We start from the raw sequence: 57,671 nt of genomic DNA, 5'->3' as shown, positions 1-57,671 counted from the left end.
TTCCCGTCGGCCGGCTCACCTTGTTAAACTGGAATCTGATTGTACCATGTTTTCGATCGATTAAAATATTTATTCAACAATTTAAGAGTTTTGTTGACAGTTATTAACAATTTCTGTCAATTGGGCAAGGTGCGGCCATCAGCACCCGACGTTGAGATGTTTGGGCTTTGTCTTATTAGGTAACGTTGAGATGTTTGGCCTTTGTCTTATGAGGTAACGTTGAAATGTATTGCTTTTGTGTAATAATTATGTAAGGTGCGCACGGCGCACCCTACCTTGAGATATTAGGCTTTTTTTTAGAATCAAATTTTTAAAGTTTTGAGTTATTCATGAACGAAAAAATTGTTAAATCTTTAATTCACATCTCAAAACTCAAAACTCTTTTCGCTGCTAAATTGCCGCAGTTGGGCGATTTATTTAAAGAACCTTGTGAGTGTGTTCGTGCTGTTTCACATTGTCTTCAGTGCGAATGACGCGCTCGGTGTTGAGCACTCTTTTGCGTTCTAAGGAATAAGTAAAGTCGTTGCGAACTGTTCCTAAGGGAATGTGAACTTGAGCTTCGGGGCGGATTTTGTAAGTGCGGGCGGAGGCGATCGCCCGAAAGCCGAATTCTTCGCTAAACTGAGCTTCGGGGGGGAATTCCGGCAGCCTTTTGGGTGATTCGCCGTCGAGCACTGCTCCTAAAGTCGTCCCCCAAGCCATTTCATAAGATGTGGGAATTCCCTTGACAATGGCTTCCAAAGCTGCTGAGGGGATAGGTTCGATTACTTTTACTTGATGAACTTCGCCTTCTTCTTTGATGAAGCAGGTGGCCAAACCCACTACTATGTAGTCGTCGGTGCCGAGTTCGGGTGCGCTGGGATAAACTGTTGCAGTCGTCATAAAAAAAGCTTGGTAGTGTGGAAACCGGGAGCGAGAAATTAAGCGATTTGAGATTTGAGATTTGAGATTTCTGCGACGGATTTTTTCGGGGGATTTTACCTGAAAAATCTCAAACTGGCGGTTCTAGTCTCTAAAATTTTTGTGTAAAGCTCCAAAGAGCCGATCGCGCCAGCGAGTCGATCGTACCACATTAAGGCAGATGGCGGATAATTCGGCAAGGATTCCCCGCCGCCACGACGTTTGCGGGAATATCTTTGACAACAACGCTACCTGCGCCGATCGTGCTATTGTCGCCAATAGTGACTCCGGGGCAAATAATACTGCCGCCGCCAATCCAAACATTATTACCAATATTAATTTCAGTGGCGAGTTCGCGGCCAGAAAGTCTGATTTCCGGATCTGTGGGGTGAAAAGCGGTGTAAATTTGCACGTTGGGGGCGCACAGCAAATTTTCGCCGATGTTAACTCGATTGCAGTCGAGAATCACGCAGCCAAAATTCATGTACAATCCGTTTCCCGCATAAATATTGCTGCCGTAGTCGCAGTAAAAAGGCGGCTCGATTTCAATTTTCTGCCCGATTGCACCGAACAATTCCGCAAGAATTTCTAACCGTTTGTCGGGTTCGTCTTCGCGGGTAGAATTGTAGATTCGGGCGAGGCGGCGGGCTCGCTGGCGTTCGGAAATTAATTGCTCATCGCTAGCTAAATATAATTCGCCGGCGAGCATTTTTTGTTTTTCGGTTTTTTCCATAAGAATCGGCGATTGAAACTGCCACTATACAAATTTGCGTCCCTCTCTAAGAGACTGAAGAATAACGTAGGGTGCTGATGGCGCACCTTACGGCTATAATTCGCCTGTCAAACCTTTGTTTGATGGTGCACCATACTTTTAGGGTTCGGGTTTCGACTGCAAACAAACGGCTAAATCCAGATTGGTTAATTGCTCAAAAGCTCGATCGATCGATCCTTTTCCGCGCAAAAAACCAGTATTCGCAGCGGGGCAGATATATTGCAGAGTAGAAGGCGAAAATCGATCGATAATTGACTGCACGCTGTTAATTTGCCTCGGCCAGTGAAAAGTTTTTGGCGTTCTCTGCGGTACCGGGGCGGCTTCGCGGTTGGGGAGCAAGTGTCGGCCGGTAAACAGCACTCCGCCGTTACCAGTATCATAAAGGCAAGAGGAACCCGGAGAGTGGCCGGGAGTCCAGAATGCTTTTATGCGATCGCTCACAGCAAATTCTCGCTCAAAAACCGTCACCTGCAATCCCGGGAGCAAATAAGCTTCCTGCTCTTGAATCAGGATCTCGCACCCCGTGGCTTCCTGAATCTCCCGCGCCTTGGCGATAGCACCGCGGTGGGTGAGAAACAGCAGCCGCACGCCGCCGTTTTCCCGCAAAAAGGCTAGGTTAATCTCATCCCAAGCGGGACAATCTACCAGGATGTTGGATTCGTTTTCTACAATGAAATAGGCTGTCGCACCCAGGGTATCCCGGTTAGGTGGGAAAGCAAAGATATTTTCCAGCACGAGCCTGGGCTGTTTGGAAACTGAACTCTGTTGTTTCAAGGAAGTATTGAGAGGCATGGAATAAATATTATGTTCTTTTTACTATGGTTGCTCGTATTGGGGCTGATATCTTACTACTTGTTGCAGAGCAATACCAGCCGCATCACCCGAACTCCGCTATGGCTGCTGTGGCTGGTAATGATGGCGCCCGCACTGATTTGGAGCGGTTGGGTTTTAGTTAACGGCGCGAGCAAAACAGTACCGCCGGAGTTGGTAATTATACCTTTTCTGGTTTGCCCTTTTTTGTACTGGTTTTTGGTACAGTTGGGGCGCAAGCCAATTACCGCCGAAACACAAAGGCTCTCCGACGGCGCTGCGACTGAACCTGCAGAGCCAAAACCGCCCCTGCGCGCGATCGATTCAGCGGAAGAAGCGAGTTTGCGCGATTGTTTTCCGTGGTCAATTTTCTGTTTGCGAGATTTGGAATTTCGGCCGCAGGCTGTCATTTGTCGGGGACAGTTGCGCACGAACCCGGAGGCGGCTTATCAGGCGATTCGGGAGAATGTGGAGCAGCATTTTGGCGATCGCTTTTTAGTGATATTTCAAAACAGCTTGAGCGGTCAACCTTTTTTTGCCATAGTTCCCAATCCCAGCAGCCAAGTCGGGGAAACTCCCCTTACAGCCCTTAAAACTCCATCTCTAACCCGACCGTTTTTAGCCTTAGCTTTGGTGCTGATTACGGTGTTTACGACTACGATTGTCGGCTCGCAAATTGCCGGAGTTACTGAAAAAGCTTTGCAGTCCGACCCGTCAATGTTGCTCCGGGGTTTGCCTTACTCGCTGGCTCTAATTACAATTTTGGGAATTCACGAATCGGGTCACTATTTAGCGGCCCGATTCTACAAAATTTGCACGACTTTGCCTTATTTTATTCCGGTTCCTTTTTTCTTGGGAACTTTTGGCGCTTTCATTCAAATGCGGAGTCCAATTCCCAACCGCCGAGCTTTATTTGACATCAGTATTGCCGGCCCGCTTGCGGGTTTAGTTGCGACAGTGCCGTTGTTGATTTGGGGTTTGGAGCATTCGACAATTGTACCGCTGTCTGACAAATCGGGAATGTTAAATTTTGAGTCTTTCAGTCCGAAATTTTCGCTGCTGATGACTTTGTTGAGCAAGTTAACCTTGGGCGGCGCTTTCAATGCGGAAACTGCGATTAATTTGCATCCGGTAGCGGTGGCGGGTTATTTGGGTTTGATCGTGACGGCGTTTAATTTAATGCCTGTGGGACAACTCGACGGCGGGCACATCGTGCACGCGATGTTCGGCCAGCGGGCGAGTATGGCGATCGGGCAATTTGCTAGATTTTGTATGCTGCTGCTTGCTTTTTTGGAAGAGGGTTTGCTGCTGTGGGCAATTATTTTGTTTCTGACGCCGCTCAACGACGAACCGGCGTTGAATGATGTCACCGAATTGGACGATCGGCGCGATTTTTTGGGGTTGCTGGCGATCGGGCTTTTGTTACTTATTTTGTTGCCGGCGCCGAGGGTACTCGTTCAGTGGTTAAATGTTTAGAAGTCATTAGTCCTGCCGTCAGCAGTCCTGCCGTCAGCAGTCCTGCCGTCAGCAGTCCTGCCGTCAGCAGTCAGCAGTCAGTAGTTATCAGTCATCAGGAAGAATGAAGAAGGAAGAAGTCATTGGTTATCAGTCATCAGTCATCAGGAAGTCGGATTTAGTTATCGTCCCGAGAGCGGGAAGAAAAGAGAGGTTCACAAATTATGTAAGGGTTGCTGTATTAGGAATTACGCACGGGGTGAGAAACCCCGTTTCTTCTTAGATACTTCGCTATCAAACCAAGATTTATCGCAGAAACCGGGTTTCTTTGGCGTAAGTCCTGTCTACAAGCGAGTTTGGCTTTTCTCAACTCGCTTTCTATCTCGACGTGATGTTTATTTCCACCGACTTATCCGAGAAATATGTCTTACAAATCCTTTACTTTCCAACAATTAAAAGATAGGTTTGGATTGGAGCTATCACTCAGTCCTATTTTATCGAGTGCCAAGGTTATTCCTTTAGAACCCTCGCCATGGCTGTGGAGATCCCTCGAAATTAGTTCTAACACTGCTGTGACAACTGCAAAAGAACGTTCGGAACGGATTATTTCTCCTATTTTGTTAGAATGTAGAGAAAAAAATAAAAGACGATTTTCTATCTTTTCCGGTTGGTCGTTTGATGTAGATGTTTCTCAGGGATTGCATGGAGAATGCGACTTTCTACTATCTGGCGTGCCCTTTGATTTTGAAATTAAAGTTCCGGTTTTTGCATTGAGAGAAACGAAAGGCGGAGAAATAGAATCTTGTCTGCCGCAGTGTGCCGCACAAATGGTAGCGGCTCAGCTATTTAACGAACGCGAACAAAATTCAATACCTGCCGTATTTGGCTGCGTAACTACGGGGGTTGTCTGGCGGTTTCTTAAATTAGAAGGAAATAATTTAATTATTGATGATGATGTTTATTATCTCGATAAGGTTCCTCGAATTTTAGGGGTTTTGCAAAAAATTGTTAACTTATACCACTAATCTAATTAGTTATAATAAAATAGGTTGGTAGTGAGGACTGAAGTCCTCAGAAATTAATGAAAAGGACGCTCAGTCCGAACGATCGAACCTAATTAATGTTTTAGACCGTAAGTTAAATAATCAATATGGCTGTACGAACGATCGCACTTACTCCCGAGGAAACAGCGCTAATTCCCATTTATCGCGAAAAGTGGCGGCAAATTGGACTTTCGATCGCACTCCTCGATCGCCTCAAAGCGACAGCCGCCATCCACACCGCCTACAGCATCATCGGCTTGGGCGAACCGGAAATTATTTTCTGTGACAGCCCTTACACAGCTTTGCAAGCAATTGAACCGCTAAGGATACGCGATTCGGGTCTGGAAACTGGCAGCGAAATCCGAGACAAAATTCATAATGAATTGTACGATATATTAAGAAGTCAACTCGACAGGAAACTAGAAAATCAGATTTACAGCCAACTCTATAACCCGCTGTACGCTCAACTGATGAGTCAACAGCAAATTCATGTTAAAGACGAAGTTTACACCAAATTAGCAAGGCAGTTGGGCGGGAGATTTCAGCAATTTTTTGTCAAGATAACCTATAAGAATAACTGGATATTTTCCGAACTGTCAACCTGTCACGGAAGTTGGGTTGATTTTTGTATAGAGGTGTTGGAATTGGATTGCGATCGCCCTTTATACTCAGCCTTTAAATCCTTAGTAGAAAACTGCGGCTGGATTTACCCGTTTGAGAAAAAGTGCTTTGTGTGCGATCGCCCGCGACAAGTTCATTTTGACAGCGAATATTTGCTCCACGCTTTAGGTCAGCCAGCAATCGAATTTGCAGACAGCTTCAGCGTATACTGTTATCGCGGCGTGCTGCTGCCGGAAAGAATCGGTCAAGTTCCGCCGCAGTCTTGGGAAGCCTCATGGCTGCTAACAGAAAAGAATGCGGAAGTGCGGCGAGTGTTGATTGGGGCGATCGGCTATCCGAGAATTTGTCAAGAATTGCAAGCAATAGAATTGGATAAGTGGGTAGCCACGGGGGGCTACCCCTACCAAGAATATACTTTGTTGAAAATTGATAATAATGTTGACATAGAGCCGATTTATTTGTTAAAAATGACTTGTCCGAGTACGGGACACCTTCACGCTTTGCGAGTGCCGCCACAAGTGCGATCGGCGATCGAAGCGATTAGTTGGGTAAATTGGGGAATAGAACCCGAAGAATTTCAAGTGCAGACGTGACGGGAAATTTGAGAGTTTTGAGTGTGTGAGTTTGCAGTTAAAGAATTACAGCCCCGCCTTCATCAGGGTTTTACACAAGTCCAGAACAATTAAAAAATAATGTAGATTTACAGCCCGCACTTGGTACTATGTACTCTGGCAGCTAAAACCAAATAATTCAAATCGACATGAGCCAGAATTTAGACCGCATTGCCCCTCACGGCGGCATCCTGGTCAACCGCATTGCTACGCTAGACCAAAGACAAGAATTTTTCGACAAAGCAGAAGTCTTGCCGCGAGTCCAGCTTTCGGAACGATCGATCTCCGACCTGCAAATGATCGCCATCGGCGCTTTGAGTCCCCTCAAAGGGTTCATGGGTGAAGCTGATTATCGATCGGTCGTCAAAGAAATGCGCCTCTCCAACGGCCTCCCTTGGTCGATTCCCATCACCCTCAGCGTCAGCGAAGCAATCGCCGACACCCTCACAGAAGGCACGTTAGTCCGCCTCGACTCCCCGGCTGGCGAATTTGCCGGCATCTTGGAACTCGCAGAAAAATACCGCTACAGCAAAGAAGAAGAAGCCCTCAACGTCTACCGCACCGACGACCTCAAACACCCGGGCGTTCAAGTAGTAGACCAATCCGGGCCCGTTAACCTCGCAGGCGAAGTTTGGCTGCTGGAACGCGAACTAGACGCCCGGTTTCCCCAATACCAAATTGACCCGGCGAAATCGAGACTGCTGTTCAAAGAAAAAGGATGGAAAACCATCGTCGGTTTTCAAACCCGAAACCCCATCCACCGTGCCCACGAATACATTCAAAAATGTGCATTAGAAACAGTAGACGGCTTGTTCCTGCACCCGCTAGTGGGGACGACTAAAGATGACGACATCCCCGCTGACGTGCGGATGCGCTGCTACGAACTTCTGCTAGAAAAATACTATCCAAAAGAGCGCGTAATTTTGGCAATTAATCCGGCCGCGATGCGCTACGCCGGGCCCAGAGAAGCAATTTTTCATGCTTTAATCCGCAAAAACTACGGCTGCACTCACTTTATTGTAGGGCGCGATCACGCTGGAGTTGGCGATTATTACGGGACTTTCGATGCCCAACACATTTTTGACGAATTTGAACCCTCAGAATTGGGAATTGTGCCGATGAAATTCGAGCACGCTTTCTATTGCACGGTGACGGAACAAATGGCTACAACTAAAACAAGTCCCAGCACTCCCGAACAGCGGGTGCACTTGTCGGGAACCAAAGTGCGGGAAATGCTGCGCGCTGGAAAATTGCCGCCGCCGCAGTTTTCTCGGCCGGAAGTTGCCGCCGAATTGGCGAAGGCAATGAATATTTTTAGTTACGAGATTTAAGTCTTGAACTTTGGTATTGGTGGCATTCGGAAAAGTTTTGAATTTTGGGTTTTGAGTTTTAAATTTTAAAGTTTAAGCTTGAAACTCAAAAGTTAAAACTTAAAATTTATCTTAAGAATTAACAGTCAGCATCTACTGGATTTAGGCAAAAAGTGGTTTTATACGCGAATTATAGGGGTAAAGTGCGGTGTCCATCGCCCTACAAACTTAGGCGAAAAGTGGTTTTAGACGCGAATTAGAGGGCGAGGGGTGCGGTGTGCATCGCCCATATAGAGGTTCTACCTCGTAAGTCACAATCTAATTAAATCCCCCTCAAATTTTTGAGGGGAATTTAACTTAAAATTCAAAACATAAAATCCAAAACTATTGAAAAATGGGACTGAAGCGGCGGGAATTTTTACAGCAAGCTGGCCGGGTGCTGGCCGCCACGGGAATCAGCGAGGCCCTGTGGTTGCGGTTGGGATCGCGCTACCTCCAAGCTTTAGCCCAGCCAACAGCCCGTAAATTGGCTTTGTTGGTGGGCGTTGACAAATATCCAGATTCGCCCCTCCACGGCTGCGTCACCGATGTCGAATTGCAGCGGGAATTGCTGATATATCGGTTTGGGTTTGCGCCGTCGGACATTCTGACTTTGACTGATGCTCGAGCTACTAGGGAAAATATCGAGACGGCTTTTGTGACTCATTTGAGCGAACAAGCAAAACCCGGTGATGTTGTAGTTTTTCACTTTAGCGGCTGCGGTAGCCGAGTCGGTTCGATCGACTCTCCCGGCAAAATGCAAAATAGTTTAGTGCCGGCGGATGACGTTTGGCCGCTGTTAGAAAACGGATCGGTCAACGATATTTTAGAGGAAACGCTGCTGCAGTTGGTGCGATCGCTCGCGACAGAAAATGCGATCGCCATCCTCGACACCAGCCACACCTATCCGGGTTTCCCCAAAAACGGCAACTTTCGCATTCGTTCCCGTCCCCGCCCCACCATCGGGCAGCCAAGCCTCGCAGAATTAACGTTTGCCGAAGGTCTCATATCCCCCCAAAAATACCGTTCTGCGGTCGCCGTACTTGCTGCGGCCGCCAATTCCCAAATCGCCGCCGAACAAGAGTGGAACGGATTTACTGCGGGTTTGTTTACCTACGCGCTCACCCAAACTCTGTGGTTGGCAACTCCCGCGAGCAGTTTCAGCGTCAGTTTGGGCCGCGCGGCGGGCACAGTCGAGCAAATGGCGGGATTATCGCAGCAACCGCAAATTCGACATGACGATTTAAAAGCGCCTGCGCTGCTGACGGCAAGTTTAATGTTGAATTCGGCTGCTGCTGATGGGGCTGTGACGGCGGTGGAAGACGGCGGCAAAACTGTGCAGTTGTGGCTGGGCGGGTTGTCGGCGGGGGTTTTGGAGTGCTGCGGGGGCTCGGTGTTTGCTGTGGATTCGTCTGTTAAATCGATGGAGGGCGATTCCCTACTCGATAGCTACGCTTCACGACTTTTGCTGCGGGCGCGCACGGGTTTGTCTGCTAAAGCTCAAATTTTAGATAAGCTCGATCGTACAAACGGGCAATTAACCGCCGGGGAATTGGTGAGGGAAGAAATTCGGGTATTGCCGCGAAACATCGGTTTGACAGTAGCTTTGGACTCTGGCTTGGAACGCATCGAGCGGGTAGACGCCACCAGTGCGTTTGCGACTGTGCCGCAAGTTTCGGCGGTAGGGAGCGAGCAACCGGCTGACTTTCGGTTCGGTAGAGTCCCGGAAACGATTGTCGCTCAGACTCCTTCGGCTTACGATCCTGCTTTGTATCAAGGCCGCTACGGTTTGTTTTCTGTGGGTCAACTGCCGATTCCCGACACTCAGGGCGACGGGGGAGAAGCGGTTAAGGTGGCGGTGCAGCGGTTGACTCCGCAGTTGAAAGCGCTGCTGGCTCTTAAGTTGCTGCGGCTGACTGCTAATGAGGGGTCTTCGCGGCTGAAGGTGCGGGCGGTGTTGGCAACTCTGGCGCCGCAAGCGCGGGTAATGGTGCAGCGGGAGCCGGTGCGAGCCAGCGGTGATTATCGCCTGGAACCCCTGAGCGCGGACAGCGAGAAATCTGCCAACCTTAATATACTAAGTCTGCCCAACGGCTGCCGAGTCCAGTACAGATTGTATAATGAGAGCGATCGCCCGGTTTACTTTGCGGTGTTTGACTCCGACAGCGCGGGAAGGCTGTCAGCGTTCGGCGCTGAGGGCGAAAATAATGCTGCTGGGGGGATGTCGCGGGCGATCGCTCCGGGGGAGAATTTGAGTGTACCGGCGGCTGGGGCTTTGGGCTTGGCGGTGTCTGGGGCTTTGGGCTTGGCGGAAACTTTAATTATAGTTAGTGAGAGTCCCTTCGATCGCACTCTGGCTGCAATGGAAGCCCAAATGCAGCAAACGAGGGATGCTCTGCCGGTGGTGTTGTTGAATCCTTTAAATGTGGCGCGGGCGGTGCTGGAAGATTTGCACGCGGCTAGCATTCCGGGGGTGCAGAAGGTGGGGATATCGACGGATGATTTGGCTTTGGATGTGAATGTTTGGGCGACTCTGAGTTTTGTTTATCGGGTGGTTTAGTTTTGGGAATTGGGGATGTTTTCTGCAACTATCCGAGTATGAAATCGATATTGACTTCCCAATCAGGAAATGCTAGAGGCGAAACTTGTTGACCGCGCCAAAACTTTTGGATTAAACTGTAACCGTTGGGTCTTGGCTGGCGGTATACTTCTAAGCATTGTGCTTCTAAATCTACTAGCCAAACTTCTGCAATTTGCGATCGCGCGTAAATGGGAACTTTCACATCTCGATCGTAATCCACCGTACTATCAGATACTTCTATCAACAGCAAAACTTCTGATGGTGTAGGATGTGCCGTTGAATAGTAATCAGCACGGGGTTGTAGGAATACTACATCAGGTTGAGGTTCAGTGCGATCGGTCAACTGAACAGGATTTTGGATAGCAATAATCGCTCTTGTTTCGGGAAATTCAGCCGAGAGTCGGTTGAGGCGGTTGACACATCCGGCGTGGCGAGTTCCAATGGCTGCCATTTGTAGAAGTTCTCCTTCTATCAATTCTACGCGATCGCCCTGGGGAAAAATACCAGCTTTACCCATTAAATGATATTCTTCCACGCTGAGTAATCTTTTGATTAATTGCACTGCCATAACTACCGTGCCTCTAATTATATTTATTAAATTGTAGTCGATCGAAGGAATTCGTCAAGCGTGAAGAAGGAAGAGGGAAGAATGAATCAGCACTTCGATTCAGCATTCTGATGGAGTTCGCTCCGGGGGACAGCACTGCGCGATGCCCAACCCGCCCAATCATCTTGCCGCCGCCAGCATTCTGATTGAGGTTCGCGAACCCCGCTGGCGATTTATATCAGCAGCGATAAACTTTTTCCACCAGTTGAGCCAAGCGTTTCATCGCAGTTTCAATCTCATCATTTGTCGCAGTCAAACTAATGCGCAAACACTCGTGCTTGTGCTGCCAATCTTCCCGCAAACCGGGGAAGAAAGAACTTCCCGGCACGACTATTACGCCGACTTGCTTCAATTTTTGATACAGTTCCCAATCAGTCATCGGCAAATCTTTCAGCCACAACCAGGCGAAGATTGCTCCTTCGCCTCGGTGCAGAAACCACGGCAAATCTTTCGGCATTGCTTGTTCTAGGGTGGTTTCAACTATTGCAAATTTGCTTTTATAGTACGGGCGAATTACGTTGAGGGAAATGTCGGCAAGAGCGCCGGAATTAATGGCCCGAGTTGCGATCGCCTGTCCGTATCTCGGCGAGTGAATGCACATATTGGTCTGAAAAGACTCTAATGTTTTAATGATTCCTTCATCGCCGATCGCAATTCCGATTCTTTCACCCGGCAATCCGGCTTTCGACAAACTCATGCAGTGCACGATATTGCCGCCAAAAATCGGGGTCATTTCGGTAAAATTTAAGGAGGGGAAGGGAGGGCCGTAGGCGGAATCGACGAATACGGGCACGTCGAAAGCGGCAGCTAAATCTGCTATTTTCTGAACTTCGCCGTCGGTGAGGACGTTTCCCGTGGGGTTGCAGGGACGGGAAAAGATGACGCAACCGGTGGTTTGGTCGATCGACAGTTGGCTGAAATCCGGGCGGTATTTGAATCTGTGGGCCGCTGTATCAATATCTAGGGTTGGCTTGCAGGCGACTACTGCTTCGGGAATTAAGCTGACGCCGCCGTAACCGGTGTAGTCTGGGCTTAGCGGTAGGACGATCGATTTTAGATTCTGGATTTTAGATTTTGGATTGGAAATGTCTGTTTGTGGTGCGGTGTAGCCGCCGAAAGCGTTGGCTGCGTAGAAGTAAATTGATTGACTTCCGGGGGTAATTAGGATATTGCGATCGGTCAAATTGAGTTGGTAACGCTGGTTAAAGTCGGCCAATACCGCATCGATAAAGGGCTGATAACCTTGGCTGGAACCGTAGCGACAAACGACTTCGCCGTATTCCGGGCCCGCCAAAAGTTCGGCAGTGCAATCGCGCCACAACTGCTCGACTTCCGGCAAAATCACCGGATTTCCGGCGCTCAAATTGATAAATTCCTGCCCGTTGCCGGCTCTGAGAGTTTCAATAATGTCTTTCATAATTGCCCGAACTCCCGTGAGGTGGGACATTTGAGCACCAAATTGAGTGAGGGCAGGGTTCATGGTAAATGCAGGGACAATGATAGAGGTTGACGGTTTATCTATGTTGACAACTCCCCAGCCTGAAGGCGTGGGGATTCTTCCTTCACCCAACATCGCCTCTAAAAGCAGTGCCTTTAGATGGTCTTACACGTTGTCCAGAAGCAGTAGCGAGATGCCCTCCCGCCAAGATTCGTAAACCTTCATCTCTGATGTTGATAGCCGCGTTGATATCCCTGTCATGCCTCGTTTGGCATTTAGGACATTGCCAACTACGGATATCTAAACTCAGAATATCTATGTGATGCAAGCAGTTATTACAAGTTTTTGAGCTCGGGAAAAATCGATCTACTTCAATATAGATTTTCCCTGACCATTGGGTCTTGTATTTTAACATGGTGCAAAATTTACCCCAGCCAGCGTCAGTAATTGACAGGGCTAGCTTGTGGTTTTTAACCATGTTTTTTACGGCGAGATTCTCTACTACGATGACTTGGTTTTCGTCAACTAATTTACGACTTAGTTTGTGTAAAAAATCTTCTCGGCATCTAGTAATTTTGACTTGGACTCTAGCCACTTTAATGCGGGCTTTGTTCCTATTAGCAGAACCCTTGTGCTTGCGGCTGAGTTGCTTTTGCTTTTTAGCAAGTCTTACCTCATATTTGCGGTAATATTTGGGATTGCCGTGCTTGGTTCCATCTGAAGTAATAGCATAGTGAGTTAATCCCATATCTATGCCTACAGCTTTACCTTCTGATGTTGAATCTGGCTGGTTTTTACCGTCATCATAGAGACAAGCTGCATAGTATTCCCCAGATGGTGTCAGAGATACAGTCACCGACTTTAATTCCCCGACTGGCAATCGAGATACTTTGCAGTAAACTTTACCTAATTTTGGCAAAGTTAAGTAGCTACCATCTAGTTTTATTTTTTGAGGTAAACGAATAGATTGCTTTTGTTCCTTCTTCTTAAAATTTGGGTATTTAGCCCTCTTTTCAAAGAAATTTAAGAAGGCAGTAGACAGGTCTAAGGCTGCTTGCTGCAAACATTGTGATGGAGGTTCTGTTAACCATTCATGTTCTTTTTTTAAAGATGGTAGTAGGTTAATTATCTCATTACGACTTAAACCTTTACCTGTTGCTTTGTAGGTTTCGTTAGTAAGATTGAGAGCAAAATTGTAAAACCATCGCGCACAGCCAAACGACTTAGCCAGCAATACCGCTTGCTCGTCGGTTGGATAGATTCTGTACTTATAGGCTTTTAACACATTGCTTACCAAACCACTGATACTATGGTAAACTAAAACGCAGCTCAATGTAAAGTCCCCCTACAAGGGGGAGGTTTTAAACCCAATTTTTCTGATAACTGTTGTGCGATCGGTGTCAGGGTACGATCGAGCGGCGTAAGTTTGGTTGCATTGGGCGATCGGGCTAGATTTTTTGCTTCAAAATGCGTCTGTTAGTATGCGTAAAAATCAAGGGGTTAAATTTTGGGGCTGTAATCCAACTCTTGTCAGGGAGAAATGCCTCCGGCGGTTATGCCGCCAGACTCAAATGCTGAACCCTTTATCTGATAATAGTTTCAAGGCACAAGTCAAAAGTTGGGTATTGACAGGCGGAGGCTGAAATCATACTTTTCTTTGATGGAGACGGAAACGAACCTTGAAAACCAAATACAGCAACGGTTTAAAACACCCGCAGCCGGAAAACCCCTCGCATCCCTATCAGGGATTAAAGCCTCGATCGAGCTCTTCCTCTCTTTCTCTGTTTCCTCTGCGTACTCTGCGGTTAATTAACAAAAATTAAGCCTTTTGAAAGCCAAAAAACACCAAAACCCGATCGCCCGTTGCCACATTCCCACTCCCTCACCCCCAACCCTGACATCCGGCGGTTCCGTGAAGTATTCTAGAGTCGGCACAAAACAACTGTGAGGAAAAATTCATGAAAACAACCACCCTATCTCGCCTAACCGGCATTTCCCTCGCCGCCCTAATGCTAGCAGGCATTTCAGTCAATGCCACCGCCACACCAGCCACCACCCAACCCGCAACCCAACTCGCCCAAGCTACCGCCAAAAAACGCCTCGTCGTCATGGACTTCGACTACAGCACCACCAACAGCTACTACACTTCCTACAGAGGAGTCGGCGCAGCCAAAGGCATCAGCGAACTGCTAATCAACGAACTCGTCAACAACGGCACTTATACAGTAGTCGATCGCAGCAAACTCGAACAAGTGCTCAAACAGGAAAATCGTAGCGGTACAATGGATGCCGGCACCGCAGCCGAAATTGGCAAAAAACTAGGAGTTGACGCCGTACTCATCGGCACCATTACCAAGTTTAATATCGACAAACAATCCGGCGGCGGCAGTTTCATGGGCATCGGCGGCGGTTCCCAAAAAACCAAAGCAACCGTGCAAATAGACGTGCGGTTAATCGGTACCGCTTCCGGAGACATTCTTGCCACCGCCAAAGCAGTAGGAGAAGCGGATCAAAGCGATTCCAATTTTTCTGTCAGAGGTATTGGCGGCAATTCCGGCAGTAGCAATGAAGATGGACTTTTGAGCGCAGCAGTTGACAAAGCCGTATCCCAAATGGTGACTAAACTTGCAGAAGTCTCTAAGAAATTGCCGTAACATAATGATATCAAGTCCGGGTAAAAATTTCTAGTTAAGTTTGTAGTGAGGACGAAGAGTCCTCTCTCATCTTAAAGGGCGGATCTCGTTTTCGTTTGTGTCGGTATTGTGCGATCGCTAACAGGAGTGCGTGATTGTAAATAGTCTGATAGTTTGATTTAAAGATTTCTCACTCTCACGCACCCTACAACTACTGATTTTTTTTATACCAATTATTAAAAGTCGCTCCTTCGGGCGCCGGACACGGCGCCGTGCCGTTTCCCTACTCGCGTACAATCTATATGTATCACTACTTTTCATAATTGTTATTAGTTTGTAGTGAGGACTTTAGTCCTCATAAAACTCGCTCGGACTTCAATCCTCAGTACAAACACCCTTGATTGCGAGTAATTAACCGGACTTGGTATAACTAAGGATTAATGACCGATGACTGATGACAATTAATTAGCATTAGGATTTGAGTCTGAACCAACAGCACATTTCCCCTGTAGATTCGGGTTGGGAGTCGGGTTGGAAGCTACCTTAGAAACGGCATCTTGTTCTTGAATCCATCCGATTTCCCCCGCTTGCAGCTTGGCGCTTTCTACTGCCACTGTTGGCCCCACAGCGCCAGAAGGCGAGGGACTTGCTACAGCGGGGGAAGGCGAGGGACTTGCTACAGCGCCAGATGGACTGACTGCGGGTGTTGAAACAGTAGAAAAATCTTTATTTGACTTGGGTTTGGGAGAGTTCGACCGCACTATTTCAGGAATCGAGCAAACTTTCAATTCCAGCCAATTGCCTTGAGGCGTAAGCTGTTTGTTTGTCACCTGCAAAACGCTGCCGGCAGGGACTGTTCCTTTAACGGGCGACTCACCGATTGCGACTCGCAAATCCAAGCGATCGCCCAATGCGCCCCATTCGCCAACCGCAGAACTTTTAATCTCTATAAACGAGCCTTTTTCTAAAGACTTGACCGGAGAAGGTACAGATTCCACAGTTTTCTCCGGTCTGCTTCTAGCATTAATTAAACCGCGTTTCCCGAAAAGCGACTCCCCGGCAGTATCGATCGCCCGACCCACCGGAGGGATGAAAAAATAAGCAAATACACCTCCCAAACCCAACAAAAATACAATTTTCACCAGCAGCGAAAATAGACTTTTGCTTTTGTCCGGCGACTTTACCAACTGCGTTCTCAGTTGAGAAGTAGCATCGCCAAGGGCTGTGCTCTCGGTCAAATCTGTTGGCATATCCTCGCTGTCGGCAATTAGTTCGATCGGCACATCTAAAGGTGCCACCGACAATTCTGTAAAAGTATTGCTTTCTTCCCTCAAATGTGCTTGACAGTGAATCAAAGCAACAGTGACGTTATCGTGGCCGTTTCTAGTATTAGCAATCTCGATCAGCCGATCGCGCGCCTTCGCCACACTAATGCTACCGTCGAGAATCGGCAAAATCTCCTCTTCCCAACATTGCTCAACCCGGTCTTTATCGCTCAAACCGTCGGAACACAGCAGCAAAACGCAATCCTCATCCACCGGAAAACGCTGCACAGTCGGGTGCAGAGTGTTGGAAGAAGTAATGCCCAAAGCTTGAATCAGAGCTCCAGCGGCGACTTGTTCCAAAGCATCCCGGTAGAGGGAGTAGCCCAAACGCACCTCGCGGCAAGCTACATCGTCATCGAGAGTAACTTGATAGCAGCCGGTGCGGGTAATCAAGTAAGCCCGACTGTCTCCCACGTGGGCGACGTAGAGTTCGTGAATGTGAGCTAAACCCATAACTAGGGTAGTTCCCATCCGCTGGCGGCCTTGGCGGTGTTCGGTGTCGTTGCGGCCGGCGATCTTGTCGTTAGCAGCACAAGCGGCCCGTTCCAGCTTGGAAGTCAGGCTTTTGGGGTCCCAATTAGCTTGATGGAGGGGAAGAAGCTGCAACTTTTCCTGAAGCACAGCAATCGCCAATTCCGAAGCGACTTCGCCGCCGTCTTGTCCGCCGATACCGTCGCAGACGATCGCGCAAGCCGACGATCCCGGGAGTCCGGCGAACACCGTACCGCTGGGCGGATAGCAAGCATCTTCGTTGTGAGCCCGCGCTCTACCGACATCCGTGCCCGTGGCAATTTCAACGTGACGATCGTAAAATCGGCCGCATTTTGCCAGAGCTTTATCCAACTGGCCCATCAGTTGTTCGCCGTGGCGCACTTGACCGGCCACCATTTGCTGGCAAAGCTGCCGCAAAAAATTGGATATCGCCGGGTGAGCATCATCGATCCACTGCTGCCACAATTTGCCCAACAGGGACAAACTAGGCGGTTTGCGATCGGGCTGCAATTCCAGAAAGCGCACCAATTGCCCCTCCACCCGCAGCAGTTCCGGAGTCAGCAGCGTCGAAGCCACGCCCTGAGCGATACACGGCTGCCAAATTTGGGCAATTTGCCACAGCCAATTGAGCTGTCGCATCGCCGCAGATCCTTTCCAGGAGTCCGCCAATTCCGGCATTAAAGATTCCGTCACCTTGAAAATAGGAGCGTTTTCCAGCAGCCAGATATCTCCCGAGAGCTTGCTCGTCGCAGGCGATACCAGTCCGTATACTTGAGGTACGTGCAACTGATAGGCAAACAGTCTCAGATAAGGAGCGATCGCGCTCGGAATCTCTTCGGGCAGTTCCGGCAACTGTTCGGGTTGAGTATCGACAAGAAGTCGATCGCGCTTGACCAAATAGCGACCCGCAATCAGATCGCCCGGTTTACACGCTTTGATCCCTTCACCTACAGCCCACAAGTAGTGTTTTGGCACAGAGTTTTGCATGTTTGGTTCCTGACGCCTTTGGGCCGTGCTGATCTGAACTATTTTAGCGCTTGAACCTCGACGGGTTGATACGTGGCGATTATTGTACACCCCCGCTTTCTCAGCACGCGGGGATTCATAAGACTTTACAGTCCTAATATCCTGATTTTTCAGGTTCCCAGGCTCACCACGTTTGCACTTTTATGTGCGCAGTCATATCTCCTGACAATGTTTTAGGCGTCACTTTCCCCCAGCCCAGGGGTAGGTTTTAATGTTTTGTACTGACAAAAACAGTCTACCATTTTGTAGGCGCCGAGAAAATCTTGGCATCAGCTTTCAGGACTCGACGCTTTCTCTTGCCGGGCCAATCGTCAGGAGGCTTGAAAGCAGGCTGTTTCGATCGCATTCCTGAGAGTGCCAATTTCCCAAGCAATCTGGGCCCTGAGCGCGAATTGAGATTTTAGACTGACTGTGATGCTAGGATGCAGGTACGTAGAAATCACCTGAGCCTGCTGGTATAAATAAATATCAATTCTCGGTTGTGCCGATCGCCCGATCCGTGCCTCGCGCCCTCAGCAAGGCAAGTAAAGTTAAATTTAACCTTACCCGCATACGGATACAAGCTCCCGACGGGAGTCGTGAGCAGCCCCAAAAATTAGATATTAGTTCCAGCCCCCAGATTCATCTGTGGAATCAATTTTTTAATCTAAAGTCTCAAATCTCAAATCTCAAATCTGAAATTGACCGATCGGCCTCTGCAAGCTGTTGAGTTTTTAACCATGCCCCTACATGAGTCAAGCGCCTTTCCCGAGAATTTGCCCGAGCCCAAGCTGCTGCCTGCCGTTGAGGTAGACGAAATGCTGACTAAGATTCAGCGTTCTCACGCTTACTACTACAAAGTGATGAATCTTGAGGTTTGGGCGCTGGTGGAAACCTTGGATGGGCTGTTTCCGGGCGCTTGGGGTCAGTTTATGACCAACCGCCAAGTTGCGGTAAAACAGTTTTTGCAGCGCGATCGCGAGCCCAATTATGGGGTTGATCCCCACCATAGCGCCACAGACGCACAAATTATCGGCAGTGAAGAAGAAGGAAGAAGGAAGAAGGAAGATGGAAGTCAGATGAAGGAAGACTTGTCTTCCAGCGTAGCCGAAGGAAGTCCGAGGGATGAAGGATGAAGGAAGACTTGTCTTCCAGCGTAGCCGAAGGAAGTCCGAGGGATGAAGGATGAAGGATGAAGGATGAAGGAAGATTTTTCTCCCTCTCTCCCATTCTCCCCCTCTCCCATTCTCCCCCTCTCCCCCTCTCCCCTTACAGGTGAATTTTGGCATCAACTTGGGGAAGTCCCATGCTGTAGTTGACAGCGCGGCTGTTGAGGTTGTAGCTGATTTGACCTTTCTGTAAGAGCGATCGCACCAAGTGTTCCAATTCCGAACCAATGCGGCGGAGGTTGTATTCGGTCAAGTCTTCGCCCTCGTAGGAGTCTACGAGTTGGTCAAATTTGGCATATACCTGTTTGACGGACTCGTCGTTCCAGTTGAGTTCGTTGTCTGGGTCAATGTCGATCGTCAAAAGGTCGTTGCTGGGTACGAGTTCGTTGTCTTCGAGGATGGCGGTGTAGATGCGAATATGGCGGGTTGTTGACTTGAGCTGCATGAGTTCTTATTTGTAAAGATTTTTTCCTGAACCTATTGTAATGGCTGGGAGATGCGCGGGGAACAGGGGATGGGGAGGATTGAACCGCGAAGACGCTTTCATTCGCGAAGGAAGAGAGGGGGAAGGGGGAAGGGGGGAAGGGCGATCGTCAATTTCTCGGAATCCCGAAATATTGTAGTTGTTCGGCAGTCCAATTTTTGTAATATTCAGTTTTCTCTAAAGAATCGGAAGCTGGCTTCAGCTTGGAATTTACTTGAACGGTGAAGCCCGGATACGGCATCCTCCTAGTATGAAGCCCGTCAATATTAAAATCTTCTTCGGGATGAGTGTGAAAAGCCAGCAAGCCCAACTCAGAAATCTGATTGTTCAGTTTTTCTATCAATTCTTTAGTTTGTGGCGCACTAATTGCATTTTTTTCGGGATTAATTACTAACATTATTTCAAATTCTGATTTGCAAAATTCATGAATATATTTCATGATGGCAGAATCTCCATCGAACTGAGTCAGCGCTGAAAACGGCTCGATTTTGAATAAAATTTGATTGGCCAAGCGTGCTTTTTTAGTGAAGGGACAAATCGGTAAATCGCTGAAAACTGGATGCGGTAGCTCGACAAACTCCGTCATCCATCTGAGGGTCGATTCTATAATTTCTGTGTCAGATTCATTCATCGACAATCTATGTATTTGATATTTCACACTCATCATACTTTATTTTTATGGAGGGCGATGCACACCATTGGTGTCAATTTAACGCTATTTCCCTCAGTCCGGCAGGGGTTTAAACCCCTGCCTCATAGCTTAAGTCCTCGCTATGAGGACTGAAGAACTCATTAGTCCTCATAGCGAGGACTTTTGCCCGACGCCAGGGAATTCATTCCCTGGCGGACTTTCGGTTAAATTGACACCAACACATTGCCCACCTTGCTGTTTAATATTGGCGATCGAATTTATTCGTGAATTGTGCCATCTGGCATAATTGCACCTGCGAGTTTTGCGCGATCCATATTTGCTCCAACCAAATTGGCATCTTTCAGGTTAGCTTTTTCTAGGTTTGCATAACTCAAATTTGCACCGCACAGGTTGGCTGAAGCGAGATTTGCTGCACTCAAGTTGGCGAAGCTCAGGTTAACTCCAGAGAGGTTGAACCCGCTAAAGTTTTGACCACTCAGATTAACACTCTCAAAGTTTACTCCAACCAAATTTACCCCTGTTAGGTTGGCCCCATCCAAGTTTGCTCCCCGAAAATAAGCCCCAGTCAAAATGGCCCCACTCAAGTTAATTCCTCTGAGGTTAGCTTGACTTAAGTTTGTCCCTGTTAAGCTTACCCCACTTAGATTCATGTTGCTCAGGTTGACTCCTGCAAGATTGACCCCTATCAAACTTACCCCATTTAAGTTAACGCCGCTGAGGTTTGCATAACTTAGGTTGACTTTAGTTACCTTCGCTTGACTTAGGTCTCCTCCTGTCAGGTTAACATTATGCAGACTTGCCTGAGTTAAGTTAGCTCTACTGAGGTTTGCTGTAGTCAGGTTGGCGCTATCTAACTTTGCTTCGCTTAAGTTGGCTTGACTCAAATTTGCCTGAATTAGTCTGGCACAATACAAGGTTGCCTGGGTTAAGTTGGCCCCACTTAAATTAACTTCAATCAAATCAGCAGTGTGCAAGTTTGTTGAGTTCAAATTTGCCTCTTGCAAGTTAGCTCCAATCAAATTTACCCCTGTTAAGTTGGCAGTTGCTAGATTGGCATTGCTCAGGTTGGCTTGACTTAAACTGACATTAGAGTCGAGAGTTTTGCCACTTAGATCCACTCCTGCTAGGTTAATCCCTGTAAAGTCGCGTTCTCCCTCTTCATACCGTTTCCAAAATTCCTCAGCAGTAACAGCGGCTTCTTGACTTTTTTGAGTAGAATCATCACTTATTTGGTCAGCATCAGATTCCACAGTATCCGCATTTACAGGAGTAGCAACTGGCTGTTTTACCGCTTCCCTAGATACTGGAATCGGTGTCGGATCGATCGCCTCTTCGCGCAATAACCGATCCACCCGATCGCTAAATCGCCTCAAAACCTCAGCATCATCAAGCTTCACAGCCACATTCTCAGTGCTTTTCACCGCATTCTCAACATGATACTTGTCAACAAAACTTTGCAACCCAGCATTATATCCTTGTCCTACAGCCTGAAATCTCCATTCACCACTCTTTCTGTACAAACGTCCAAACTCTAAAGCCGTTTCTTGCGAAAAAACCTCTTTTAAATTATACCGAACAAGTTCGCTCCCACTCTCCAAATTGTAAAGCCGGATAAAAGCATTTTTTACGCTGCTAAAATTTTGATTCTTGGCCTGTCCGTCGTGAACAGTAACAACAAACACTATTTCCTGAACAACAGGATTGATTAGACTCAAATCCACATAAACCGTCTCGTCATCGCCTTCGATTTGTCCCGTTGTGTTATCTCCCGAATGCCGCACCGCGCCGTCTGGCGATGTCAAATTGTTGTAAAATACAAAATATTTTTCGTCGGGAATTCGACCGTCAGTGCCTAACATGAAAACAGATGCGTCAATGTCGTAGTTTTGTGCTGTTTGGCTGACTTGCCACCCCAGGGCGATCGCAACTTTATTGAAATCAGGAGCTTCTTTAGAAAGATTAAACCGATCGCCCTTCGTTAATTCGATGCTCATGTTGGATAATTACCTGATATTTTAAATTAGCGCTTTCGATATTTTAAGCGATTAGCGGCAGGTTGGGGCGGGGCGGGTTTACCAGATTACTCATTTGTATTACAGACAAGGCGTGAACCCGCCCCTACGGGAATTATACTAAATCTGTCTTTAATACATTCTTTATTCTTGAGTCGGGCGTTGCGCCGACTTCGTTTGACAAGACGCGGTTTCAACCGCCGAGTCCTGCATAATACTACAATACACAATACAGATTATTTATGTTAAACCGCAAACAAATTGCCTTTTATCTAGAAGACATTGAAACGCCCACAGGGAGAACGGTCAGTTTAATTATTACCGCACTCATTCTCCTATCTACTGCCAGCTTTATCGCCGAAACTTACCCGATTTCCGAACCTGTTAGAATTAGATTGCAAACTCTCGACACAGCCCTTTTAGTCGTTTTTGCTGTTGAGTATTTAGTGCGGCTGTGGTGCGCTGACTATAAATTTAAGTTTATTTTTAGTTTTTTCTCAATCGTCGATTTGCTGGCGATACTACCATTTTTACTGGGATTTGTCAATGTCAGTTTTATCCGTATTTTTCGCTGGTTTAGAATTCTCCGACTCATCCGCTTTCTGGAATTGAAAAATTCGGTTTTTCGCATCAGCAGCGAAGATGGGGTGATTTTTTCGCGGATTTTGTTTACTTTGCTCGCAATAATTTTTGTTTATTCGGGTTTGATTTATCAAGTCGAACATCCGGCAAATCCCGAAGGTTTTGGGACTTTTTTGGATGCTGTTTATTTCTCGGTTGTCACGATGACGACGGTGGGATTCGGGGATGTTACTCCGATTTCAGAATCCGGCCGTTTTCTGACTATTTTGATGATTGTGACGGGGATTGCTCTGATTCCTTGGCAATTGGGGGATTTGATTAAACAGTTAGTTAAAACTGCTAATCAGGTAGAAACTGTTTGTAAAGGCTGCGGTTGGTCTGTACATGATGCTAATGCTAGATTTTGTAAAATGTGCGGCACTCAGTTAGATAATGGTTGACTGTTGACTGTTGACTGTTGACTGTTGACTGTTACAGCAGTTTTCAGGTAGGGACACAGCATTGCCGTTTCCCTACAGAAGATTGCCTCTAATTTATATGTAGCAGTATTTTTCCTAATAACTAATAACTAATAACCCATAACTAATAACTACTGACTGCTGACTAATGACTAATGACTAATGACTTCTTCCTTCTTTAAGCTAAAGGTAACAAAATTTCAAATTCGGTACCGATGCCTAATTCCGATCGCATTCTGAATGCGCCGCCGTGTTTGCCTGTCACGATTTGATAGCTAACTGCTAAACTGGTTTCTTTGAGGGCGCGTTTTTCGGTAGAGAATGATTCTAAGATTTTTTTGTACTTGCTAGGTGACATTCCTTGGCCGTTATCTGCTATGCGAATCGAAACCCAGCGGACGTGCAGTTTGTCCAAATCGCTCGCAGGTTCGGGACAGCACACTTGAGTCGTAATGTCAATCTGAGGCTGGCGATCGAAGTCTTTGAGTCCTCCACTATTGAACTCTCTCGCTAATTCTTGACCGACTGCTTCGTTAATTAATGTATGAATAGCATTGGTCAAGATATTCATAAATACTTGGTTGAGCTGTCCTGCATAGCACGGCACTGGTGGCAGGTGGCCGTAGTTTTTCACTACTTTGATTTCCCTGGTCAAACGACTTTTGAGCAGCAATAGTATGCTGTCTATGTTGGCGTGCAAGTCGGCTGGTTTGGGATAAACATCGTCGATGTGGCAGAAATTTTGCAAACTGCTTGCCAATTTGCTCAAACGTTCGGCTCCGGCTTTGATGCTGGCAACTGTTCGGAGGAAATCGTTTTGCAAAAAGTCATAGTCTATCTCTTCTTTGAGCCGCGCTATTTCCGGCGGAGGCTCGGTACAGTGCGCGTCGTAAACTGAAAGCAACTCCATCAAGTTTTTGCTGTAGTCGCTGACGTAGGTTAAATTTCCCCAAATAAAGCCTACCGGATCTAAAATTTCGTGGGCTACTCCGTTGACTAAACGGCCTAAACTTGCCATTTTTTCGCTTTGAATCATTTGTGTTTGGGCTCTTTCGTAGCGGACTTGAGTTTCTATGCCGCGAATTTGCCAGTAGGCGATGTTTAGTGCGTGAGGGTCTAAGAGTCGGTAAGATTGGGTGTCGATTTGGACTACGATTGGTTCTGACTGCAATTCGGGCGATCGGCGCAGAGCTTGTTGAGCTGCTGTCAAAATGGTTGTACTCTCTGCGAGCAATAATATTTCGACGCGAGCGTAACTGTAGAGAATTTTCAGCGGCAAATGCAAAAATAGCTCGGGGCCCTGGGGTTTGAGCAAATATTCCAGCAGTTGCCGGCGAGATATCATGCCAGCAAACTCTCCTGCTTGCAGCAAGATGGCTCCCGGCACCAGGGGATGCTGTTCAAAGATTTCGGCAACTGCGACAGCCAAGCAGGTCGATTTAACCTGAAATTGATACAGGGGCAAATCTCGCAGGGTAGACTCTAGGGAAAGGTCTTGATGGCTGCCTTCGGAGAGTGAAGGGCCTGGTAGTTTGGAACTGAATGTATTTGCCACTGGAACTTTGAGTTGCCGAAACACCCGAAGAGAAAGTGAAATGAAAACCTACTACTAAGCTAGCCTATCATTTCACTTGGATGAGCGAACAGCCGAGACTGTTCTTTGAGTTAATCATGTTTTGCGAACTATTGGCAGGAGAATTTCAAATTCGGTGTTGCGGCCGGGCTGCGATCGCAAGTTCAGTTGCCCGCCGTGCTTTTCTGTGACGATTTGATGGCTGATCGCCAGCCCCATACCGCTGCCTTTGCCTGCTGGTTTAGTGGTAAAAAATGTGTCAAATATGTGCTGCTGATTTTCTGGGGCAATGCCGGGCCCGTTATCGGTAATGCTAATTGCTGCCCGCTTGCCGTCTGCGGTTTCTACCACTTTAGTGGTAATTTCGATTTTTGGCTGCCAGTTGTCCGGGCACTGGGTATGTAGTTCTCGATCGGCTGCGTACTCTGTCAGGGCGTCTAGTGCGTTAACTAACAAATTCAAAAACACCTGACTCAACTGACCGGAGTAGCCCCTAACTAGGGGCAGTTCGCCGTAATTTTTTACCACTTCTATGCCATTTTTAAAGCGGTTTTTCAGAATTAACAGCGTCATCTCCACGCATTCGTGAATGTCTGTATCCACGGGCTTTGTCTCGTCCATGTGAGAGAAGTGGTGCAGCCCGTTGACTATTTTTAGCAATTGCGAGGCTCCCCACTTCATCCCTTCTAAGGTGACTGGCAAATCTTCTTGTAAAAAATCCAATTCAATTTCTTCTTTTAGGGCATCTATTCGGGGGCACGGTTCCGAATATTCTGCTTCATAAGCTGACATGAGCTGAAGCAAGTTTTCAAAATAGGACAGCAGAAAAGTCAAATTCCCCCAAATACAGTTCAGCGGATTTCTAATTTCGTGGGCTACTCCCGCTACAATCCTCCCCAAACTCGCCATCTTTTCGGTTTGGATGAGTTTGGCTTGGGTTTGTTTTTGGAGCAACTTATTTGTTAATTCGTGAATTCGGGCTTGAGCGACCATTAATTGGTGTACGTCTAACAGTTTGTACGTCTGGGGTGCTAGTTCGACTACTACGGGTTCGTAAACTAATTCTCCTGACCTGTAAAGCGATTCGGTGGCTGCTTCTACTATTAATTTACTGCCGGGAAGCACGAGCAGCTCTTGCTTGGAAAACCTGTACAATACCTCTATGGGTCGCTTGAAAAACATTTCTAACCCGTAGCGGCGGTTAACTCTTTCAAAAAATAGACGCCTGGATATTATGCCGACAAAATTACCCCTATCGGTCAAAATGACGCCGGGAAGCATGGAATTTTCTTCAAAAGCCCGGGCTACTTCTTTTGCCTGTTGAGTTAATTCAATTTGGCAGTTGTATAGCGGCAGGTCTTGGAGAGTTGATTCTAAGCAGATATTCCAAGTACAAATCTCAGGTATATGCAACACTGATAACTCCGAGCTAATCTCACGCACAGCAAACATAGATGAAACCCCTGTTAAATTTTGTATTGATGGATAAGTTAAGTTGCTATTAATTGGTAAAGGGGAATTGGTAGCGGGTAATTGTTAATTTGTCTGATGACAACAGCACCCGATGGGAAAACTCGATCGCCCTGGCATTGTCTGCTAAGTAGGTAGGTGTAAATAAACCCGACTGTGTAACAGAATGTAAAGCGATGAAAACTTTTGCGATTGAGTCGTTTCACTCGCTTTTGACTACTTATGTATTTTCGCGATCATCTATTTAAAGATTTGGTTTCTCAATCAATCTTAAACCATCGAAGCTTTTGTGGAACTTACGGAGCTCTGCTGTCAACTTTTTACCATGATATACCATGCGATCGCGTGTTTTCAGAAAATGTTAAAAAATTATAAAGGAATTTTTGTTGTATGTTATACTATTTTTCCGGTGCTGGTAGGGAATTGCAGAACAGCGATAGCGGGCGATCGGTGAATCTACGGGCATGGATCGAGGGGTCGAGGGCGCGGATGGGCGATGGATCGTCCAATGAACTTGAGGCCCCAACCGTCAAGACTTCGGCTGGAGGGAAAAATCGGCAGATTGTCTAGCATTTAAGCAATAATGCAAATGCAGGCCAGTTTCCAACCCCCGATGGTCGTCAGTTTTTGGCAAATCTAAATTCTAAAATCTAAATTCTAAAATCGTCTCAGGGTTCCACCTCCGGCCAAAGGCGTTCTAGCTGATAGCGCCAAGCGCCGAGAGTCTGTTCGCGAGACTCTCGCCCGAGTTCCATTTCGCCCATCAATCCTTCTGCGTAAAAACGGTCTAAAGTCTGAAGGGTCGTTTCTATGGACTGTCCCTGCATCTTCGCAGCTTTGATGATTTGACGGATGCGGCTTTCGATCAAACCGCCGAAAAAGTCGGACAAACCTCGTTCTTGCAAAGCTAGCAGTCTGGTGACGGCGGCCGAGAAATCGGCGGCGGCGAGTGTAGCGCAACTGTGCTGAAATACTCCCCACAAAACGTTTTGATGTACGGCGTAGCGAGTTTCGAGGGTGGTGTCAAAGTTAGCTTCTAGCAGTTTATCGAAAAACGGTTCAGCTTCTTGGGCATCGGCGATCGGCAGCAAAATCCGCAGCCAACTTCCGTCTTCCGAAAGCAGGACTAAGAGGCGAAATTTGGGGGTTTGTACTTGCCAAGAAGTAGGGGCGGGCGTCTCAACACTTTCGCCGAATAAGTTTTTAAGGGTATTGCTAATTTCTTCGGGAGTCATGGGAATTTTAGATTTTAGGTTTGAGGTTTTAGGTTTGAGATTGCAGGCTGGCGATTTGGTTGTCTTTGTTTTTGATATTTATCAGTATCGCTCAATCTAAAATCTAAAATCACCATCTTAGGACTGACGCTTGCGGATTTAAAATAGGACTTACGCTCAAAAACCCGGTTTCTAGGACAATAAGAGGTTTGGCAAGGAAAAATCTACGAATCAACCGGGTTTCCTCAGAAAGGGTGCGCCACAAGCACATTTAAAGGCCGGATTCGCCCATAAGCAGCTTACCCTCTTGATATTTACCAATATCGGTCAATCGAAAATCCCCAATGCTTCAATGCGAAAATCGGTTTAGGGAAGCCAGCGGGGGTGATAGCCGGCAAAGGGAAGTTCTTCGGGCTGTACTTTTGCGGGAGAACCGTCTGCAGGTATTTCTAATAAGGGCAACACCCAGAGGCGGCCCGCGGCGATCGACTGTCCGCTGTCGTTGCGGGGACTGTCTGCTGCTGTGGGTTTTGCTGATGTGACTGATTGATCGAAAATTAATGCCAGTCCGTCGGGGGATAAACTGATTTGGGTATCTAATTGGTTGGGCAAAACTAGCAGCGGTTTGATGGTTCCTACCAAACGAGTACCATCTTTTTTGAGGTCGATGGCGGCGATGAAAGGCTGTTCTTTGTAGCTTTCTGTTTTGAGGCGTTCGGCTAGCAAGCAGTAGAGGCGCTGGAATTGGTTGTCTTTGTTTTTGCGCGGGTCGAAATAAACGGCGATTATGCTGCCGGGAATGCGCAGTATTTCTTGTTCGGCGCCTTGGTTGTCTAAGATGAAAAGCGATCGAGTGTAGTCGCTGTTGTATTTAACGTAGGCGGCGGCGGAGTTGTCGCGGGCCATGCCCAATACTTGTTCGTATTTTGGCAAAAATTCTACGGGGTCTGCTTCTGGTTTGAGGGGGACGATCGCTAATCCTTGTTTTTGAGATATTACCATCGATTTGCTGTCGGGGCGAATCATAAAATCTCCGCCTTGTTGATTTTCCAATGCTCGGGGCGCAACTTTTTCTTCTAAAATCCAAGGACTGAAATCGCCGGGATTGCTGCGGTTGACGCGCTGGACAATGATGATTTTTCCGTCGGCTGAGAGGTCGAATTTGAGGTTTTGGTAATCTTTGGAGTCTAGGAGTTTGTCGATTCTACCTGCGGGCTGCGGCGGTTGGGGATCTTCTCCGGGGGATTGGGGATTGAGGCCGGTGGTGACTGTAAATAGTTCTTGATTTAGGGTGCCGCCAGTACGGGCGATCGATCGATCTGTGGCGGAGAATAAAATGCGATCGCTGTCGGGATACGGTTTAAAATCGGTGACAACTAAATCTTTGGGAGTCAGCGGTATCGGTTTGGATTCGCTGCTGGTGAGATTGACCAGCATTAATCTGCTTTCTGTTTCGCCTTGAACGCCGATGTAAGCAAAAGCTCGATCGCGGCTGCGAAAGGAACTGCTAAACGGTTGAATTGGCGTGCCTTTATTTTGGTTGTTTTCTCCCAAATACTTGTCGGTTGCTCCGGCGAGTTTTAATGTGTAGGTAACGCCGTAGGGTGCGGGATCTTTGAGGGTGTAAGCCATGCGCCTTCCCGCCCAGCTAAATTTTCCGGGGAGGGGCGGTTCTAGTTTTAAGTTTTCCTCGACGGTGGAGTGGTTCATCGGGCGAAAGAAGTTGAGAATAAAGCCGGTATCTGCGGCGCCGATTTGTTTGTTTTCCCAGCTAAATTCTCGCACTCTGGGTGCTGTGCGATCGCCGCCCAGCAGCAACAGTCCCATAAAGATGCTCAGCATTAGGATGAGGAAGATCGCCGTGCGGTCGATCGGCTGTTTGAACGGCCCAATAGCGAAGGGTGAAGGATTAATTTTTTTGTTAAAAATACTCACAAATCTTTCTCTCCTATTTCTGCTGAAAAATCACTGCCAAATTTTCCCTCTTAAATTTTACAGGCCTGGGCGCACTCCCGACCCTCAGAAACCTATTTTTTTACCAACAGAAAGGGCTGCCACCTCTGTCTTTTGACAATAAAAACCGATTTATGAAAGTTTTGGTGCGTCCCTAACTGAATTAAACTGACCTACTAAGAATCTACTTATACTTAAATATGTCATGGCTCCGTATTAGATCGTCAGGTGATAGGTGATCTGTCGGTAGCCCGCCACCCAGAGACATTCTCACAAAAAGTATAATTGCTAGTACCCCTAAAAACAGTGCTGTCAACTTGATATCCTCCCAAAAACAAGTTAGCCCTTCTTTCCTAAGGCCGTAGGTAACTACTAAATAAGTAGGAATGTCACCGACAGCTACAGCAATCACAGCACCTAAATTACCCATAAAATGATATCCTACTGGGATGCCAATAGCGATACTCAAGAAAGTTGCGAGATTGCCCATAGCTGCGTACTGAGATTTTCCGATAGCTAACAAACAAGAACCCATCAAATTGTGGATAGTCGTGTGCCAGATACCTAAAGCCAAGATTGGCATCATCCAAGATGCTGCCATATACTCTTTCCTGTACATTGTTAAAATTAGCTGATCTCCAAAGCTCACAAAAATTGCTAAGCCTAGCGCTAAAGGGATCAGAATCAAGTTGCGGTTTTTGAGGATTTTGGCGCGCAATTCCTCGCGAGGCAAGTCTGCTAGCATCGAAATAGAGGGAAAAATTACCCGACCTGCGAGGGCGATCATTACTTGACGAGGCATATCGCCGAGGGTAAAAGCAATGCCGTAAATGCCCAACATTGTTAAACTAAATATTTTGCCTAGAACTAGGCGATCGGCTTGAGAACACAGAAAATATAAAACCGTAGACAAAAATATCCATTTTCCATACGAAAATATTTCTTTAGCTGCCTCTCGATCCCAAGCAAAGCGGTTTGAATGACCGCGAATCAAAAAATGGCTCCATACTAACTCCACTAAAGAGCTAGTCAGACCGCCTGCGAGGATAGCCCAGATACTGCGATCGAACCATGCCCACACAATCATGACTGTAGTAGAAATGAGCTGTATGACCAACTCAAAAATTACTACGTTCTTAACTGTCATTTTGCGTTCGAGAATGGATACGGAAGTAGATTTAAACCCTCCGAGTAGAGTATTTATACTGATGATGGGAATCAACCACAGGAGACGGGGTTCTCGATAGAAATTAGCAACTGGCCAAGTGATTAAAATTAAACAAAACCAAATAAAAACACTGCGAAGAACTTGCATTGTCCAAGCGGTGTTGAGAAATTCGGGTTCTTCTCCACGCTTGTTTTGGATGATACTTGGGCCCAGACCTATGTCTGTAAATAGGTGGACACCTGCAATGAAAACGTAGGCTAGACCCATGAGACCAAATAGTTCTGGTAACAGCAGGCGCGTCAGGATCAGGTTGCTGCCGAATCGGATAATTTGACTGCTTCCATAGCTGGCGATCGTCCAGAAAGCGCCTTTGATCGCTAATTTTTTTTCAGATGACATATAGTGATAACTTATTTTCTAATTACGAGTCTAGTTGCTGAATTTCCTGTTGGCAACTCCTACAGGATGTTGCTGCTACTTTTATAGCTGACTTTACCTTGTGTTAATTGCGCTATGGAGGACGGGCCCAAGATCCCATCCCACAATCTCAAATACTACAGATTTCCAGTCGCGAGATTATAGTTGCCCGCTGCAGGACGCCCATCTCGCGATCGCCCAGCTAAAATTTAATCTCTTGCCTTGCACCACGTCTAATAATCATAAGGGTTTTTTGGCTCAGAAATTGGTTTTAGGGAAGATGCTTGAATAATTAATTTGCGCTTCCCTTGCAGTTCTTCTACGATCGTCTCTCCTTCTATTTCTAGCCAACTGTCTGGGGCAAAGGCGGCGCGGCTTTGACCGATCGGTAATTTTACCGGCAACCCGATCGGATAGGCGTCCGCCGCGCAGCAGGTAATGATAAAACGCCCGATCCACAGATATTGTTCTGCTAGGTTGGGCGGGTGAATTACAAATCCTTGAACCTTGACTTTCTGACCTCTGTATGTATCTGGTTCGGGATTGAAATTTAACAGACGCACCCATTCGACGAGCGATCGCTTTTCGGGTTTTGTAGTATTGCGAAATTCTTGCGGTTGCAGTCTGGTGATTGGCAGGGATTCGGTGATGCCTCGTTCTAATGCTGTCTGGCTGGTAAATGTGCGGGGCGTTGTGGCTAAGCCGATTAATGCGACGCTCAACATTAAGGTGCTGCCGATACTGGGGGGAAATAAAGTAACGTGTTCAACTTCTGTGCTTCTGAGAGATTTATTTGCTGGCGATGTCCGGGATTGCTTTTTGGTGCGATCGACCTTTAAGAGTTCCCAAGTTTTCAACCCGCCAATCACCATTAAGCCGATTCCTCCCGCTACAGTCAACCCAAAGTAATTCGGGTGAATGAGAATGCTTAATTTGCCGGTGATCCAATATTTGAGGAGCAATATTCCCCACGCTAAGATAGCTAGGGCGTCCAGCCAGGGACTAATTTTTTTAAGATTCATTTTTTAATAGTCATTGGGAATTGGGAATTGCGAATTGGGAATTGCGAATTGCGAATTGCGAATTGCGAATTGGGAATTGCGAATTGCGAATTGCGAATTGGGAATATCTTGTTATTTAGGGGTTGGGGGCAATTTATTAACCCAGATACAAGTTGACGGCGAGGGTCATTAAAAAGGTTAACTGAGCAGCCAAAATCATTAAGTAAATGACGGCTCGACTTTTAAAAATAGACAGCATTAAACCGATGCCTTTGAGGTCAATCATCGGGCCGAACACGAGAAATGCTAACAGCGAACCGCTGGTAAATGTGGAAGCAAAAGATAGGGCAAAAAAAGCATCTACTGTAGAACAAATCGAGACGACTGCGGCTAATAGCAGCATGGCGAGAATCGAGGAAACGGGGCCTTGGCCGAGGTTGAGAATTAGTTCGCGGGGTGCGCCAACTTGAATGATGGCAGCGATCGCACTTCCGATGACCAAAACTCCTCCCAATTCGCGCAACTCCTGTACCATAGTATCTAAAAGCAGGCGCAGGCGCTCTTTAGAAACCCGGTGAAACATGGAGGAACGTTTCGAGGTTTTGTCTGTTTTGCCTGTTTGTAAGGGCTTCCACTCGTCTTGTAGCAAAGATTCGATCGGCACTGCACCCCCCTGACCGAGCATAAATGTCCCCGACTGCAACAGTGGCGAAGTGTTGGTCAGGAGTAGTTCTTTGTCGGAAAATTCTGGTTTTGGGAGGGGAATCGCGCGGGCTACAGAGGGGTGTAGCAGAGGCCGCAAGTCTGTTTGGGCGCTGAATACCCAGCCGATAATTGTAGCGATAAAGAGAGAAAAGACTACCCGCAAAACTACAATTTCTGGCTGATCGCGAAATGCCGTCCAAGTCGCCCAAATTACCACGGGATTGATGGTGGGGGCTGCGAGTAAAAAGCCGATCGCGGCTGGTGCGGGCACTCCCTGCATCAGCAACCTGCGGGCTACGGGCACGTTACCGCACTCGCACACGGGAAACAAAAAGCCGATCGAACTACCCACCAAAGCCCCCAGCAGCGGGTTTCGCGGGATGCGGGATACGAGTTTGCGTTCGTCTACAAACCCCAGCAGCAAACCTGAGAATAAAACTCCCAGCAGCAGAAAAGGTATTGCTTCTACTAATAAGCTGAGAAACAGGGTAAAAGCATTGTTTAACTGATTTGTTAGGACTGGTTGCATCGATCGCCTACTGGTAAATTGGTATTTAGTTTCAAGTTTTTGGCTGAGCCCCTGTCGATCATACCTTCTTCACAGCGCTAAGTTAAAATTCAGTTGAAAATTTTTTGCGACAATCCTCAATCTTATAACAATCATTAGAAGTCGCAGATTCGGGTAAGGACACGGCGCCGTGCCGTTTCCGTGCAGATATCGCTTAGGATCTCGATGTTTCCTGACTTTTAATGATAGGTTTTAAATTGAATATGAGGTTTTTTTGCTGCTTTTTAAAATAAAATTGCGAGAAATTGTAATTTAATAAATCCCGATAAATTGAATAATTTAAAATCATTAAAATTGTTTAAATTTCGCTCAATATTTCTGCCTGATTCGCCGGGATCAGCCAATCAATAATGGAATCGCCAAGCTTTTTTAGACGGTCTTAGTCTGCGGGCAAACCGATCGGGCGGTATTTGAGGCGAGGCGGGCGATCGGGCGGCGGTATCTTGGAGGGCGAGGCGGGCGATCGGGCCATTCGGATTTTATTGTACGGGCGATTAATTATAATTTTCCGTAATTTAATTTATTGTTAACAACAGGTTAAGAATTTAACTCTAGGTTAATTAATAGTTAAATACTCGAACCAAGCGTTAATACCCCTCAAGCCAATATAAAATAAAGTCAGGCATAATTGCCAGGGCGCATCTATCTCAGTGATACTCGATCTTGTCTAATACTTGAGGTGGTAAAATGTCATTTACCATTGTCAGTGTTTTGTGTAATTTAACAAGCAGTTTGCCAGGGGAATGCAGACCAAAAAACTCAGCTACTCGCCTGCTGAGCTTTGGTAGCTGAACGTCTGCTGGCAAATAGAACCCCCAAAAAAGCGTGCTGATGAATTTATGTTAAATACCTCCTGCGTAGAAAGACCAGTCCAACCCATGTCCGAGACTGACCTAAAAGAACTTGGTTTAGACTCTACTCTCCAAGAATTGTCGCTTTACGCTTTTCAGGTAGAAGCTACGGATTTGGGAATGCAAATTTCCCAGTTGTTAGAAGCTAATCCGCTGTTACCGGGAGTCATTTTGACCGATGGGGGTGAATTTGCCGGCATGATTTCCCGGCGGAGATTTTTAGAATTTCTCAGCCGTCCTTTTGGGCGAGAATTATTTTTAAAGCGACCTGTGAGGGCTTTGTACCGCTTTGCCGAAACCGAGAGTTTAATTTTTCCCAGCAATACTTTAATTGTGGATGCAGCTAGAAAGTCGCTGCGGCGATCGAAAGAACTGCTTTACGAGCCGATTGTGGTTCAAATGTCGCCTGAAAGTTATAGTTTGGTAGACGTGCACGAACTGTTAGTGGCCCAATCCAACATTCACGAACTAGCGACAAAATTGCTGAGACAGCAAACTCAATCTCAACTAATTCAAACCGAAAAATTAGCCAGTTTGGGGCAGATGGTAGCTGGAGTCGCCCACGAAATTAGAAATCCCGTCACCTGCATCAGCGGAAATCTTGGCTTTTTGTCTAACTACTCGAAAGACATCATGGAGTTGCTGGCTGCTTACGAAGAAATTGTCGGCCCCTGCGAAAAAGTTGACCAACTAAAAGCAGACATAGAATTTGATTTTTTGCAAGAAGATTGGGAAGAAATTCTCAAAAGCATGAAAGTTTCATCCCAGAGGCTGACCGAACTCGTCACCAGCCTGCACACCTTCTCTCACATGGACGAAACCCACTTGAAAGAAGCTAACCTCCACGAATGTATTGACAGTACGCTGCTAATTATGAAAAACCGTCTCAAGTACGGGTTTAAAGTTGTTAAAAGCTATGGGGATTTGCCTTTGGTCAAGTGTTATTCTGGTCAGTTGAGCCAGGTATTTATGAATATTGTCAGCAATGCGATGGACGCTTTGGATGAGGTAAAAGGAGCAAAAGGTTTTGTGCCTGCGATTACTATTCAAACTGAGGTAATAAACAGTGCTGATGGAGATTGCGTTGATTCGGAATTAATTCAAAATTATGTTTTGGGCGATCGACAAAATGCAAAATTGCGATCGTCCGCCAGCCAAAACGGCGACTTCAGCCCAGAAGCAGCGGGGAAAAATCAAAATAACGCTTGGATAGCCATCAGAATTGCCGATAACGGGCCGGGAATTCGGCCAGACATTCAGCGGCGGATTTTTGAGACGTTTTTCACTACTAAACCTGCTGGGAAAGGTACCGGTTTGGGGTTGGCAATTACTCATCAAATTGTTACCCAGAAGCATAAAGGCAAGTTGAATTTGCATTCTACGCCCGGTACTGGCACGGAATTTGAGATTTTGTTGCCATTGATTTGAAGGTAGTCTAGGATGCAATTAGACCATAAAATTGGTTCGATACTTCGGAATGTAAGTCCCGCTCAAAATCTGAGAATTAGGGTGTGTCAGTTAGGGAGATTTTGGGTATAAACTCACAATCTGACAACTGAAGGCCCGGAATAAATGGTGCATCAGAATTAGATTTTCGGTGATGATTGAGAACTACTAAACTGACGCACCCTACGGCTCAAAATTCATCCGTTACATCCCGTACATTGCTCGGTGCCGAACTTCTTCCCGCAATTAAGCTCGAAGCTGAACGGGCATCACCAAGAATGTGGCATTGACTCCGCCCAAAGGCTGAAAAATTACCGGAGCAAGAGCACCGTTTAATTGCAGTTGAATTTCGGGAGACTGAGCCGTTTTCAAAATGTCAACTAAGTATTTCACGTTGAAAGCAATATCTATGCTGTCTCCAGATATCTGTGCAGGAAGTGACTCTTTGCCGCTGCCGACATCTTTGGCATCTACTGACAAAGTGATTTCCTGATTCTCTTCGTCGATGCTGCATTTGAGGATATTATTTTTTTGGTCTGCAAAAACTGCAATTCTTTCTACTGCTGCTAAGAGCGATCGCCGCTCAAGAGTAATTTGCCGCTCAAAAGACGGTGGAATCAACTGTCTGTAGGCGGGATATTGCCCTTCCAAGGTGCGGGTTGTCAGCCGCTGATCGGCCCATTCAAACACTACTTGACCCTGCTCAAAATGCAGGGTAACAGGTTCAGTCCACTGCCGCATCACCAGCATTCTTTCTACTTCCCGCAATGCTTTAGCGGGAACTGTCACCTCAAATTCTTCTGCGGTTTCTTCGCCTTCGGCTTTTTCGTTGGCAGTTTGAACTACTGCCAATCTGTGGCCGTCTGTAGCTGCAAATTCTAGGCAATCTTGCAATACTTTTAAATGCACCCCTGCAAGTACCTGTTTTGCTTCGTCGGGGCTAGTAGCAAATAAAGTTCCTTTGAGTCCTTCTATCAAGGCTTCGGGCGGCAATTTAAGGATTGTTCCGGCTTCGATGGCGGGCAATTCTGGGAATTCTTCCGGGCCCATGCCTCTGACTTGATAGCTGCCAGAAGTGCAAGTGAGATATGCTACGGTGTCCCCCGCTTCGTCTTCTAAAGTAATCTCTCCATCTGGGAGTCTCGAAACAATATCGTTGAGCAATTTCGCGGGTATGGTAAAACTCCCACCGCCAGTCACTTCTGCTGCAAAGCTGGTACGGATGCCCAAACTGAGATCGAAAGCTGTTAAGCTAACCCGCTGATTTTCCTCATCCGCTACTAAGAGCACGTTGGCTAGTACCGGATGTGTCGGGCGGGAGGGAACGGCTCGACTTACCAACGAGAGGTTGGCGTTGAGGTCACTTTGGGTGCAAACCAATTTCATGAGAGGTTAATTAACCGGATTTGAGACAGAAACAAATCGTATCACAGAAAGCTGATGACAGTTGACAGTTGACAGTTGACAGTTGACAGTTGGCAGTTGGCAGTTGAGAGTTGACAGTTGAGGGTTGACCGAAGCAACAAGGAAGAGTTGACTGTTGGCGGAACACTTTTTTTTAGTGAATGATTTTTGGGCGATCGCCCTGTGGAAACTGTGGAAAAAAAAGTTAACTGCTTGCTATATGTGACTTGTAGCTGATAAATGCCTGTGGAAAACTTGTGGAAAAGCGGGAATTAGCCGATCGCCCGCCCATTTTGGTACAAAAGCTGTTTCGGGCGATCGAGTAAAGTTTTCCACAAACTCAGGGCAAATTTTCCACAGGTTTTTCCACAGGCCATCTCAAACTAACGGTTGGCGCTTAAGTTTTGCGGCTGACTGCGTTAATTCGATCGCTCAACTGACGCAAAGTTTGCGATAAATTCGGGTCAGTGTTCCGCAACTGAGCAATTTTGTCGCAACTGTAAAGCACAGTCGTGTGGTCTTTTCCGCCGAAAACTTCGCCAACTTTCGGCAAACTCAAACCAGTATGCTGCCGAATTAAATACATCCCTATTTGACGGGCGAGGCTAATTTCTCGCCTGCGGGAAATGCCTTTCAAATCTTCAACAGAAACATCAAACGCCTCGGCCACAACAGCAATTACTGCATCCGGAGTCGCCTCTACGCTTTCAGTTTGCGGGTTCAAAACCGGGGCGATATTTTCCACGGTCATCGGCAAACCCGTAATTGAAAGATATGCTACCGCCCGAATCAAAGCTCCTTCTAATTCCCGAACGTTGGAAGTGTAACTAGAAGCAATGTATTCAATGACATCTCGCGGCAGCCGCATATTTTCATATTCGGCTTTTTTCTGTAAAATTGCCATCCGAGTTTCCAAGTCGGGCAATTGAATGTCAGCAATTAATCCCATCGAAAATCTGGAACACAAGCGCTCTTGCAGGCGTGGGATTTGCTGCGGCGGGCGATCGGAAGCTAAAACGACTTGATTTCCGGCTTCGTGCAAAGTATTAAAAGTGTGAAAAAATTCTTCTTGTGTGTATTCTTTACCTTCAATGAATTGGATGTCATCTATTAATAAAACATCCGCGGCTCGATAGCGATCGCGGAAAGTTTGCATACTATCTTTGCGAATTGCTGCGATTAAATCGTTAGTGAATTTCTCAGTGGAAACGTAAAAAACTTTGGCGTTGGGGTCAATTTCTAAGCGATAATGACCGATCGCCTGCATCAAATGAGTTTTCCCCAAACCGACGCCGCCGCACAAAAATAGGGGATTGAATTCCCGGCCCGGAGACTCGGCTACTGCGAGGGCTGCTGCGTGAGCCATGCGGTTGTTGGAACCGACGACAAAGCGGGAAAATACGTATTTGGGGTTTAAATTGGCGGGTTTGGGCGGGTGCAGCGAGTGGCTTTCCGGGACATCCGCGATGGGGGACGACCAAATTATGGCGGAGTCGCTGCTGTCGCCTGTGTCGTTTCCTCCGGCAATTGTCAAGTAAATGTCTACGGGATAGCCGAGAATTTCTTCAACTGCATCGGCAATGATTTCTCTGTAATATTTTTGCAACCAATTGCGAGCAAAGGGGTTGGGGGCGCTGACTATCAAACAGTTATTTTCGAGTTGTTCGGCCCGGGCAGTTTTGATCCACGTCTCAAAGCTAGGTCTGCTCAGTTGTACCTGGAGACGTTCAAGTATCTGATTCCACAGACTTTCGAGGGTAATGTCCACTGCTTACCTCTGCCGATCGGCATTCAAGAGATTAATTCTACACTCTAGAGAGTTTAGTCCTCAGATGTTAAAGTTTAAGTGAGTCTGCCGTAGCTTGCGGGGCGGGACGCCATCGCGCAAAAAATTTGCGGCACGGAGGCCCAAACCAGGTATCGGGGAACCGCTAGGCAAATATTTAAATTTGGCAGGAAAGCCTTAAAACGTCGCGATGAAGAGTTCAACTGGCAAATTTTGGAAGCAACCGGCAATTTACATATTGCTGCTGGTAACGGGAGCCGGAGCCGCCATGTTGGGCGATCGTCTGTCGGTTTCTCAATTACGTGCAAATTCTGGCGATTCGGGACAAAGGGCGCTGCAACCTCCATTGCAAGTGCCTGCTAATACTAAGCCTCAAGCGGGGAAAGTCTTGCCGCCTGTTCCCTTGTCGGGCGATGCAGCTAACGTGAATTTTATTGTGGCTGCGGTGGCAAAAGTTGGGCCGGCTGTGGTGCGGATCGATGCTTCGCGTAGGGTGAAACCGGGAAATAAAGGGCCCTCGCCGGAAGATTTTTTTGGCGTAGAACCGAATTCGGGCGGCCGGGGCGGGATCGAACGGGGCACTGGTTCGGGTTTTGTCATCGGGGCCGACGGCGTGATTCTCACTAACGCTCACGTTGTAGAGGGCGCAGATACGGTAAATGTAACTCTCCGGGACGGCCGCGGCTATCAGGGGCGGGTGTTGGGGGCGGATAAGGTGACGGATGTTGCTGTGGTGAAGATTGAGGCGAAGGATGTGCCTGTGGTGCCGATCGGCAATTCTGATAAGCTGCTGTCTGGGGAATGGGCGATCGCGATCGGCAATCCTTTGGGTTTGGACAATTCCGTAACTGCGGGGATTATTAGCGCTACGGGGCGATCGAGCTCTGATGTGGGCGTGCCCGACAAGCGGATCGGTTTTATTCAAACAGACGCTGCAATCAATCCGGGGAATTCCGGCGGCCCGCTGCTGAATGCTTCGGGGGAAGTTATCGGGATGAATACGGCGATTATTCAAGGCGCTCAAGGATTGGGCTTTGCGATTCCGATTCAGGCGGCGCAACAGGTGGCGCAGGAACTGATTTCGACGGGGAAAGTCGAACACGCTTATCTGGGCATTGAAATGGCGACGCTGACTGCGGAGGTGAAGCAGCAAATTAACAGCAATGCTAACAGCAGTCTGCGAGTTACAGTCGATCGCGGTGTGGCGATTGTGAGTGTGGTTCCTAATTCTCCCGCTGCGGCAGCCGGTTTGCGGGCTGGAGATGTGATTCAAAAAATTAACAATCAGCCGATTATTCAGTCGGAAGCTGTTCAGGAATTCGTGCAAAATGCGTCTGTTGGCGGCAATTTGCAAATGGAAATCAACCGCAACGGGCAAATAGTTAATTTGAGCGTGAAACCGGGGAGTTTGCCCGTTCAACAAGTTCGATAATTTTGTTGACGGTTGACTGTTAAATTAACTAACCGTTTGTAGTAAGGACTTTAGTCCTTATTTGTATGGTTTGTAGTAAGGACTTTAGTCCTTATTTGTATACTAAAATAATGATGAGAGGACTCAAGTCCTCACTACAAACAAATTACCAATTACCAATGGCAGAAATATTGCAAATTTCACAATTAGGAAATCCCGTACTGCGCCAACCGTCGCAAGTTGTCGAGAATGTTAAGGACGATCGCATTCAAGAGTTAATCGACAACCTGATCTCTACCGTCCAACACGCGCACGGAGTGGGGATTGCCGCCCCTCAAGCGGCGAGGTGCGATCGGCTGTTCATCGTCGCATCCCGCCCCAACCTGCGGTATCCCCAAGCACCGCACATGGAACCGACAGCGATGATCAATCCCCGGATTTTAGCTGCGTCAACAGAGACAGTCAAAGACTGGGAAGGCTGTTTGAGCATTCCAGGGATTCGGGGGTTGGTACCGAGAAGTAGGGCGATCGAAATTGAATACACCAGCAGAGACGGCCAACTTCACCGACAAGAATTGACAGACTTTGTGGCCCGGATTTTTCAACACGAACACGACCATTTAGATGGCATCGTGTTTTTAGACAGGGTGGAAAGCACCACAGAACTCATGGCAGAGGATGAGTACCAAAAGCAATTTGTCAAGCTCCTCTGATAATTGATATAATTGTTATTGATAATCTCAGAGATTTTGCACATAGGAGGGCGAATGTCAATCAATTTGGATAAAGGCGGGAGAATCAATCTCTCTAAAGAAGCACCGGGACTGAAGAATGCCGGGATCGGTTTGGGATGGGATACCAACGCTACAGACACCGGAGCGGCCTTTGACTTAGATGCTTCCGTGTTTATGCTGGGCGCTGCTGGGCAAATTCCCAGCGAAAAATACTTTGTTTTCTACAACAACAAAGAGTCGCCGGATGGTTCTGTAATACATCTGGGAGATAGCAGAACCGGAGAAGGATTTGGCGATGATGAAACCGTTACAGTCGATTTAACTAAAGTCGATCCGGCGGTACAAGAAATTGTGTTTGTGGTGACAATCCACGAAGCAGAATCGAGAAGGCAAAACTTCGGTCAAGTGCGGAATGCTTTTATCAGGATTTACGACACCACTACTAACACAGAAGTCACGAAATACGATTTGGACGAGGATTTTTCTCGGGAGACTGCGGTGGAGTTTGGCAGACTTTACAAGAAAGATGGCGAGTGGAGGTTCCAAGCTGTCGGACAAGGCTACAATTCAGGCTTGCAGAGCTTTGTAGACAAGTATGCCGGATAAAAGGTCGATCGGGCAAAGTTCAACAAGTAAGCTAACCTAAAACAATAGAATACTCAGCTCCCCGACTTCTTTAAGAAGTCGGGAAGCTGACAGCGATAGCATTTTACATTTTACATTTAATGAGGTGACAAAAAGTGGCGATTAACTTGACAAAAGGACAATCAATTGTTCTCAGCAAAAGCGAATACGACTTATCTCGATTGACAATGGCTTTGGGCTGGGATGTAGCGAAAGCTAAAACAAGTCTTTTCGGCCGCAGCAGCGGTGCAAACTTTGACTTAGATTCCTACGCTCTGCTGCTGGGAGAAAATGGCAAATTAAAGAACTACAAAGAGGATGTAATTTATTACTCTCATTTGGAGTCAAAGGACAAAACAGTTGTTCACTCAGGCGACAATCTCACGGGAGCCGGAGACGGCGACGACGAACAAATATTTGTGAAACTGAGCTCTTTGCCAGCAGAATATCACCAAATTATTTTGGGGGTAAATATTTACGATGGAAAAGAGAGAAAACAGCATTTTGGCCTGGTAGAAAATGCTTACGTGAGGGCTGTAGATGCAGCCGGAAAAGAAATCGCTCGCTATCGCTTGTCAAATGACCCTTCCTATGAAGGAAAATTAAATATGTTGATGGGACAAGTTTATCGAGAAGGCGGGGAGTGGAAATTTAAGGCTTTGGGAAATCCTTTAGCTGCCGATTTGAACGGTGTTGTCGGTTCGTATATGCGGTGAATAAAAAACTTCAATTCTGCTTAAAAGATAATTGATCTTCTAAAGGAGTTGAAGCTTTTCAGGGGTCTCGCTGAACCGCTGCTAAGCCTTGGCGTACTGCAAGAAAAATGTTCTCTGCTAAGTCGGTTTGAGCTTTTTCCTGTTGCCGTTTCCCTCCTTCTGGGCTAGTGGCATATAACGGTGGTAAGCGATTGAGTGCACAGGCGATCGCTTCCTCTGGTTTGATATATTTCACTAAGTTGGGTGGCAACTCTGCTAACTGTCGCATCACTTCCGCTGTTACCAGCGGTTCTAGAACATTACAGTAGCGCTTTCATTCGATCGGGCAATAAATTTGTCATGGGATTTACCTCCTCAAAATAACCTCCAAAGTTATCAGTTAAGTAGGTCGGCGCGAAAAAACCGAACTCTGTTAAAATAAGTAAACACAGAGAATACGTCAACTAAGGTAACTCAATATATGGGCGCTAGATTAAGGGTATTTCTTACTCAAAAGCAAGACAAAACCCTATTATAACTGAGAACTGCCAATGTACCACCAAAAGTGAAAGACCGAGCAGAAGTAGTGAGGTTAAATGCACATGGCTGGTACGTTGAAAAAATAGCTGCTCATTTTAACTGGGTTCCACAAACAGTGAGAGAGGTTTTACATAAATGGTCGCATCTAGGTATGGGAGGGTTTTGGGAATTGCCCGGTCGAGGGGGAAAACCCAACTGGAAAGAGGAAGACATAGAGTTTTTAGTAGAATGCCTCAAAAAAGCATCACGTGCATATAACAGTCTTCAATTAGCACAGAAATTAGAAAAAGAACGTTCGGTTAAATAGAGTGCCGACCGATTAATACCAAATCCGGGTTTGGGGCCCCCGTTATTTTTTAGTCTGCCCAGGACACGAAAGTGTGTATAGACGCGATTTCAATCGCCTCCTTCATAACGGGGATATCTTACCCGGATTTGGTATAAGATGGATACTAAAAAAGGGTTTATTTGGAAATTCGCTTAGAAAAAGTCATAAAGGAAAACAAGACCCCATAGTACGAGAAATGAAGCAATGCGACTTAGATATGTTGCAATTAGAGGCGGCGGCGGGGGAAATCGACTTAAAGTATTTGGATGAATCAGGGTACGAGTGCGTGGAGTGAACCCGGTTACACTTATTACCGAATAGGTGAGCAAAAACGGTTATAACAAACTTTCACGGCGCGGTCGTAGATTAAGTATTGTCGGACTTCTTCAACAGGGAATTAGTTTTGTTTACGGTAAGCGTAATTGGGGGTGTCGATCGAAAAGCTTATATCAAAATGATGGAGCGAGAAGCCCAGGAAGCTGCTGAGATTGGACGAGCCAGAGTCATCGTACAAGACAACGGCCCAATACCTCGATGCCAAGAAGTCCAACAGTTATGGCCGCATTGGGAAAAGCAAGGTTTATACATCTTCTTTTTGCCCAAGTATTGTTCCCAAATGAACCCAATTGAATTAGAGTGGCAACACATTAAAAAAGATGAATTAGCGCTCCGAATGTTTGAGGACGAGTTAGATATTGCCTATGCCGTAATTCATGGAGTAGAAGTTAGAGGAGAAAGAGGAAACTACAGTACACAACGTGTTAAATTTAACTCCAATCCGGCTTGTTAACATTTCGTTACATAAAGGCGATTTTTCCCACCTACTTAGAGAGGACTTCAGTCCGAACGATCGAACCGATATCACTTAGGAATAAGAGTTTTGATTCACTGCTTTAGAGAGGACTGAAGTCCGAACGATCGAATAATGTAATTTCTTCATTTGTAGGAATTTGAGTGAGTTAATAAAGTCTGTTGAATTTTGTCTAACAATTGTGCTGCCGAAAAGGAAGAAGGCAAAATTTTGGCAGATACTTCTTGCAGCAAAAAGTCGATCGCCTCAGATTCGGAATTTACAGCAGACCGATCGTCCCAGACTAAAATGGGCAGTTTTACTGCCATTTGCCGCAGGTTCGATAGCGCTTGCAACATGGCGGCGGATTCTGACGGGGCATCTCGCAAGCACAGCAACACTAAGTCAACGCTTTGATATTGCAACTGCTGCAAAACTTCTGTCCAGCAGGGGGCGATCGCCCCTCGAAATCCTGCGGTTTGGATGTACTGAATCAAAGCTTGAAAGTTGGGAGTAGAAAACTTGGAATGGGGAAGGGGAATCTCGGCTTTTGTCGATGATCGAGCGCCATTTTCCAATTCTCCCGTCGGATTCCCCCCAGCAGTGCGGTGCAAGTCCGGTAAAGTCGAAATGTCAGCAAATAAAATGCTGGGCTTCCAACTCATGCCCGCAGCTACTTGAATCACTTGCCACAACGCAGACGCCCCCAACCCGGTGCATGAGGTTTCACTACCATCGGGACTGCCGGCAGCCAAACAGGGAAATACCGACAATCCTTTGACTTGATTTGCTAGTTGCGTCGTTGCAGGGTCTAAAGTCACTAAGGGCAGAGAACCCAAATTTCGAGACCGACTTAACTGTTCGATAAAAGCTAAGGGGTTTTGCAGTTGACTCGTACTGTCCAAGACGATCGCATCCGGTCGCCAAATTCGCGCCACGAGTTCTGCTTGGTCGAGGTCGTCTGCTTCCAAAACCCGGCAGTAGGTGGGGTTGAGCAGTAAAGCGGAGCCTTGAGAGGAACTGTTTTGCGGGCACAGCCACAAAACAGTTAAAGAACTCCTCACCTTGCTCGTACTGGCATCGGGGCGACCGATCGAGTCTGCCAGCAGCCTCCGCAAAGCGGCTTCTTCCACCGGCAAGCTCAAAAAGCCTTCGGCGCGGTTGACTGAAGCCCGTTCTTTTTCGCCTCTGGTGGCCGTGACGATCGCCGGAATCGATCGGGTATCCGGATCGCTCTTGAGCAGCGTCAGCACGTCCCAACCGGACAGCAGCGGCAGCAGCGGGTTGAGGAAAATCGCTTCGGGACTGAACCTGCGGGCTTTTTCCAGCGCTTCGGTGCCGGAACGGGCGACTATTACTTGGTAGCCCAAACCGGAGAGGACGTTGGTTAAATCTTCGATATATTTGGGAACGGCTTCGACTATTAATACTAAACGAGAGCGAGAATTGGCGATCGGAGTCTGATATTTTGGTTTGAATAATTCTGCCTCGGCTGCTGTATGTGCTGGGGATTCTTCAGAGCTATTTCCCGGAGGATTTGGCGGCAGCAACAAGGTAAATTGAGAGCCTTGGTTTTCTGAGGAAATAAACGAAACGTCTCCGCCGTGGAGACGGGCGAGCCGTTGAGTCAGTACCAGTCCCAGTCCGGTTCCTTGAAAGCGGCGGGTGAGGGGACTTTCTAGCTGTTGGAATTTCTGAAATATCAGGTGCTGTTTGTCGGCGGGGATGCCGATGCCTGTGTCCCAAACTGTGAAGGCGAGCCAACCTTCCCAAACATTTACTTTCAAGCCGATTTGGCCGCCCCTGGGAGTGAATTTTATGGCGTTGGAAAGAAGGTTGACGAGCATTTGGCGCAGCCTCAGTTCGTCGGCAATTAAGTGGCTCAGTCCCGGTTCTATTTCGAGGGTAAATTCGATTTTGGCTCCGGGTTCTCCGTCCGCTGCGGCGCCCGGAGTGCTCGGCCCGGGAGGGGATTTTTCTTCTTGCTGTTGCAGTTGTTTTGCTTGTTCAAAGGCTCTTTTGCAGGTCGCTGCTATTTCGACGGTTTCGGGAATTAGTTCTAGCTGCCCGGTTTCCATTCGGGTCAAGTCTAAAATGTCGTTAACTATTGTCATCAAATGCCTCCCGCTTTGATGGATTAGTTTGGCGTAGCGTGTTTGGCGATCGTTGAGTTCTCCGATCAATTTATCTTTGAGGAGGCTGGACAAACCGAGGACGGCGGTGAGCGGGGTTTTTAGTTCGTGGCTGATGCAGGATAAAAATTCGTCTTTTAGTCTGTTGAGGTGGATTAAATCTGCGTTTTTCGCTGCTAGTTCTTTGGCGACTAAATGTTCTTCGGTGACATCTTGTCCCATTACTAAAATTAGTTTGTCGCAGAGCGGTTGTTTGACAAATTGCCAGATCCGTTCTTGACCTGTTTGTACGGGGCAGTCGCAAATGTAGGTGTCTGGTTTGCCGGCGGTGGGGCACCAAGCTGGAGCGGTTAAGGTTGAGGGGGAGGCGGCGGCGTACAGGGGTAGCGGGCAACTGGTGGCTGCGGTTGAATCACGCGCGGCGAAGCTATCCCGCAGGGAATCGCCCGATCGACTTGCTCCTACTAGGCTCCTGCACTCAGAGGTGACGGCCTCTAAGAGCACCCTCTTGTCTTCGGTTGTTAAATGGCTGGGTTTGTGGGGCGAGTGTTTGCCCAAATTTGCTGCTGGTTCTGGAACAGGTTCTGGGCCTGCTCCCAGCAAAATCCGCCACGCAGCGTTTTGGCTGACTATTTGTCCGGTGGGGGTTTGCAATCTCAGGGGCAGGGGCAGTTTTTCCAGGAGTTGGACTAGGGAGTTGAGGTTTTCTGAGGGTTTCAATCCTGCTTCTAGGAAGCGCACTTGAGAGCCTAGGGCGGTGGCGATGGCTGCTCCTTGGGGTATCAATTCGATTTCTTTAACGGCTGTTGGCTGCGCCCTCAGGCTGCTGTTAAGTGCGGCGAATTGCAGCAGGCTCTGGCACTCTAGCATTCCTAAAAATTGACCGCTGGCATCTGTCAGGGCGATCGGGCTTTTGGATAAGCCGCCGACGGTAAGGCCTGGCTGCTCCGGGGTGTTAACTTCCTCTGTTTGCAGGTATTCCCAGAATTCGCTGAGGCTCAGAGCGGCCGATACTATCTGGATCGGCTCGATCGCGATCCGGCTTTCTGACAAAGGTTGCTGCTCGTCGTTTGTGCGATCGGCCCAAAGGGCCCAAAAGCTCCGGAGGTAAACTAATCCCAGGGGCTGTAGCTGTTCGTTGACTACTGCGACTCGATCGCAGTTGCCCTCACTGAAAATTGACCGCAGCGATGTTAGCGCAGCCGTCGGTAGGCACAGCGGCACTGGGTCGATAAAATTTTTGAGACTGAGGCTGGTGGTTGGCATAACAAACCTGAGAGTCTGCTATCTATAGCAGTAATATTTTTGATACCCTATGTAGCTGCCGATTTATTTATCTTATTTGTTTTATACCAGTTCCTTATCTGGCCCTGGAGCTGCACCGAGAAGAGCGAGTTGGATGCCTGCACCTGATTTGAGGCGACTAGCAATTATTTTAAGGCTTAAGCTTAATTGCAGAAATCAGGTTCAGGGTGCTTGACACAAAAGCCAATCAGTACACTTTGACCATCGCTGTCCTAGAAGCTTATCACTTATTTGGTGGTTAAGATTGGTTACAATAAAGGTTGCAATGATTGTTAAAATGTTAAGTATTTTGTATAAGGAGATATCAACTCTGAGCGATCCAGCAATTTCGGACAACTTGGGCGGTTCACCTAGAGGTTTGCTTCCCCAACTGTCGATCGGTATTTTTGTCCGCTCTGAGGAACTCGCAGGCTCTGCGATCGAGCTTTTGACGGGCGAACGCTATGCTTTAACGCACATTAAGTCGGCAGTGGAGTTTTTCGGATTCCTTAAGCACAATTACCACCTCGATTGTTTGGTTTTTGAGGTAGATGGGGCTCTGCGCGAGCTCCTGGGCAAGCTGCAAGAACGATCGATCTTTTTGCCTGCTGTGATTTTTTCGCCCCAGCCAGGGGAAGATGAAAGGCTAGAAGCACCACATAAAGATGGTTTTGAGGCAGCAGCCAGTACCGCCGACAAGAGTCAAAAGCAAAGTTGTGCTTTTTTTTATCACCCTGCTGAGGTGCAACTGCCAATCGCTCGATCGAGCTCCATAGCTGCCAGTATCGATCGGGCGATCGCACAATTTCTGAAACTTTCAACTCCGCTTCCTGTCAATGACCAATCCGCAAGGGTCGATGCGACGGCCCAATTGACTGCTCAAAGTTTGCTAAGCCGACAGCAGCGGCGACTTGCAGAAAAATTACGGGAGCGATTAGGATACTTAGGTGTGTATTATAAAAGAAATTCCCAAATTTTTTTGCGAAATCTATCTGGGCAAGAGAAGCAAAAGTTTTTGGAGCAACTCAAGTCAAGTTATCGCGACATCGTGTTGCATTATTTTTCTGAAGATACAGCGGTCAACAATCAAATAGATGAATTTGTGAATTTGGCTTTTTTTGCTGACGTTCCCGTGACTCAAATTGTAGAAATTCACATGGAATTGATGGACGAGTTTGCTAAACAGCTAAAATTAGAAGGGCGCAGTGAGGAAATATTGCTCGATTACCGCTTGACTCTGATTGACGCGATCGCTCACCTGTGCGAGATGTACAGGCGATCGATTCCGAAAGAGACATCTCAAGGTACAAGGTAGAAGGTAAAAATCAACCAAAAAGAAAGGAGAAGGCAAACGGCAGGCTCAGCCTGAGGCTGAAATTATTATAAAATAACAAAGAACAGCGGATTCAAGACAAATAACAACTACAACTAACATCTGACAACTAATACTCAACATTTTAAAAAGTTCATGAGTCCTCTGAAGAAAACCTACATTCTAAAGCTGTACGTTGCCGGCAATACTCCGAACTCAGTGCGAGCTTTGAAAACCCTAAAAGACATCCTAGAACAGGAATTTCAAGGAGTATATGCCCTGAAAGTCATAGACGTTCTCAAAAATCCTCAGCTAGCAGAAGAGGACAAAATTTTGGCAACCCCGACGCTGGCGAAAATCCTGCCGCCGCCGGTGCGAAAAATTATTGGCGATTTGTCCGATCGCGAGAAAGTTCTGATAGGATTAGATTTGCTCTATGAAGAACTTCGCGAAGAAGACCTGAATTCATAAGATAATCAGGTGACAGTCAGTCGATTTGAGATTTTCCATTTTTCGATTTGAGATTTTTACTCCGCAGATAAATCTGGGAGCTTGAACAGGAGTCCAAAATTTGGATTTCTGTGCGACTGTCGGAAACTTGTATCCGTTTTTGGGCGGAGTCCTGCCGTCAGCAGTCATTAGTTATTGAGCAAGAGCCCAAACTAAAAGCTGGGTACAAAGACTCATGAGCTGGGGAGAATGAGTGACAACTAAAGAATACTGAGAGTTGACAAAAATCGATATGAATGAAATTAGTCTAACAGTGCAACCAGAAGGATTGGTAACGGCAGGAGTTCAAAAAATCCGCACGATGATTGAGGGTTTCGACGACATCAGTCACGGCGGAATGCCAGTGGGCAGAACCACCCTAGTCAGCGGCACGTCAGGAACGGGAAAAACTTTATTTGCCGTACAATTTATCTATAACGGAATCACCCATTTTGACGAACCTGGAGTGCTCGTAACTTTTGAAGAATCTCCGACAGATATTATTAAAAATGCTTGCAGTTTCGGTTGGGATTTAGCACAGTTGATCGATGACGGGAAGCTATTTATTTTGGACGCTTCCCCCGACCCCGAAGGTCAGGATATCGTGGGAAATTTTGATTTATCTGCCTTGATCGAGCGAATTCAGTACGCCATTCGCAAGTACAAAGCCAAGCGCGTTTCTATAGATTCAGTGACAGCCGTATTTCAGCAGTACGAAGCTGCATCTGTAGTGCGCCGAGAAATCTTTCGCTTAGTTGCGCGCCTCAAACAAGTAGGCGCAACTACAGTTATGACTACCGAACGTGTTGAAGAATACGGCCCGGTGGCCAGGTTTGGAGTGGAAGAATTTGTATCGGATAATGTAGTGATTGTTCGCAACGTTTTGGAAGGGGAACGCCGCCGCCGCACCATCGAAATTTTGAAGTTGCGCGGTACAACTCACATGAAGGGCGAATATCCTTTTACTATGACTAATGACGGAATTAATATTTTCCCCTTGGGGGCGATGCGATTAACTCAAAAGTCTTCTAACGTGCGGGTTTCTTCCGGCGATAAAACTCTCGACGAGATGTGCGGCGGCGGTTTCTTTAAAGACTCGATTATTTTGGCTACGGGTGCGACGGGAACCGGCAAAACCCTGTTGGTAAGCAAGTTCTTGCAGAATGCTTGCATGAACGGCAATCGCGCGCTGCTGTTTGCCTATGAAGAGTCGCGGGCTCAGTTGTTCCGCAATGCTTATTCTTGGGGCATTGATTTTGAGGAAATGGAACAGAAAGGACTGCTGAAGTTGCTGTGCACTTACCCGGAATCTGCCGGTTTGGAAGACCACTTGCAGACGATTAAATCAGAAATTGCGGAGTTCAAACCTTCTCGAATTGCTATAGACTCGCTGTCTGCCTTAGCTAGGGGTGTCAGCAATAATGCTTTCAGGCAATTTGTGATCGGAGTGACAGGTTTTGCGAAGCAGGAAGAAATAACCGGCTTTTTCACGAATACAAGCGACCAGTTCATGGGTTCTAATTCGATTACCGACTCCCATATTTCTACGATTACTGACACCATTATCATGCTTCAGTATGTAGAGATTCGAGGGGAAATGTCGCGGGCCATTAATGTGTTTAAGATGCGCGGTTCGTGGCACGATAAAGGGATTCGGGAATACACGATTACTGAAAGAGGGCCGCAAATTAAAGATTCCTTCCGCGGTTACGAACGGATTATCAGCGGTTCTCCGACTCGGATTGCGATTAATGAGAAGAGTGAGCTATCCCGGATTCTCCAGGGTGTGCAAGGCCAAGACGATGAGGATATTTGAGAGTTAGCAGTGATTGGTCGTTAAAAGTAGGTTGGGTTGAGCTAGGAAACCCAACTTTTTTAATTTGAGGAGTTTGTGAACATTTATAGCAACCGCGACAATTTGTTGGAGGTTCTTAATTGCTGAAATATGAGCTTTTATTGCCTTCTGCATCAGCGCCTTCTGGTATATCAATCCCACTAAATAGGTTGTGGTAAAAATCTAGGGGTAAGCTGTTGTGCCTCTAAATTGTATATTTCAATGACGTATCAAAAATCATAAAATCCTTTCCCCATCGGACTCTCGAACATAACAGAAAATCTTTCGGGCTTAGCAGCTTAGTGCCGCGTCGTGCCTATCCCTACTACCCCTAGATTAGGGGAGCCACGGGGGATTGCCTCTACAAAAATATTATCACTAATTTTATTATCAAAAATCATTATTTATAGCTCGCCACCAGTAGTCGCCTCTCCCTATATCCACAAGATGAAATGAATTTCGATAGCTTGCTCAAAAATGCAGATATTTCCCTATATTACTTTAAGGGTTCTGGCCCAATACCTATATAGCAATCCTCGCATCATTTGTGAATTTATTACTCCCGAGCGAGGGGGTTCGGGGAGGGTTGGGGTGGGGTAAAAAATTTACGACTCCTGCAAGGATTGCTAGAGTTTTTACACAGCAACAATACCTTGGGCCAAATCCAATACCCTGGTAATCGAAAATTGCTTGAATTGTGCTTGGAAAGCCAATACTTGCTGTACGATAAACCTCAGCTCGATTGCAAACAGGTAGCCTTGCTGGTGTTAAAGTTATAGTAGGAGGGTATTCTCCTGAACTAGGTTGGATTCATCGCCATCGATGTATTCCCATCGCCGAAAAAACTGGATTGATTTGGCCATGGGGCAAATTGATTTTAGAGCAAGCTTGTGGGCAATATCAGCAGTGGCTAGCAGCAGGACTAATTCTGCCTAATATCGCGGTGAATCTGTCGGCACGTCAACTCAGCCAATTGACTTTAATCGCTAAGAGCGATCGCATCCTTGAGCGCACCGAGATGAAGCCGAAATATCTAGGGCTAGAGATGACCGAAACGACAATAATGATGCTTAATTTTGACATTACATACAATGTTTTGAGCCAATTATCAAAGCGTAGTATTGGGATTTATGTCGATGATTTTGCGACTGGCTATGCTGCTTTTAACAACCTGAAAAATTTTCCGGTGAAGTCGCTCAAAATTGAGCGCTAATTTGTGCGCGATTTAGCCAGCGATCCGATCGCTCGCGGAATTGCCAAACCCATAGTTGTAATCCCACATGGCTTAAATGTGAGCACAATTGCCGAAGGAATTGAAACCCCAGCGCAATTGCAATAGTTACAAGCGATCGCGTGTGAAATCGGGCAGGGTTATATGTTTAGCCCGCCTGTCAGTGCTGAGGTTGCCACTCAATTAATCCGACATCCTGAATTGTTGTCTACCACTATTTGGGATGAGCAATCCTCATAAAAGCGCGCAAAAGTCTTATAATCAATTTAATGCTCGTGTCGATCAAATGACTCAAACAATTTTACGGCGGAATAATATAAAAGTGTTGGGACAAGGCACCCAGACCATGATGTTTGCTCATGGATTTGGGTGCGATCAAAATATGTGGCGTTTCGTAACAATGGCCTTCGAGAAGGACTACAAAATCATCCTATTTGATTATGTAGGTTCTGGAAAGTCTGATATTAGTGCCTACAGTTATGAACGTTACAGCGACCTCCATGGGTATGTTCAGGATGTCCTCGATATTTGTGAAGAATTGGCGTTGACTGATGTGATTTTTGTCGGTCATTCGGTCAGCAGTATTATCGGCATCCTGTCCTCAATTCAAGCTCCTAATTACTTTAATCGCCTGATTCTCCTAGGGCCTTCACCTTGCTACATCAATGATTTACCAAATTATTACGGAGGGTTTGAGCGCCAAGATATTGAGGATCTCCTCGATATCATGGAGAAAAATTACATGGGTTGGGCAAGCTTTCTGGCGCCAATGGTGATGCAGAATCAGGATCGTCCTGAGTTAAGTGAGGAACTTGAGACAAGTTTTTGCTCCACCGATCCGGTGATTGCAAGTCGCTTTGCCGAGGTAACTTTTTACTCTGACAATCGCAGTGATTTACCCAAGGTATCAGTACCTTCACTGATATTGCAATGCGCTGATGACGTGATTGCTCCCACCGAGGTAGGGCATTACCTTCAGCGCCACCTACCTAAAAGTACGCTACGGCTGATGAAAGCTACGGGACATTGCCCGCACCTGAGTCATCCACAAGAGACGATCGAGATGATTAAGGAGTATTTGAGTGTACCTCATACTACCTGATTTGTATGGCAAACATGACCTACCAGATAGACGAGCTACTCAACACGTCACCCTGTGGATTCCTCTCGTTTGCTGACGATGGTACGATCATAATGGTCAACGCCACATTACTGCAATTACTCGGATACGAAACCGATGAACTGCGGGAACGGAAAATGGACTCCATTCTGCCAATGGCCAGCCGGATTTTTTTTCAAACCCATTTCTTCCCCCTGTTGAAGCTCGACGGTAAAGTAGAGGAAATTTACTTCTCATTAAGGTCAAAGCAGGGTAGTGATATACCTATGCTGATCAACGCTGTGCGTCGGAATCAGGGAGGAAACTTCGTCAACAATTGCATCTTGCTCTGTATCCGCCAGCGTATCCTGTACGAAGGTGAAATTCTTAAAGCAAAAAAAGCAGCAGAGGCAGCTATTCTCGCCCAAAAGCAAGCGGAAATTGCCCTGCGGAAACAGTACGACAAGGCGATATTACTTCAAGAAATTACTCAACACATCCGTCAATCTCTTGATTTGTCTACAATTTTTGAGATTGCTTCGCAGGAGATTCGCCTGTTTCTTGATGCCGAGCGCGTCGGCATATTTAAGTTCGATGCTGACAGTAAATTTGGATATGGTGAGTTGGTTTCAGAATCCGTAGGCGAAGGATGTAAATTGGTAAGCAGAAATCAATTTAACGACCCGTGTGCTGGTGAACAAGATCCTGATTCATATCAAGAAGGGAGAATGCAGGTAGTTGAAGATATGAATAAGATTGACCTTCAACACTGTTACCGCGCTCTTTGGAAACAATTTCCGGTTCGGGCTAATTTAGTTGCGCCGTTGCTCAATGGACAAGATTTGTGGGGGCTGTTATGTATTCATCAATGTTCGGCTCCTCGGCAATGGGAAGAATTTGAAGTTGACCTTGTTAAACAGATTGCTAATCAGTTAGCGATCGCCATTAAACAAGCGGATATTTTTCAGAAGTTGCAGAAGGAATTGGCAGAAAGGCAGCAGGCCCAAGCGCGAATGAGAGAAATTAATCAACAACTTGCACTCTCTAACGAAGAACTAGCCCGCGCTACTCACCTCTTAGAACAAGTGGTCAATATTGATGGGTTGACTCAAATTGCTAATCGCCGCTGTTTTAATGACCGCTTAGACCATGAATGGCAGCGGCTATACCGGGAACAAAAACCTATTTCTCTTTTGTTGTTTGATGTGGATTATTTCAAACGTTATAATGATTGCTACGGTCATCAAATGGGGGATGATTGTCTGTTCAAACTTGCTCAGACTGTGCAAGAGGTGGTGTACCGTCCGGCGGATTTGGTGGCGCGTTACGGCGGAGAAGAATTTGGCATCATTTTGCCGAATACTGATCTTGAAGGAGCGATGTCGGTGGCCCAACGGATCCACGCTGCTATTCAAGCTTTACATATTCCTCACAAAACCTCTGATGTGAGCGATGTAGTTACTATTAGTATGGGTATCGCCAACTTGATTCCGATGTCGGAACTATCATCGGCTGACTTGATTGCGATCGCCGATCGTTCACTGTACCGTGCCAAGCAACAGGGGCGCAATCAGTCCGCGATATGCGAGTACAGTGGCGATTCGATTTTTGACACTGACGCTTAAATCACCATAATTGAGACACCCGGGACAAAAATTTGTCTCGGGTGTCTCAAAGTAAGTCATTTTATAAATTTAAATGAGTACGGAGCGATTTGCCAACTCAGCTCCGACCGTCGCAGAATTTCCAGAGCCAGGCGACTTGCTCAACCAGTTGAAAGCCAGACGTAAAAAGTCCGGGGCAAATTTGGCAGATATGGAGGTGGTTTTGGAGATACTTGGAACAGATGAGAGCGAAATTTGAGCGGAAAATAGGACTATCGGTAATACAATTAACCTGAAACCCTTACTCCACAAAAGACATATAAAATGAGCACGGAGGGATTTGAACCCCCGACCCTCAGGACCGGAACCTGATGCTCTATCCACTGAGCTACGTGCCCTCGACTGTTTACAGTATAACACGTCTTGCGGAAAATGGCTAGTAAATGCTAGCAAATTCGATCGCCAGTCTCCAAATCCCTTGACCGATGCGGGTTCTACTCGCCCGCGCGAGCGTGTATCAGGCAGTTCTCGCAGCCTGAGACTGCAAATTTTGAGGATAATCGTCAAAATAAGACGACAATAGGTAAAATAATAGACTTTGATCTAACAAAGATTAGGTTCACATTCGATCGGGGTTAAGCGCCTACAGTTGCTAATATGGCGCGCATCAAGTCCCTCCAGCTAGTCGGGAGTAGATGGCACTGCTGTTAAGACGAGCGGGAGCAAGGACGGTTCTAGACAAAGTTCACCAAACCTCTGAATCTTATGGTTTCTAAAATTTTAGATAAATTACCGCTGCGAACAGTTCTCATAGTTCCATTTGTACTGCAAATCGTGGGAGCCGTGGGACTCGTAGGATATCTGTCTTTTAGAAACGGACAAAAAGCAGTTAATAACCTTGCCAGTCAGTTAATGAGCGAGGTGAGTTTGCGTGTCGAGCAAAACCTGCAAGTTTACCTAACAACTCCCCATCTAATCAATCAAAGCAAGCTGGATGTTGTCAAGCTCGGGTTGTTAAAGATGGAAAATTTATCACCTTGGGAGAAATATCTTTGGCGGCAAGTACAATTATATCCTTATATCAATTTTACATCTATTGGCAACGAGAACGGAGATTATAGATCCGGAGAACAACTGTCTAACGGCTCCCGAACGATGAATGCGATCGAGAAATCAACTGGGTTCAATTTTTATTCTTATAATACCAACGATCGAGGCGAGCGCACTACAGTTGTAACCGTTGTCAAAAGCTTTGATAATCGGCAACATCCTGCGTACAAAGCGGCAGTAAAAGCAGGCAAACCCACTTGGAGTTCGGTTTTCGTTTCTTTACTAGAACCGACATTAATCATGACCGCTATCCAACCGGTATACAGCGATAAAAATCAGCTAGAAGGAGTATTAGTTGCTGCCTTGCGTCTCGACCATCTTGGGAATTTTCTCAACAATCTCAAAGTGGGAAAATCCGGTCAAACATTTATTATAGATCGCCAGGGTAATTTGTTGGCAACTTCTACCACCGAAAAACCGTTTCGCACTCGTGGCAATGAACAACAATTGTTTAAAGTGGCAGAAAGCAGCAACCCTTTTACTCAAGCCACCGCCAAATATTTGACGGCAAAATTTGACAAATTCAACCAAATTAAAAAGTCTCAGCTATTGAACTTTGAAATAAAGGGCAAGCGACAATTTTTAAAAGTCCTGCCCTTCCAAGATGGCAAAGGTTTAGACTGGCTGATTGTGGTAGTTGTTCCCGAAGCAGATTTCACCGAAGAAATCGATGCCAATACCCGCACGACGATTTTGCTTTGTTTGGCAGCTTTAGGAGTAGCAGTTGCGATCGGCATTCTGACTTCTAGGTGGGTGACAAATCCTATTTTGCGGTTAAATACAGCAGCCAAAAATATTGCTAAAGGTGAATGGGACACCACAGTAGAAAGCGAACGCTCTGACGAATTGGGGGAATTAGCCAAGTCATTTAACAGCATGGCTCAACAACTGCAACAATCTTTTGAAACTTTAGAACAGCGAGTGCAAGAGCGGACTGCCGAATTGGCTGTAGCTAAGGACAAAGCGGAAGTAGCGAATCAAGCTAAAAGCACCTTTCTGGCGAACATGAGTCACGAATTGCGATCGCCTCTCAATGCAATTCTCGGCTTTTCCCAACTGATGACTCGCAGCCAAACTCTATCCCCAGAACATCAAGAAAATCTTAGCATAATTAGCAGCAGCGGAGAGCACCTGCTCACCCTGATTAATAACGTGCTCGATTTATCTAAAATTGAATCGGGGCGCACCACCCTCAATCCGAAAAAATTCGACCTCTATCGCCTGCTACACGACTTGGACGATATGTTTCAACTCAAAGCAGATGACAAGCACTTGCAGTTAGTTTTCGAGCGCAGTCCAGACCTGCCGCAATACGTAGAAACTGACGAGTTAAAGTTGCGGCAAATATTAATTAATCTGCTCAATAACGCTCTGAAATTTACCGAGTTTGGCGGTGTTTATGTCAGAGTTAGCAAGCAGTCAGAAGTAGAAAAAGAAGAGCGATTAGAACACTCAAAAAATCAACCAAGATCGGCAATTAATAATAAGGATCTTAAAATCTCCCAATTAACTCAGTCGGAAAACGCCAGTTATGCAACCCAAAATGACGATTCAGCTTCGGGTTGTTCCTTCTTGCTCCATTTTGAAGTCGAAGATACTGGCCCAGGTATTGCTGCTAATGAATTAGACAATCTTTTTGAAGCTTTCGTGCAGACCCAGACAGGCAAAGATTCGCAAGAAGGTACCGGCTTGGGATTGCCAATCAGCCGCAAATTTGTAGAATTAATGGGCGGCGAAATGAGCGTTGGTTCTGCTGTCGGGAACGGGACTAATTTTAAGTTTGACATTCAAGTTATTGCCGTCGGTGCGGCTGATATTGAAAGCCCAAAACCGACTCGAAATGTGATTGCACTCGAACCCAACCAACACCCATATCGAATTTTGATAGTAGACGATAAA

44 protein-coding genes, 1 tRNA gene and 3 pseudogenes (1 of these 48 cut by a window edge) are annotated in these 57,671 nt (G+C 46.7%); 26 read left to right on the top strand and 22 right to left on the bottom strand.

All coding sequences use genetic code 11. The features are described from left to right. Positions 1-417: 417 nt before the first annotated feature. The 3 genes from QUB63_RS15420 to QUB63_RS15410 all read right to left on the bottom strand — a co-directional run bounded on the left by QUB63_RS15420 (position 418) and on the right by QUB63_RS15410 (position 2,446). Positions 418-882 (bottom strand): hypothetical protein, encoded by a 465-nt coding sequence (locus tag QUB63_RS15420; protein WP_332946129.1) that lies wholly within the window; start codon positions 880-882, stop codon positions 418-420. Positions 883-1,072: 190 nt separating this feature from the next. Continuing rightward, complete coding sequence (locus QUB63_RS15415; RefSeq protein ID WP_332946128.1) at positions 1,073-1,633, bottom strand: sugar O-acetyltransferase; 561 nt, start codon at positions 1,631-1,633, stop codon at positions 1,073-1,075. Positions 1,634-1,771: 138 nt separating this feature from the next. Then, complete coding sequence (locus QUB63_RS15410) at positions 1,772-2,446, bottom strand: MBL fold metallo-hydrolase (protein WP_332946153.1); 675 nt, start codon at positions 2,444-2,446, stop codon at positions 1,772-1,774. Positions 2,447-2,476: 30 nt separating this feature from the next. On the opposite strand from QUB63_RS15410, the gene QUB63_RS15405 reads away from it, so the two are divergent. The 5 genes from QUB63_RS15405 to QUB63_RS15385 all read left to right on the top strand — a co-directional run bounded on the left by QUB63_RS15405 (position 2,477) and on the right by QUB63_RS15385 (position 10,121). After that, a complete protein-coding gene (locus tag QUB63_RS15405; RefSeq protein ID WP_332946127.1) occupies positions 2,477-3,958 on the top strand; it encodes a site-2 protease family protein in 1,482 nt (493 codons plus the stop codon). Between the two features lie 401 nt (positions 3,959-4,359). After that, positions 4,360-4,962, top strand: coding sequence for a hypothetical protein (locus tag QUB63_RS15400; protein ID WP_332946126.1), 603 nt, complete (start codon positions 4,360-4,362; stop codon positions 4,960-4,962). 125 nt (positions 4,963-5,087) lie between these two features. Then, positions 5,088-6,194: a DUF6745 domain-containing protein gene (locus tag QUB63_RS15395; protein WP_332946125.1), complete on the top strand. Its 1,107-nt coding sequence runs from the start codon at positions 5,088-5,090 to the stop codon at positions 6,192-6,194. Positions 6,195-6,361: 167 nt separating this feature from the next. Next, positions 6,362-7,543 (top strand): sulfate adenylyltransferase, encoded by a 1,182-nt coding sequence (gene sat / locus QUB63_RS15390; RefSeq protein ID WP_332946124.1) that lies wholly within the window; start codon positions 6,362-6,364, stop codon positions 7,541-7,543. A 373-nt stretch (positions 7,544-7,916) separates the two neighbouring features. Further along, the gene (locus QUB63_RS15385; protein ID WP_332946123.1) at positions 7,917-10,121 is read left to right on the top strand and encodes a caspase family protein; all 2,205 of its coding nucleotides are present in this window, start codon (positions 7,917-7,919) and stop codon (positions 10,119-10,121) included. 28 nt (positions 10,122-10,149) lie between these two features. Here the strand turns inward: QUB63_RS15385 and QUB63_RS15380 are convergent, their stop codons facing one another. From QUB63_RS15380 to tnpB, 3 genes are all read right to left on the bottom strand, one after another. Then, a complete protein-coding gene (locus tag QUB63_RS15380) occupies positions 10,150-10,710 on the bottom strand; it encodes a Uma2 family endonuclease (protein ID WP_332946122.1) in 561 nt (186 codons plus the stop codon). A gap of 217 nt (positions 10,711-10,927) precedes the next feature. Then, positions 10,928-12,229: a valine--pyruvate transaminase gene (locus tag QUB63_RS15375; protein ID WP_332946121.1), complete on the bottom strand. Its 1,302-nt coding sequence runs from the start codon at positions 12,227-12,229 to the stop codon at positions 10,928-10,930. An 82-nt stretch (positions 12,230-12,311) separates the two neighbouring features. Further along, entirely contained in the window at positions 12,312-13,472 is a 1,161-nt protein-coding gene (gene tnpB / locus QUB63_RS15370) for an IS200/IS605 family element RNA-guided endonuclease TnpB (protein ID WP_332946120.1), read from the bottom strand. 673 nt (positions 13,473-14,145) lie between these two features. On the opposite strand from tnpB, the gene QUB63_RS15365 reads away from it, so the two are divergent. Next, positions 14,146-14,841, top strand: coding sequence for a CsgG/HfaB family protein (locus QUB63_RS15365; RefSeq protein WP_332946119.1), 696 nt, complete (start codon positions 14,146-14,148; stop codon positions 14,839-14,841). A gap of 440 nt (positions 14,842-15,281) precedes the next feature. Here QUB63_RS15365 and QUB63_RS15360 read toward each other — a convergent pair whose 3' ends face one another. Beyond that, a complete protein-coding gene (locus QUB63_RS15360) occupies positions 15,282-17,624 on the bottom strand; it encodes a PP2C family protein-serine/threonine phosphatase (RefSeq protein ID WP_332946118.1) in 2,343 nt (780 codons plus the stop codon). A 719-nt stretch (positions 17,625-18,343) separates the two neighbouring features. Here QUB63_RS15360 and QUB63_RS15355 point away from each other — a divergent pair. Then, positions 18,344-18,778 carry a hypothetical protein gene (locus QUB63_RS15355; RefSeq protein WP_332946117.1) on the top strand — a complete coding sequence of 145 codons (435 nt, stop codon included), beginning with the start codon at positions 18,344-18,346 and terminating at the stop codon, positions 18,776-18,778. 133 nt (positions 18,779-18,911) lie between these two features. Here the strand turns inward: QUB63_RS15355 and QUB63_RS15350 are convergent, their stop codons facing one another. The 3 genes from QUB63_RS15350 to QUB63_RS15340 form a co-directional block, all read right to left on the bottom strand. Continuing rightward, positions 18,912-19,256: an NAD(P)H-quinone oxidoreductase subunit M gene (locus QUB63_RS15350; protein ID WP_332946116.1), complete on the bottom strand. Its 345-nt coding sequence runs from the start codon at positions 19,254-19,256 to the stop codon at positions 18,912-18,914. 148 nt (positions 19,257-19,404) lie between these two features. Beyond that, positions 19,405-19,926 carry a hypothetical protein gene (locus QUB63_RS15345; RefSeq protein WP_332946115.1) on the bottom strand — a complete coding sequence of 174 codons (522 nt, stop codon included), beginning with the start codon at positions 19,924-19,926 and terminating at the stop codon, positions 19,405-19,407. A 278-nt stretch (positions 19,927-20,204) separates the two neighbouring features. Continuing rightward, positions 20,205-21,941, bottom strand: a complete 1,737-nt coding sequence (locus QUB63_RS15340) for a TerD family protein (RefSeq protein ID WP_332946114.1) — start codon at positions 21,939-21,941, stop codon at positions 20,205-20,207. A 260-nt stretch (positions 21,942-22,201) separates the two neighbouring features. Between QUB63_RS15340 and QUB63_RS15335 the strand changes: the two genes are divergently transcribed. Beyond that, complete coding sequence (locus QUB63_RS15335; RefSeq protein ID WP_332946113.1) at positions 22,202-22,981, top strand: ion transporter; 780 nt, start codon at positions 22,202-22,204, stop codon at positions 22,979-22,981. A 196-nt stretch (positions 22,982-23,177) separates the two neighbouring features. On the opposite strand, the gene QUB63_RS15330 is transcribed toward QUB63_RS15335, so the two are convergent. Both QUB63_RS15330 and QUB63_RS15325 read right to left on the bottom strand, forming a co-directional pair. Continuing rightward, positions 23,178-24,554, bottom strand: a complete 1,377-nt coding sequence (locus QUB63_RS15330) for a sensor histidine kinase (protein ID WP_332946112.1) — start codon at positions 24,552-24,554, stop codon at positions 23,178-23,180. A 114-nt stretch (positions 24,555-24,668) separates the two neighbouring features. After that, entirely contained in the window at positions 24,669-26,024 is a 1,356-nt protein-coding gene (locus QUB63_RS15325; protein WP_332946111.1) for a sensor histidine kinase, read from the bottom strand. 408 nt (positions 26,025-26,432) lie between these two features. Between QUB63_RS15325 and QUB63_RS15320 the strand changes: the two genes are divergently transcribed. After that, complete coding sequence (locus tag QUB63_RS15320) at positions 26,433-26,612, top strand: hypothetical protein (RefSeq protein ID WP_332946110.1); 180 nt, start codon at positions 26,433-26,435, stop codon at positions 26,610-26,612. Positions 26,613-26,710: 98 nt separating this feature from the next. Here QUB63_RS15320 and QUB63_RS15315 read toward each other — a convergent pair whose 3' ends face one another. The 5 genes from QUB63_RS15315 to QUB63_RS15295 form a co-directional block, all read right to left on the bottom strand. Continuing rightward, positions 26,711-27,277, bottom strand: coding sequence for a hypothetical protein (locus QUB63_RS15315; protein ID WP_332946109.1), 567 nt, complete (start codon positions 27,275-27,277; stop codon positions 26,711-26,713). Between the two features lie 345 nt (positions 27,278-27,622). After that, complete coding sequence (locus QUB63_RS15310) at positions 27,623-29,191, bottom strand: hypothetical protein (protein ID WP_332946108.1); 1,569 nt, start codon at positions 29,189-29,191, stop codon at positions 27,623-27,625. A 202-nt stretch (positions 29,192-29,393) separates the two neighbouring features. Further along, a complete protein-coding gene (locus QUB63_RS15305; protein ID WP_332946107.1) occupies positions 29,394-30,776 on the bottom strand; it encodes an oligosaccharide flippase family protein in 1,383 nt (460 codons plus the stop codon). A 251-nt stretch (positions 30,777-31,027) separates the two neighbouring features. Beyond that, positions 31,028-31,816 carry a TIGR03943 family putative permease subunit gene (locus QUB63_RS15300; protein ID WP_332946106.1) on the bottom strand — a complete coding sequence of 263 codons (789 nt, stop codon included), beginning with the start codon at positions 31,814-31,816 and terminating at the stop codon, positions 31,028-31,030. Between the two features lie 136 nt (positions 31,817-31,952). Beyond that, a complete protein-coding gene (locus tag QUB63_RS15295; protein ID WP_332946105.1) occupies positions 31,953-33,029 on the bottom strand; it encodes a permease in 1,077 nt (358 codons plus the stop codon). A gap of 878 nt (positions 33,030-33,907) precedes the next feature. Here QUB63_RS15295 and QUB63_RS15290 point away from each other — a divergent pair. Continuing rightward, a complete protein-coding gene (locus tag QUB63_RS15290) occupies positions 33,908-35,347 on the top strand; it encodes a sensor histidine kinase (protein ID WP_332946104.1) in 1,440 nt (479 codons plus the stop codon). Positions 35,348-35,611: 264 nt separating this feature from the next. Here the strand turns inward: QUB63_RS15290 and dnaN are convergent, their stop codons facing one another. Together dnaN and dnaA are read right to left on the bottom strand one after the other, a co-directional pair. After that, on the bottom strand, positions 35,612-36,751 hold the full coding sequence (dnaN, locus tag QUB63_RS15285; protein ID WP_332946103.1) for a DNA polymerase III subunit beta: 1,140 nt from the start codon (positions 36,749-36,751) through the stop codon (positions 35,612-35,614). A gap of 415 nt (positions 36,752-37,166) precedes the next feature. Next, on the bottom strand, positions 37,167-38,537 hold the full coding sequence (dnaA, locus tag QUB63_RS15280) for a chromosomal replication initiator protein DnaA (protein WP_332946102.1): 1,371 nt from the start codon (positions 38,535-38,537) through the stop codon (positions 37,167-37,169). A gap of 208 nt (positions 38,538-38,745) precedes the next feature. Here dnaA and QUB63_RS15275 point away from each other — a divergent pair, with 208 nt between their 5' ends. The 4 genes from QUB63_RS15275 (at position 38,746) to QUB63_RS15260 (ending at position 42,040) form a co-directional block, all read left to right on the top strand. Continuing rightward, positions 38,746-39,987, top strand: coding sequence for an HhoA/HhoB/HtrA family serine endopeptidase (locus QUB63_RS15275; RefSeq protein ID WP_332946101.1), 1,242 nt, complete (start codon positions 38,746-38,748; stop codon positions 39,985-39,987). Positions 39,988-40,145: 158 nt separating this feature from the next. Further along, positions 40,146-40,679, top strand: a complete 534-nt coding sequence (def, locus tag QUB63_RS15270) for a peptide deformylase (RefSeq protein WP_332946100.1) — start codon at positions 40,146-40,148, stop codon at positions 40,677-40,679. A gap of 54 nt (positions 40,680-40,733) precedes the next feature. Beyond that, positions 40,734-41,306: a TerD family protein gene (locus tag QUB63_RS15265; protein ID WP_332946099.1), complete on the top strand. Its 573-nt coding sequence runs from the start codon at positions 40,734-40,736 to the stop codon at positions 41,304-41,306. A 134-nt stretch (positions 41,307-41,440) separates the two neighbouring features. Continuing rightward, on the top strand, positions 41,441-42,040 hold the full coding sequence (locus QUB63_RS15260; protein ID WP_332946098.1) for a TerD family protein: 600 nt from the start codon (positions 41,441-41,443) through the stop codon (positions 42,038-42,040). 58 nt (positions 42,041-42,098) lie between these two features. Here QUB63_RS15260 and QUB63_RS15255 read toward each other — a convergent pair. Further along, a pseudogene (locus QUB63_RS15255) lies at positions 42,099-42,329 on the bottom strand (late competence development ComFB family protein); the annotation flags it as partial. A 255-nt stretch (positions 42,330-42,584) separates the two neighbouring features. Here QUB63_RS15255 and QUB63_RS35050 point away from each other — a divergent pair. The 3 genes and pseudogenes from QUB63_RS35050 to QUB63_RS15245 form a co-directional block, all read left to right on the top strand. Then, positions 42,585-42,698, top strand: a pseudogene (locus tag QUB63_RS35050) (helix-turn-helix domain-containing protein); the annotation flags it as partial. 66 nt (positions 42,699-42,764) lie between these two features. Then, a pseudogene (locus tag QUB63_RS35045) lies at positions 42,765-42,863 on the top strand (IS630-like element ISAcma27 family transposase); the annotation flags it as partial. Positions 42,864-43,260: 397 nt separating this feature from the next. Continuing rightward, complete coding sequence (locus tag QUB63_RS15245; RefSeq protein ID WP_332946096.1) at positions 43,261-43,677, top strand: transposase; 417 nt, start codon at positions 43,261-43,263, stop codon at positions 43,675-43,677. A 146-nt stretch (positions 43,678-43,823) separates the two neighbouring features. Here the strand turns inward: QUB63_RS15245 and QUB63_RS15240 are convergent, their stop codons facing one another. Then, positions 43,824-47,075, bottom strand: a complete 3,252-nt coding sequence (locus QUB63_RS15240) for an ATP-binding response regulator (RefSeq protein ID WP_332946095.1) — start codon at positions 47,073-47,075, stop codon at positions 43,824-43,826. Positions 47,076-47,472: 397 nt separating this feature from the next. Here QUB63_RS15240 and QUB63_RS15235 point away from each other — a divergent pair, with 397 nt between their 5' ends. From QUB63_RS15235 to QUB63_RS15200, 8 genes are all read left to right on the top strand, one after another. Next, complete coding sequence (locus QUB63_RS15235) at positions 47,473-48,408, top strand: circadian clock protein KaiA (RefSeq protein ID WP_442921795.1); 936 nt, start codon at positions 47,473-47,475, stop codon at positions 48,406-48,408. 153 nt (positions 48,409-48,561) lie between these two features. After that, the gene (kaiB, locus tag QUB63_RS15230) at positions 48,562-48,876 is read left to right on the top strand and encodes a circadian clock protein KaiB (RefSeq protein WP_265233654.1); all 315 of its coding nucleotides are present in this window, start codon (positions 48,562-48,564) and stop codon (positions 48,874-48,876) included. Between the two features lie 271 nt (positions 48,877-49,147). Continuing rightward, positions 49,148-50,710 carry a circadian clock protein KaiC gene (gene kaiC, locus QUB63_RS15225; protein WP_332946093.1) on the top strand — a complete coding sequence of 521 codons (1,563 nt, stop codon included), beginning with the start codon at positions 49,148-49,150 and terminating at the stop codon, positions 50,708-50,710. Positions 50,711-51,470: 760 nt separating this feature from the next. Further along, positions 51,471-51,941, top strand: a complete 471-nt coding sequence (locus tag QUB63_RS15220; protein WP_332946092.1) for an EAL domain-containing protein — start codon at positions 51,471-51,473, stop codon at positions 51,939-51,941. A 3-nt stretch (positions 51,942-51,944) separates the two neighbouring features. After that, complete coding sequence (locus QUB63_RS15215) at positions 51,945-52,067, top strand: hypothetical protein (RefSeq protein ID WP_332946091.1); 123 nt, start codon at positions 51,945-51,947, stop codon at positions 52,065-52,067. Positions 52,068-52,182: 115 nt separating this feature from the next. Further along, entirely contained in the window at positions 52,183-53,061 is an 879-nt protein-coding gene (locus tag QUB63_RS15210) for an alpha/beta fold hydrolase (protein ID WP_332946090.1), read from the top strand. A 5-nt stretch (positions 53,062-53,066) separates the two neighbouring features. Further along, complete coding sequence (locus tag QUB63_RS15205; RefSeq protein ID WP_332946089.1) at positions 53,067-54,683, top strand: diguanylate cyclase domain-containing protein; 1,617 nt, start codon at positions 53,067-53,069, stop codon at positions 54,681-54,683. Between the two features lie 73 nt (positions 54,684-54,756). After that, complete coding sequence (locus QUB63_RS15200; RefSeq protein WP_332946088.1) at positions 54,757-54,921, top strand: hypothetical protein; 165 nt, start codon at positions 54,757-54,759, stop codon at positions 54,919-54,921. Between the two features lie 66 nt (positions 54,922-54,987). On the opposite strand, the gene QUB63_RS15195 is transcribed toward QUB63_RS15200, so the two are convergent. Beyond that, positions 54,988-55,060, bottom strand: a tRNA-Arg gene (locus tag QUB63_RS15195). A 367-nt stretch (positions 55,061-55,427) separates the two neighbouring features. On the opposite strand from QUB63_RS15195, the gene QUB63_RS15190 reads away from it, so the two are divergent. After that, positions 55,428-57,671, top strand: partial view of a hybrid sensor histidine kinase/response regulator gene (locus QUB63_RS15190; protein WP_332946087.1) — the 5' portion only. The gene runs 609 nt beyond the window's last position; the window shows 2,244 of its 2,853 coding nt (coding positions 1-2,244); the start codon lies at positions 55,428-55,430; its stop codon lies off the right edge, out of view.

Source organism: Microcoleus sp. ARI1-B5 (assembly GCF_036705795.1).
GTDB lineage: Bacteria > Cyanobacteriota > Cyanobacteriia > Cyanobacteriales > Microcoleaceae > Microcoleus.
This window is presented reverse-complemented; position numbering and strand designations above follow the sequence as displayed.

What these genes read in the sequence shown, in the direction of transcription:
- QUB63_RS15375 (WP_332946121.1), bottom strand. Translation starts at nt 12,229, where the DNA reads ATGAACCCTGCCCTCACTCAATTTGGTGCTCAAATGTCCCACCTCACG.
- QUB63_RS15200 (WP_332946088.1), top strand. Translation starts at nt 54,757, where the DNA reads ATGAGTACGGAGCGATTTGCCAACTCAGCTCCGACCGTCGCAGAATTT.
- QUB63_RS15305 (WP_332946107.1), bottom strand. Translation starts at nt 30,776, where the DNA reads ATGTCATCTGAAAAAAAATTAGCGATCAAAGGCGCTTTCTGGACGATC.
- QUB63_RS15300 (WP_332946106.1), bottom strand. Translation starts at nt 31,816, where the DNA reads ATGAATCTTAAAAAAATTAGTCCCTGGCTGGACGCCCTAGCTATCTTA.
- QUB63_RS15345 (WP_332946115.1), bottom strand. Translation starts at nt 19,926, where the DNA reads ATGAATGAATCTGACACAGAAATTATAGAATCGACCCTCAGATGGATG.
- QUB63_RS15325 (WP_332946111.1), bottom strand. Translation starts at nt 26,024, where the DNA reads ATGTTTGCTGTGCGTGAGATTAGCTCGGAGTTATCAGTGTTGCATATA.
- QUB63_RS15240 (WP_332946095.1), bottom strand. Translation starts at nt 47,075, where the DNA reads ATGCCAACCACCAGCCTCAGTCTCAAAAATTTTATCGACCCAGTGCCG.
- QUB63_RS15275 (WP_332946101.1), top strand. Translation starts at nt 38,746, where the DNA reads ATGAAGAGTTCAACTGGCAAATTTTGGAAGCAACCGGCAATTTACATA.
- QUB63_RS15350 (WP_332946116.1), bottom strand. Translation starts at nt 19,256, where the DNA reads ATGCAGCTCAAGTCAACAACCCGCCATATTCGCATCTACACCGCCATC.
- def (WP_332946100.1), top strand. Translation starts at nt 40,146, where the DNA reads ATGGCAGAAATATTGCAAATTTCACAATTAGGAAATCCCGTACTGCGC.
- QUB63_RS15400 (WP_332946126.1), top strand. Translation starts at nt 4,360, where the DNA reads ATGTCTTACAAATCCTTTACTTTCCAACAATTAAAAGATAGGTTTGGA.
- QUB63_RS15320 (WP_332946110.1), top strand. Translation starts at nt 26,433, where the DNA reads ATGTTATACTATTTTTCCGGTGCTGGTAGGGAATTGCAGAACAGCGAT.
- QUB63_RS15380 (WP_332946122.1), bottom strand. Translation starts at nt 10,710, where the DNA reads ATGGCAGTGCAATTAATCAAAAGATTACTCAGCGTGGAAGAATATCAT.
- dnaN (WP_332946103.1), bottom strand. Translation starts at nt 36,751, where the DNA reads ATGAAATTGGTTTGCACCCAAAGTGACCTCAACGCCAACCTCTCGTTG.
- QUB63_RS15340 (WP_332946114.1), bottom strand. Translation starts at nt 21,941, where the DNA reads ATGAGCATCGAATTAACGAAGGGCGATCGGTTTAATCTTTCTAAAGAA.
- QUB63_RS15415 (WP_332946128.1), bottom strand. Translation starts at nt 1,633, where the DNA reads ATGGAAAAAACCGAAAAACAAAAAATGCTCGCCGGCGAATTATATTTA.
- QUB63_RS15210 (WP_332946090.1), top strand. Translation starts at nt 52,183, where the DNA reads ATGAGCAATCCTCATAAAAGCGCGCAAAAGTCTTATAATCAATTTAAT.
- QUB63_RS15265 (WP_332946099.1), top strand. Translation starts at nt 40,734, where the DNA reads ATGTCAATCAATTTGGATAAAGGCGGGAGAATCAATCTCTCTAAAGAA.
- QUB63_RS15335 (WP_332946113.1), top strand. Translation starts at nt 22,202, where the DNA reads ATGTTAAACCGCAAACAAATTGCCTTTTATCTAGAAGACATTGAAACG.
- kaiB (WP_265233654.1), top strand. Translation starts at nt 48,562, where the DNA reads ATGAGTCCTCTGAAGAAAACCTACATTCTAAAGCTGTACGTTGCCGGC.
- QUB63_RS15405 (WP_332946127.1), top strand. Translation starts at nt 2,477, where the DNA reads ATGTTCTTTTTACTATGGTTGCTCGTATTGGGGCTGATATCTTACTAC.
- QUB63_RS15365 (WP_332946119.1), top strand. Translation starts at nt 14,146, where the DNA reads ATGAAAACAACCACCCTATCTCGCCTAACCGGCATTTCCCTCGCCGCC.
- QUB63_RS15205 (WP_332946089.1), top strand. Translation starts at nt 53,067, where the DNA reads ATGGCAAACATGACCTACCAGATAGACGAGCTACTCAACACGTCACCC.
- QUB63_RS15420 (WP_332946129.1), bottom strand. Translation starts at nt 882, where the DNA reads ATGACGACTGCAACAGTTTATCCCAGCGCACCCGAACTCGGCACCGAC.
- kaiC (WP_332946093.1), top strand. Translation starts at nt 49,148, where the DNA reads ATGAATGAAATTAGTCTAACAGTGCAACCAGAAGGATTGGTAACGGCA.
- QUB63_RS15360 (WP_332946118.1), bottom strand. Translation starts at nt 17,624, where the DNA reads ATGCAAAACTCTGTGCCAAAACACTACTTGTGGGCTGTAGGTGAAGGG.
- sat (WP_332946124.1), top strand. Translation starts at nt 6,362, where the DNA reads ATGAGCCAGAATTTAGACCGCATTGCCCCTCACGGCGGCATCCTGGTC.
- QUB63_RS15290 (WP_332946104.1), top strand. Translation starts at nt 33,908, where the DNA reads ATGTTAAATACCTCCTGCGTAGAAAGACCAGTCCAACCCATGTCCGAG.
- QUB63_RS15315 (WP_332946109.1), bottom strand. Translation starts at nt 27,277, where the DNA reads ATGACTCCCGAAGAAATTAGCAATACCCTTAAAAACTTATTCGGCGAA.
- QUB63_RS15385 (WP_332946123.1), top strand. Translation starts at nt 7,917, where the DNA reads ATGGGACTGAAGCGGCGGGAATTTTTACAGCAAGCTGGCCGGGTGCTG.
- QUB63_RS15395 (WP_332946125.1), top strand. Translation starts at nt 5,088, where the DNA reads ATGGCTGTACGAACGATCGCACTTACTCCCGAGGAAACAGCGCTAATT.
- QUB63_RS15295 (WP_332946105.1), bottom strand. Translation starts at nt 33,029, where the DNA reads ATGCAACCAGTCCTAACAAATCAGTTAAACAATGCTTTTACCCTGTTT.